This window comes from Holdemania sp. (genome assembly GCF_986127675.1).
On sequence record NZ_CFQZWI010000012.1, the window covers coordinates 1 to 48,459 of the forward strand.

The following is a 48,459-nucleotide window of genomic DNA, read 5'->3' on the forward strand; positions in this document are numbered from 1 at the left end:
ATTCCGGTTTCAAATCTTCAGAAAGCATATCGAAAATATTCGCGCGAATCTGTGTATAGTTATGAAGAACATGTCGAACTGGCAAAAAAACTAGACCAGAACAATAAGCTGCCTGCGACGTTCATGGTTGTCGCGCCTGGAAGCTGGACCGACGAAGTCTGGGACGATATCAACCGGATGCGGACGCTCAACACCGAGCAGAGCCGGCGTAGACTTCAAATGCACGTCTGTCCGCTTCAGTTAGATATCGTTGAGCGGATCATTAACCGATATAGCAATCCAGGAGATCTTGTTCTTGATCCGTTTGCAGGCTTGTTTACGGTCCCGATGAGCGCCATTAAACTTGGTCGAAAAGGATATGGGATTGAATTGAACGAAGATTACTTCCGGGACGGCGTGGGTTATTGCAGAAGAGCTGAGATAAAAAAAGATATTCCATCTTTGTTTGACTTTATTGAAGATGAAAAAAAATAAACGAAAACTGAATAAAAAAAAGAGAGGTGAATATAGATGCCATCATCAGCGTATACGATAAAAAGAGAACAATTTGAAAAGAATATCAAACTTGTTTACGAATATGAAAGAGAAAGGGGAATGAACCATGCGGAGTTTGCTAGGATGTGTGGGATTAACCACAATACCTTCGCGCAAATCGCATCCGGCCGGTTTAACGGAACGATTTTCACATGGCGAAAGATAAAAGCGGCGACAAACTTAAAAATCGAATATGATCAAAAGATATGCGATTGCCTACCGCCAAAATTGAGTAAAAATGAAATATTTTTGACCGATTATGTTATCCCTCACCTTGCAAGATTTGGAAACGTCTACATGAATCCGTTGAGGGTTAAGAAGTTAGGAGGCAATAAGAAGCTCATCAACGCATTAAAGGCGTATGGGTTAAATTGCTGCATTCATTCAGAAAGCGAAGACAACGGATTTGTATTGGAAGTGTTAGACAAATGATCAAATTTAAGAAATCAGAAAAAAGGGAAGAATCAAAAAGCTGGATCGTGAAAATCTCGGATTACGACAGCAAGCCGAAAACTTAAAAAGAAAGGAAGAATCGCGATATAAAAGCGATGCATGGGGGTGAGTAATGATGAATAAAAAAGAACTGAACAGAATATTGGAAAACCATAAAAACTGGCTTTTAGATGAAGAAGGCGGAGAACGCGCTAACCTGAGATACGCTAACCTGAGATACGCTGACCTGAGCAACGCTAACCTGAGATACGCTAACCTGAGATACGCTGACCTGAGCAACGCTGACCTGAGTGGCGCTGACCTGAGCAACGCTGACCTGAGTGGCGCTAACCTGAGATACGCTAACCTGAGTGGATCTAAAGGAATATTAGCTGCGGTTGACTTCATGGAAAGAAACTTTAAAAAAACAAAAGATGGATATATCGCGTATAAAACGTTTGGCGGTGAACGCAAACCGCCGGGAAGTTGGAATATCATTGCCGGATCGGTGATTAATGAGAATGTGAACTTTGATAGATGCAATGCTTGCGGATGTGGAATAAACGTCGCACCGCTGGAATTTGTTAAAAACAACTACAAAGGCGAGATCTGGAAGGTCTTAATTCGCTGGGAATGGCTTTGCGGAGTTTGTGTCCCGTACAACTCGGATGGGAAAATCAGATGTGAACGAGTCGAACTGTTGGAGGTGGTCGAACGATGATTGATGAAAAGAAACTTACAAAAGAAGAATGTTTAAAAGCAACTAAAGAATTAAAAGACAGTTTTCTTTTACATACTCCAAGATATATAAGCTTTCATTCTCCAAGAATTATGAAGCATATATCAAACCTAGAAAAACTAATAAATAAACACTTTGACAATCCTCCGTTGAAATTTAAAGAGCTTGAAGATGGAGAATGGTATTGGTGTGAAGTGTATGGTTGGTGCTTGATGAATTTCTATGAAGATTTAAACGGAAAGATAAATTATGAAGCTATGACTGTAACACATGATAAAATTGATTTATTAGAAGAATTTGAAGAAAACCGTTTTTACAGAAATCAGGTTGAAGAATGAATAAATATCAAGAAGCGTTAAATTTCTTATGCGATCATGCGATGGAGTACATCGAAGATTTTGATTTGGAAGAATATGAATGCGGAGGAAGAGTACACCCGTTTGATGGGGACTTGTATTGTAAGCATTGCGGTCAGGCATTGGATTGGAGCGGCAATCAATGATCCCCGCACTACTCGCCGTCGTGTTTGTGGTGCTCGTGCTGCTGATTGATCGGATGGGAGGTGACAGGTGATGGATGTCACTGAGTTGAAAATGGTAATAAGGGCAGCCATTATAGTGATGGGGATCATTGTATTTTTGATGTGGTCTTGGATTGAATTGGAAGACTGTGATTTAGACAGATTGTCGTTTCAAATTTGGATCGCAATTGTTGTAATTATGACCGCTAGTGCGATCTTATGGGCGTGGTCATGACCGCCTCTGAGCTCCAAGCGGCCATCCTGGCCACGCAAAAACAGATCAGCAACACAACGTCGCCGATGCGCAAAAGAGACCTGCAGCGACATCTGGCACGACTCAGGCGCAAGCTGCGAGCAGCTGAATGCGCAGAAATGAATTGTGGCGGCCGGAAATGGGGATTCTAGCAACATTCTTGAAAAAAAGGTAATCTTACTAAGAGAAAAATAAAAACCGCGTGCGAACGATTCTAAGGAGGTTGACGGATGGCGAGGAAGAGCACAAAAATATATGCCTTGTACGACACCAAGGATAATGATCTATGTGTGTTTATTGGTACGGTTCCGGAGATCGCTGCCTTCTTCGATATGTGGCTTGCTGCGGCGTACCACAGCATCAAACAAGGGCGCAAATTTAAAAAACGGTATCGGTCAGAGTTGATAGAAGTGACTGGGGGGGGATAGCGGTGGACGAGAGGATCAAACGGGCAAAAGATAAGATGCGGATTGCTGAACGAGAAGAACTAAAATGTTCCAGGGGAGTTAGAGAATGAAGAATGTTGAAAAGTACATAAACGAGATTTGTCTTACGATCGCCAACGCGAATGAGTGTTATTTCTCGGGCGATTGTTTGACATGTGAAATAAACGGAATCTGTTGTGATTCTGATAAACTTCTTAAGTTCATGCTTCAGCCGGTTGACGCTACAACGCACAAACAAAATGCGGAAATAAAGTGTGAATTTGAAGCTGAAAAACAGGCCAAAAATTCCGAAAAGTATTCATGAATCAAAAATAGCAAAATAAACCTTAACAAAAGGCAGAAAGGAAGGAAACGTGCTGGAAAGATAATATACTGGTTATCTTTCCAGCAAATAGAAAGGCAAATGAACGGAGAAAGAGAGAAGTTCGAGCAATTTAAAAGAGATTGCAGGTCTTTGAAATACCTGACAAAAGAATTAATTGAAATCAACGAAAAGCTAGAAGATCTTGCTTATAAGATGCAGGGAGTTTCTGGAATAAGCACGTCAGATCTTCGATATGAAAATGCTATATACAAGGACAATCGGTTGGAATTAATGGAAAAAGAAGAAGAGCTTTTAAATTTAAAAAAAGAATATGCTTCAAGAATAAACCGAGTAAACAGAATTCTTTCACAAATTGACCCATCAATGATGATGGTAATCACCGACCTTTATATCAACAAAAAACCCTCTGAAATTGTTGCGGCTCAATATGGCATGACGAAGCCGACAATGTATTCAAGAATGAAAGAAGCTCTGATTGGCTTTATTTAAATTCTTTACTCAGTAAAGCGAATTTGATGATAATATGGTATTGTAGAAATTGAATGAAGCATATCGAAAAATGGATATGCTTTTTATTTTTGAGGTTATAAAAGATGAACTATTTAAGAAAGCAGCACGATCTTTTTTACGATAGAACTTCTTGGAAAAACGTAAGCAGCAAGGCATTGAGAAGGGATGGTTATCAGTGTCAGATCTCAAAGAGATATAAGGCCATGCCCGATCAAGCACAATGCGTTCACCATATCTTTCCGCGCGAATTCTTTCCAGAATATGAATTGTGCTTATGGAATTTAATAAGTTTAAGTCTAACTAACCACGGGAAAATGCACGATAGAAAGACAGGCGGGTTAACCGAAGAAGGAAAGAAACTGATGTATAAAGCAGCAATAAAAAACAAAATCGACTATCAAGCAGCTATTGATAGAATGAATCAAATGATCAAAAGGGAATAGCCCCCCCCTTGGCGCTATGACCCTCCGTGGCAGTTTCTACTGGAAAGGGTTTACTCTTCCCTCTCCGGTCGAATTTTTTGACAATTAAAAAGCAGAAAGGAGACGATAAAGTGAAAAAAGCAGGATATAAAAAGAAGATCATTGCAGCATGTGAGCAAGCTGGGACTTATCGTCCCTTTTTTGATGAGCCGATCAATCAGCTTGCGGAGATCATGGAATTAAGGGAAACAGCGATGAAACAATTTAAAAAATCAGGAAGCAAAAGCGTCATTATGAAATCGACGCCAGCAGGAGCTGTCCCCATTAAGAACCCAGAATTATCACTGATTGACAGCTTAACAAAAACGGCGCTTTCTTATTGGCGCGATCTTGGACTAACGCCATCGGGATTAAAAAAGATTGATGAAAAGTCGATGAAGCAGAAAAAAAAATCAGTTCTTGCGGAGGCGCTAAATGGGTTCTAAATTTAAAGATCAAGTAATCCAATACGCGAAAAATGTCGTCTCAGGAAAAGTGAAAGCGGGTGGAAATGTCAGAGAATGCAAACGCTTTTTGGATGACCTTAACCGAGACGACATTGAGCTGAGGACAAGAGATCCTGATCTTGTGATCATGTTGATTCAAAAGTTAATTGTTCACAAGCAAGGAGAGACGCTGGAAGGCCAGCCGCTTATGAACAAACCTCTAATCCTTCAACCTTTTCAAATGTTCATTGTGTATAACCTTGTCGGCTGGTATTGGAAAGGAAGCAACATCCGCAGGATCAATGAAGCGTTTATTTATATCCCTCGAAAAAATGGAAAAACTCTGTTCGTCGCTGGCTTAGCGTTCGCGCTTGGGATTCTTGAACGAAAATCGGGGGCGCGCATTTACATCTCTGCAGCGGCGTTGAAACAGGCGATGGAAGCATTCGATGATATTCTTTATTCGGTTCGCTATTATGGTATTGATCAGGAGGAAGGAACAGCAATTCATGACAACAACATGGAACATTCAATTGAATTGAATTTCTATGATAACAATGGAAGAACTTCCGGATCGCTTAGGATTGACGCTATGGCAGCAAACCCGGATGCGCAGGATTCGTTTAATTGTAACATTGCGATTTGCGACGAGATTCACGCTTTCAAAAAAGCGGCGCAGTACAACCGTTTCAAAGAAGCAATGAAAGCTTACACAAATAAGCTGATGATCGGCATAACGACAGCGGGAGATAACGTGAATTCGTTTGGTTATCAGCGCCTTCAGTATGCTGAAAAAGTTCTTGACGGCCTTGCGAAAGATGATGCCTTTTTCTGTTTTGTTTCTCATGCTGATGCTGACGATAAAGGGAATGTAGACTTCTTGAATCCAGAACAGCACGAAAAAGCGAATCCTTCTTACGGAGTAACGATTCGCCCGTCCGACATGATGAACGACGCGATGCAAGCTCAGAATGATCCACAACAAAGGAAAGACTATATCAGCCGAAGTCTTAATGTCTACACAAACGCAATGCGGGCGTGGTTTGACATTGAAGAGTTTAGATCTTCTGACAAAAAGTACAATTGGACGATAGAAGAATTAGCGAAACTTCCGATTAAGTGGTACGGCGGCGCAGATTTGTCGCGTCTTTATGATTTAACGGCCGCAGCTTTGTTCGGCCATTATAAAGGTGTGGACATCGTTATAACGCACGCTTTTTTCCCTGTCGTTATGGCTGTGAGAAAAGCGGATGAAGATAACATACCGCTTTTCGGATGGGCTGACGATGGATGGCTGACTATGTGCAACACTCCGACAGTTAATGCTGGAGATGTGGTTGAATGGTTTAAATCGATGCGTCGTCAAGGATTTAGGATTGAGCAGATCGGGCAAGATAGAAAGTTTGCGCGAGAATTTTTTACCTTGATGAAATCAAATGGATTTAATGTTGTCGATCAGCCTCAGTATTCTTATGTAAAATCAGAAGGATTCAGATATATTGAAAAAAGCGCGAAAGATGGGAATTTGTATTACCTTCATTCCGACGCTTATGAATATTGCGTTGCCAACGTTCATGCAATTGAAAAGACGGATGATTTAGTCCACTTTGAAAAAATAGGAAAAACAACGAGAATCGATTTATTTGACGCTTCTGTTTTTGGCTGCGTAAGGTATTTAGATAACTTAGACCGCGCTAAAGCAGCGGCGCAATGGTGGGGGTGAATAAATGTCAAAGAAAAAAAAGAAAAACATTCGGGCTGAACCAAAAAATAAAAGAAATAGCGAAAACGGATTTTATTTGTGCAGCAGCGACGCGTTTGAAACGTTGACTTGTTCAGGATATACAAGCTTGGCGCATAACCCAGAAATCATTTCCGCGGTTGACACGATCGCAAGATTAATCGGATCAATGACCATTCATTTAATGGAAAACAAAGAAAATGGAGATGTCCGCGTAAAAAATGAATTGTCAAGAAAGATTGATATTGATCCGAATAGAAACATGACGCGAATGAACTTTATAGTTTGGATTATACGAACGATGATGATCGAAGGTGATGGAAACGCCGTCGTTTATCCGGAAACGCGGAGAGGAATTCTTAAAAACCTTCAACCAATTCCACCAGCGATGGCAGCATTTATCCCGGATGGTTTGTGGGATTATAAAGTGTCGATTAACGGTGATTTATATGATCCTGATGATATTCTTCACTTTGTTTTGAATCCTGGTTCTTATTATCCGTGGAAGGGCGAAGGGTATCAGATTGCCTTATCTGATGTTGCACAAACATTGAAACAAGGAACTGAAACGCAGAAAGGGTTCATGGAATCAAAATGGAAACCATCTTTAATCGTTAAAGTCGATGCGCTGACCGAAGAATTCGCTGGGAAAGAAGGACGAAGAAAGCTGCTTGATGAATACGTCAACACCGGCCGAGCTGGTGAACCGTGGCTCATTCCGGCTGAACAGTTTTCAATCGAGCAAGTTAAGCCGCTGACCCTTTCCGATTTGGCGCTTTCTGAAATGATTCAGCTTGATAAAAAAACAGTTGCTGGAATTCTTGGAATTCCGGCTTTTGTTTTGGGTGTTGGAGAGTTTAAAAGGGATGAATGGAACAATTTCATTTCATCTCGGATTATGCCTCTTGCAAAAAATATTGAGCAAGAATTAACAAGAAAACTTCTTTTAAATCCGGATTGGTTTTTTAGATTTAATTCAAGAAGTCTTTACAATTACGACATTCGGGACTTAGCAGAAGTTGCCGATTCTCAATACGAAAGAGGAATAATGACCGGAAATGAGGCGCGAGATTGGATTGGAATGTCACCGCGTGAAGGTCTTGATGAGTTACGAATCTTGGAAAATTACATCCCACTAAGCAAAGTGGGGGATCAAAGTAAATTGAACGGGGGTGAATAAATGGAAAAAAGAACATTAACTTTGAAAAATGAAAACTTTAAAACAAGGGAAGAAAATGGAGAAATGAGAATCGAAGGCTACTTTTCAGTTTTTAATTCTCGATATGAATTATGGGATGGAGCCTATGAAGTTGTGCTTCCGGGTGCGTTCGACGGAGAAACGAAAAAAGATGTACGCGCATTGATCAATCATGATAGCACGCTTGTCTTAGGAAGAACAACCGCCGGAACGTTAGAACTGCGGGAAGATGACTATGGTTTGTGGGGTTCTATCTTGATCAATGGAAGCGATCAAGATGCCGTTAACCTTTATGAGCGAGTGAAACGCGGAGATGTTGATCAATGCTCATTTGGATTCGATATTGTTGATGAAGATATCGAATATTCAGATGGGAATCCTACTGTTTGGAAAATTAAAAAAGTTCGACTTTATGAGGTTTCTGTCGTTACCTTTCCGGCGTATGAAGCGACATCTGTGCAAGCACGAAAAAACGAAATTGAAAACATCAAAAAACGTCAGATCGAATCCTGGCGTTTTTCTATGCTCAAAAAGCTGAAAGGAGAAAAAGAAAATGCTTAAAACACTGATGTTAAAACGAAAAATCGACAATTTAAAAAAACAGTTAGAAGAATTGCGAAAAAAAGATACTGAATTTGAAACGAGGGAAGCCGAGCTTGAAACCGCGATTTCAGAAGCGACAACAGACGAAGAAATGACAACAGTCAATGAAGAAGTTGAAGCGTTCGACGAGGAAAAGCAAAAACACGAAACAGAAAAAAACAAGCTTTCAGCAGATATTGAAAGTCTGGAAGCAGAGCTTGATGAAGAAGAAAAGAAAGCACCAACAGAGAGAAAAGAAGAAAAAAAGAAAGAAGAAAGAGGGGGAAATCAAATGAACATCCGAAACACAATTAGAACCGCACAGAAAAACATTCGCGCCATGGATCTCATTCCTCATGAAACTCGAGAAATGTGGATGCAGAGAGACGATGTAAAAAAATTCTTAAACGAAATCCGCGAAGCCGGAAAAAACAAGCGAGATTTGCAAGGCGGGTCGTTAACGATTCCTGTCGTTTTCTTAGATTTAATCGCCGAAAATATGTATCGTTATTCAAAGTTGATCGATCGCGTACGAGTTAGAACGGTTCGCGGCGAAGCTCGTCAGACGATCGCCGGGCTCGTGCCGGAAGCGATCTGGACTGAAATGTGCGCTGCGATTAATGAACTTACATTCTCGTTTGGTCAAATTACATTAGACGGTTACAAGGTTGCTGGGTTCATTCCAGTTTGCAATTCTTTACTGGAAGATTCCGATATTGAATTAGCATCTTACATCGTTGAAATGATTTCTGAATCTATCGGTCTTGCCAAGGATAAGGCAATCTTGTATGGATTAGGTTCAGCTTCTCATATGCCGCTTGGTATCGTAACTCGTTTGGCGCAGACTCAGAAACCAGATGGTTATCCGGCAAGCGCACCGGAATGGACAAATTTAAGTACGTCTAACATTCTGAACATCCCATCTGCTACAACTGGCGCTGCATTCTGGTCAGCGTTAGTCACAGCGACAGCAACTATTACAAATCGATATGCACGAGGAAATAAATTCTGGGCAATGAATTCAAAAACACTGGCTGCATTGCAGTCAAAGGCAATCACGTTTACTGCAACTGGCGCGATTGTCGCGGGTGTTTCTGATACGTTGCCGGTTATTACAGGCGACATCGTCATTCTTGAATTTATGCCGGACTATGATATCGTCGGAGGTTACGGAGACTTGTATCTGTGGGTTCAGCGAGCTGGAATGCAGATTGAATATGATCGGTCTGTTCAGTTTATTCAGGATAACACCGTATTCCGCGGAAAGGAACGTGCGGATGGATCGCCTATTATTCCTCAAGCATTTGTTGCTATCAACATTAATGGAACAACACCGACAACTTCGATTCCGTTTCCAGCAGATACAGCTAACGATGCAGATTTAGATAGCTTGACTGTTGCTGGTCAGACTTTAGCGCCGACATTTGATTCCGATGTTTTAACCTATTCGATGACTGCTTCTGCAGCAACGGCAGCAGTAACGGCTACACCTAAAAACGCAAATGCTTCTGTAGCTCTGGCTTATAATGGAAAGAATGTCAAGAATGGTTCCACCGTAACATTCACTGATGGGTCTCATCCGTTAACCGTAACCGTAAAAAATGGAAATTCAAGCCGTGTTTATACGGTGAATGTTTCTTATAGCGCATGAATCCGGAAGAATTAATTTATACGCTTGTGGTCATGGATATTCCTTTATATAATCCGCCTCCACAAACGGAAGCCTTCATAAAAAATTTGATCTCCGTCGCAAAGACGGAGATCACCCGTGAAGGCATTCAATTAGATTTAAATGATATAGATCATGCTCAAACGGTCGCGATGTATGCTGCTTACTTATATCGGAGAAGATCAGCACCGCAGAATGGAATGCCGAGAATGTTAAGGTGGAGGTTAAACAATCTTTTATTTAGTCAAAAAGCGAAAGCGAGTGAATAAAAAATGGAAACGACTACGCTGGATTCAGGTTTGATTCAGATCTGTAAAATCATTGATAAAACTAAACCAGGTGGAAAGCCTAAAGAAAAATTAGCGCCTTATTTAAAATGCTATTTTGGCGAAAGATCGATAAGCTATTCTCGTCAATATATGGCTGCTGGTGCAAATCAAAAAATCGATTTTGTTGCAAGAATTTTGAATTTAGGAACAAGGCCGAAAATTGGCGATTATGTTATTCTTAGTTTTTATGATGGACAGGAAAATGAAAATGGAGATCAGTTTCGTCTGGATAATGTTCAGCCGCTAACCGATGACGATGGAAATAAAGTGTTTGATTTAACACTGTCAAGATTGGAGAAATTCTATGAAATCCTTGAATGATAAATTAAAAAGTTTTCAATCTTCTATTTCTGAAATTTCAACTTGTTATCACTATTTTAGACCGGTTCATCAAGAGGCGCCGTTTATAGTTTGGGCAGAGAATGGAGAAGGTTCAAGCTTTTATGGAGGAAACCGAAAAGAAGAACAAACGATAGCGGGAATAATCGATCTTTTTACAAAGGAAGAATTTGATCCGCGAATTGATGAAATTCAGGATTTTCTTTTTCATCTTCCATCGTTTGAGCTTGAATCTGTTCAATACGAAGAAGAAACTGAGTTGATCCATTATGAATGGAGCTTCGAGATATAGTGGCAAGATGGATTGTAAACAATGAGGCGATCAATTCTTATTTGTCTATGCTTAAAAAAATGCAGGTAAATTCAGATGAGATCATAAGAAGAGCTATTTATCCGGCTGCCGGAATCATGGCGGATGCGATAAAAAAAGAAGTGGATAATCTTCCGATCGTTTCGCCGAAAGAAATAGGCACTGAAAACAAAAAATTGAAAGGGCTCACTTCTAAACAAAAAGAAGGTCTTCAAGATAGCCTTGGCATTTCGCCGATGAAAGAAAGAGATGGGATTATCTCAGCGAAAATCGGGTTTGACGGCTATAACAGCGTAAAAACAAAAAAATTTCCGAACGGACAGCCAAACGCAATGATCGCAAGGTCGATCAATTCAGGAACATCTTTTCGAGAAAAGACACAGTTTATGGATAAAGCAATCCGTAAAAACAGAAAAAAAGTTGAAAAAGAAATAGAAAAACAACTCGACGAACAAATAAAAAAAATAATGAATAAGGAGGTAAAAAAATGACTGCACAATATGCTGCCGGAAAAGTAACAATCGGATTTTCTAACCCTTACGTAGCAACTTATTCAGCCGAGGGAGGAACGATTAAATTTGGTACGCCTACTGTTCTTGCTCGTGGCGTTTCTGTCCAAATTGAGCCAGAGTCTTCTGATGATAATAATTTCTACGCAGACAATCAGCTTGCCGAAACGGATTCCGGAAGATTCACAGGCGGAACGACCACGTTAACTGTAGATGGCTTATTTATTGCTGCAAAGAAGTTGATTTACGGTCTTCCTGTAGCGGGTGAAGACGGATGGACGGCGTTTGGCGATGAACAGAAGACACCGTATGTAAGCATTGGCTTCATTGTGAAATCAAGATCAAATGGTAATGATATTTATCAGCCGATTATTATCTTAAAAAACAAATTCCAAGAGGCTTCAACCGGCGCAGAGACGCAAGGAGAGGAAATTGACTGGCAAACTCAAGAACTGACTGCTTCAACAATGAGATCTGACAATTCGACCCACGATTGGAAATGGGAAGGAAAAGACTTTGCAAGTGAAGATGAAGCCTTATCGGCGTTAAAAACAAAAATGGGGATAAGCTAAATGAAAATAAAGGGTAAAGAACGCTTATTTGAATTTAATGTTCAAAGTCATGAAGAAGTTTCAAGAATGTGCCGCGATAATGATATAGCTAATCTTAGTGAAATCATGGGCGGAACATTAGCCAATGCGGACACGATTATAAATATCGCGATCGCTTTGAATAAAGGATATGAAGATCATCGTGCCTACGAGAATCCGTCTTATCATGCCGAATATTTGGAAAAAGAAGACTTTCGATTTCTGAATATGGCGGAGATGAAATTGCTTGAATCCGAAGTTTTGAAAGCAATGACAATTGGAAATAAAACAGAGATTGAAACAGAAGAGCCAAAAAAAAAGGAAGAAAAAACAGAAGACCGATAAAATTAACAAAAAGATGGATTCTTTTTTATGGTTATAGAATTGGAATGAGTAAAAATGAAATCTTATTTTCGCTTTATGGCGAAATGCTGGACATGATCACATGCAAACAAATTGAATCAGGAATTTTAATTCCTAAAAAGAAAAGGTCAAAATTTGAGGATGTTATTCGATTGAAATAACATCCTCAAATTTTTATATAGAGGGAGGTGGAACGATGGCAGCCAATATCGGCCCTAGAATTGGTATAGATGGTGAAAAAGAATTTCGTCAAGAATTAAACAACATCATCCAGCAAACAAGAACGCTTGGAAGCGAAATGAAAGCTGTGACCTCTGCTTTTGATAACAACACCAAAGCGACGGAAAAAAACGTCGCAAAAGCTCAGGTGCTGAACAAACAGATTGATGCTCAAAAGTCACTGATTGATAAATTATCAAAAGGATTACAGGAATCGGCGGCCAAATTTGGGGAAAATGACACGAGAACGCTGAAATGGCAAAATCAGTTAAACAATGCGACCGCTGAGTTGAACAACATGGAAAGAGAATTGAAAAACCTCGGAAATGCTGAAGACAGTGCCGGGGAAAGTGCCGTGAATCTTGGAGATATGATTCGAGCGCATGTCATCGGGAGCGCGATTACTGCCGGAATCGGGGCAGTAACCAGCGCAATCGGAAAGATGAAAGATGCGCTTGTTGACGCTGGTAAGCAAGCGATTTCTTCTTTTGCTGACTATGAACAATTGACCGGCGGCATTGAAACTCTTTTTGGAGATTCAATGGAAACGGTTATGCAAAATGCAAAAAAAGCATGGAAAGACGTGGGACTGTCTGCCAATGATTACATGGAGCAGGCGACATCAACAGCGGCTTCCATGATCTCTTCGCTTGGAGGCGACACACAAAAAGCAGCTGATCTTACAAATTTAGCGATTACAGATATGGCTGATAATGCGAATAAAATGGGAACATCCATTGAAATGATTCAGAATGCGTATTCCGGATTCGCAAAACAAAATTATACGATGCTGGATAATTTGAAGCTTGGATATGGCGGAACCAAGGAAGAAATGGAACGTCTATTGAATGACGCTCAAAAGCTGAGCGGTATTCAATATGATATTTCCAGCTATTCGGATATCGTTCAGGCGATTCATGAAATACAAACCGAAATGCAAATTACAGGCACAACCGCAGCGGAAGCGACAGAAACAATAAGCGGAAGCGCTGCGGCCGCAAAGGCTTCATGGTCTGATTTTCTTATGGCTTTGGTATCAGGAGAGAATATCGAAGGAAGCATGAAGAATCTATCTCAATCCGTAAAAACAATGCTTTCCAATATTCAGCCAGCTATAAAAAAACTTGTTTCCAATTTTGTTTCCTACCTTCCTGACATGATTTCGTTCGGCGGGGAAATTATTTCTTCAATTTCGGATGGAATTTTATCTTCGCTTCCTGATCTGGGCGAAACAGCAATGACCTTGTTTCAAAATTTAACGTCGTATATTCAGGAAAACTTGCCCACTATGATTCAAAATGGATTGCAAGCACTTTTGAGTTTTGCTCAAGGATTCCGATCCAATGTGGGTATATTGATTGAAAATGGTATATCCATGATGAAATCGATCGCGCAGGGAATTGTCGCGGCGCTTCCCGATTTTATTTCTCAGGTTCCGCTGATTATTTCCGAATTTGCAAATACGATCAACGACAATATGCCGAAAATTCTTTCCGCGGGTGTTGAAATTATTTATACTCTGGTTTCCGGTATTATCTCGAATATTCCAACGATCATTGAAAACATTCCGCAAATCGTTTCCGCAATTTGGGATACGTTAATGGCTGTGAATTGGCTCAATCTTGGCTCTAAAATATTAAGCGGCGTTGGAAATGGAATAAAGAGTATGGCCGGACAAGTCAAAGAAGCGGCCAAGGGCGGCATTAGCGGCGCTATTGATTGGATCAAGTCACTTCCATCCCAAGCGGTCAATTGGGGAAAAGATATGATTCAAGGGTTCATCAACGGCATTAAATCCATGGTCGGCGGAGTGGTCGACGCTGTTTCCGGAATCGCCAACACGATTGCCGGATGGCTTCACTTTTCTCGCCCGGATGTCGGCCCGCTGCGGGAGTACGAAAAGTGGATGCCCGACTTCGTTGGAGGAATGGCGAAGGGTCTTAGGAATTCTGAGTGGATGATTGAATCCGCGATTTCTAACATTGCTTCAAGTATGATAATTGATGTTGGGTCTCCATCTGTTGCTTCGTTGAATACACCTTCATCCGGTTTCTCAGGTTCGATTAATGTAAATGTTTACGCTGCCGAAGGTCAGGATGAAAGACTAATCGCTGATAGAGTCGCAGAAATTATAGATCAAAAGATACAAACAAAAAGAGGTGTGTTTGCATGATTAAACCTTTAATTTACAATTACTTTTCTTTTAATTCTGTTTCTTCGTTAACGCTTGGAATTCAAATATCCGGATCCGGAACTTACAATTCGCCAGAAAGAGCGATTGAGCGAATCAGTGTTCCCGGAAGAAATGGCGATCTGATTCGCGATTTGGGTAAGTTCAATAATGTAATAATTCAATATCCGGCTTTCATTTTCGGACATTTTCCAAACAGATCTAGCGATTTCAGAAATGTTATGTTAAAAGACCCTTTTTATCATCGGCTAGAAGATTCGTATCATCCAGACGAATTCAGAATGGCGTCTTATGCTGGCCCGTTTGAAAGTGACCCGTTTCAAAATAAATCGGGAAATTTCACAATTTCATTTAATTGCAAGCCGCAGCGCTTTTTGAAATCAGGAGAAAGCAAAATCGATCTAAAAACAGAAACGATTTTAAATAATCCGACTTTTCAAACGTCGCTTCCATTGATCGTTGTCCTTTCAGGAACCGGTGAAATAAATATAAATGGTGAAATCGTTAACCTTAAAAAGAATGAAAATGGCGTCGTAATCGATTGCGATATTCAAGAAGCATATTCAAAAAATGGCAATTTAAATTTAAACGGCGATCTTGAATTGACGACCGGATCATACCCAATTTTGATTCCTGGCATTAATTCAATTTTAATTCCTGAATCGATGAATTCTTATATTATTCCAAGGTGGTGGCGTTTATGATTCCGATATTATTAGATTCAACAGAAACAATTCATCAACTTGTTAACGACAAGACTAATGGGATTGGCCGTTTGACTGGATGTGTCCGATGCGAAGTGACCGAAGAAAGAAATGGACCTTATACGCTTGAACTTGACTATCCTGTCGAAGGTGATCACTTTTCTGACATTAAACCAGGCAGAGTCATCCGAGTTAAATCTAATCCGGATGACCCTCAACAGATGTTTAGAATTCAAAAAGTCTCGAAGCCCATTCGAGGGAATATTACCGTTTATGCAAATCATATCAGCTACGATTTATCAAAGGTATCGGTGCTTCCGTTTGAATCAAACGGAGCTGCAGCAACATTTGCACGGATTAAATCGTCCATGATTGGTGGGAATGATTTTTCTTTGTTTACAGATATTACAAATTCAACAAGTTCATTTATCAACGACAAGCCGCAGAGCTTCCGCGCGTTGATGGGTGGGCAAGAAGGGTCGATGATTGATGTATTTGGAGGGGAATTAAAATGGGATAATAACAAAGTGTCACTTTTGGCCAATCGAGGAAAAGACAATGGACTAACTATCGCTTATGGTAAAAATTTGATTGACATTAATCAGGAAGAAAACATTGAATCGATGTATACTGCAGTATTTCCGTACATTATCGATTCAAATCAAAAAGCGATTGTCGGAGACCTTCAAACCATTATATCAACGGATGAGCATAAAATTTTAAATCTTGATCTGTCTTCTGAATTTCAAAATACAAATGAAAGCGGCGAAGATGTCCCGCCTACAAAAGAAGAAATCAATGCAAAGGCTCAAGAGTATATATCAAAAAATGATTTGATTTCACCGAAAATTTCAATTTCTGTTTCTTTTGTTGATTTATCGCAGTTTGATGAATTTAAAGAAGTGTTGCCTTTGCTTAAACTTGGATTATGCGACACGGTAAGAGTGAAGTTTGATAAACTCGGGATAAGTGCTCAAGCTAAGATGATCAAATATGTTTATGATTCGCTTCTGGAAAGGTACATTTCTATCGAAATTGGAGACGCAAAGAGTACGCTTGAAGGAACGATCATTGCAATCCCGGAAGAAAATAAAAGTCAAATTGAACAGGCGACCGGCTTTCTTGATGGAACGATTGCGGCGTTTACCGGAATTATCGCGAATGGTCTTGGTCTTTTTGTTACGCGGAAACCTGTTGGAACTGATGGTGGATATCAAATTTATTTACACAATAAACCAACACTAGCAGAAAGCCAGTATCAGTGGACTATAAATTCATCAGGATTCGCCGTGTCGAAAGACTATGGGAAAACATGGTCAGCAGGGTTCACAGCAGATGGGGATGCTGTATTTAATTCGCTTTCCGCTAACGCAATTTATGCGCTTTCGATTTTTGGGTCAGTGATAACATTTGGTGATCCTGATGGTGCAAATGTTGTCGCAAACACTACGCCGGATAATGGTGGAATTCAGTTTACAGGCTCAGGAAAGATTCATTTCAATACATCCGGAGAATTCAGAGCGGAAAATCGCGGAACTTCAAATATTCTTGCCAATCAGATATTAATGTATCGCAGCAGCAACAATTCTCTTTTTTATCTAACCAACCGATCAATGCAGGATCAAGACGCTAATAAAGTTAGTTTAATATCTCAAGATGATTGGAATGCGATCCGGTTAGATAACAATGATGAAGGAAACGAGGTCAATTCAATTCAACTTTCAACGGCAGGCTTAAAAAGCGATATAAATTTGTGGAATTATGTACCAGGGACAAAAAATGCAGCCAATTCTTTTGTAATGGGATGCGACGGTGGTAATACCTTTTTAAATATTACGAATTACGATTCAAACGGCAATCAAAAGTGTGGGATCTACTTTAAAGAAAATGGAACGTTTACGATCAGTTCAAACACGGGCGGGACTTCGCAAATATATACGGACACCGGTGGAAATTTAACCGTTTCTGGAAATAATTCTTTAAATTTAGTCAGCCAGAATTATTACGTCGTCATCCGCTCTGGTGGTGTTGCACGGCGCTGCGTTTGGAAGACGATTAACGGAGAGATGATCTTGTGCGGGGAGGTTTAAACGATGACTGAATTGAAGCAAAGAATCGAAAAGCTAAAATTTAATATTGTTAAATCAATCAATGACAGCGGTCTTGCGTTGGAGGTTTGTGAGCTTGTTCTAGACACCGTTCATATCCAGCTGCAGAACCAAATTGAAAAAATGAAGGAGGAAAGAAATGATGAAATTCGGGACGATTACCCAGCAGGGTCTGACGCTTAGCAGCGATATCGGCATTCTTCCGGCTCAGCATTCCGCGAACATTCAAATTGACTTTTCTGCTGATCCGGCTTATTCGGGCTATGCAGCAACCGCGCAAATTGCTTATCCGACCTGTGATCTTGTTTATTTAAATGTTTCTGTTCCTGTAATGGATGGCGCAATCGTCATTCCTGAAGAATGCTTCAAACAAAACGGGACGATGATGATAAGCGTCGGGTTTGCGAAAGAGAATGAATTAATCGTGACTCATCCACTTTCTTTGATCGTGGTAGACGCGCCCGGCTCGTCTGTCGTGCTGCCTCCAAAGGACATCTGGCAGCAACAAGTCTCCGCATTTGTTCAGTCTTATTTAAAAACGGAAGGGATCGCCATTTCAGCGACGGCCGTGACCGGTGAACCTGGAACAGAAGCTAAAGTCGAAAACACCGGAACGGGCACAAATCCGATTTTTAAGTTCACCATTCCGCGTGGAAATGTTGGCCCGATTGGTCCGCAAGGTCCGAAGGGAGAAACGGGTGCAACCGGACCGCAAGGCTTAACCGGACCGCAAGGCCCGAAGGGAGAAACGGGCGCAACCGGATTGCAAGGCCCAGCAGGCCCATCCGGTGCAGGAGTGCCGCCGGGAGGCGAAATAGGGCAGATCATCGTCAGCACTGGAAATGGTGGAGCAGAGTGGCGGGACATGCCAGAAACAGATGTCACGATTGACCCGAACGGAGGATTAAAAAAAACCGACACTGGATTAGGCATTAAAACTTATACTTCGCTTAATAATGGTCCAGGTTTAATGATCGAATCGAACGGTATTTACGTTAGAGCGGCCTCAAATAATTCGCGCGGTGGCATTGTTGGTGTAGCAAAAACCGCAGAACAGACCGAAGCCGTAGGAATCGGAAACGATGGGAAGCTTTATACCAAATTTATTGGTTATCAATTTGAATCCATCGATCCGCGCGGAGGGATTATTAATGAGCAAGACAACGCAGGATTAAGAATTAAATTGAATCGAGACCAGGTTGGAGGCGCAGGATTAGAAATAGATGAGAATGGTTTATATCTTAAACAAGCAACCAACTCTTTTTTGGGTGGCGTTCTCGTTGATTTGGCCTTGTCTGAAACAAGTGCGAATCCGGTGCAGAACAAAGCAATCACCGCAGCTATCGGTGACATAAGCACGGCGCTTGCTGCGATTTTGGGGGTGTAAATTGTGTCTATAGCAGATCAACTTACGCAGCTTAATCAAGTCAAGTCTGGAATCAAACAAGCCTTGATTGATAAGGGTGTTGACATGGCGGATGTGCCTTTCACGCGGTATGCTGAAAAAATCGCCGGCATTTCTGCCGGTGAATATCCAGGGTATCAAGTAAAAAAAGGCGAAACTGGGAAGCTTTCACAATCGAACAATCAAACATTGAGCGGGGCAATTCCCGATGGAATTATCCCGTTAACTCTTAAGCTCACCCATGCCAATACAAATTCTGATTGGCCTGTATATTTAGGGTTATCCGACGAACCATTCGCTTATGGGAAAGGAAACATCGTTGGCGCTTCCCGTGATGGAATGACTTTGTTTTATGATCTTGAGATGGCTTATGGAGGGATAACAGAGATTCAAAAACATACATACTACGGATGCCATACGACTAATGCCAGCGGAACAAATACATTAAGTATCGTTAAATGGCTTGAACCGATATCGTAAACAAAAAGGAGGGATAAAGTGCAAAAAGCACTTTTTTTCATGAAAGTTCTCCGATGTACGGCCGGGGAAGACTACACAACGCACAAGGGCACTTATGCGCTTGACTTTGGCGGGCACGATGTGGACAAGGATTTAATCTATGCTCCTTTTGATTTAAAAGTAAAAAAGATTGATAAGGCGGCGAATACCGTCTTTTTTGAATCGCTTGAAAAAGTTGAAACGCCGACTTTTACGGATTACGTCTGCGGCCGCTTTGCGCATTGCAATGACGCTGATATGCTTCCGAATTGTTATACAGGTGCGGTGATCAAGCAAGGCGAAGCCTTTTACCGCGAAGGCGGCAGAGGTTCGTGGATAGACGGTAAGTTCGCTTCACACGTCCACGCCGTATTTGCCCGCGGGCATCTGACAGGCGCTTACTGGTATGATGTCGGCAATGGCAACTATAGCATGTTATCAACCGGTGGCAAGCAACACATCTACGACGTTTTGTTTGTGCCGGATGACGTTCAGATCGTCAAAACAAATGACTATAAAGACAGTTATCCGTGGCGTAGGACGTCGCGGAAGGAGGATGAAAAAGTGGAAATTAAAGAAGGAAAACAGACCGTAAGACACAACGGAAAGACTTACACCGTCGTTAAGCAAGCTGAAAGTGAAGACGTTGCTATTTGGAGCTTGAAGCATCCGGCGTTGGCTAAACTGTCCACGTTCAGGAGCAATGGAGAAAAGCCGAACTTTGCAAAGAATCTTTCTTATTTTGTTATGGATGGAAAAGATCGCGGGCAAGTGGGCGGAAGTGAGATCAGTGACATTTACGACGAAGCTGTACCAACGGAGCAGAAGTACATCGATGTTGTTAAACTGAAAGACGGCACTTGGAAATTCGGAAACTTCGGACCGTATCAGTACAGATCGGATGAAGTTGAACTGCGCTATTCAACTGGCATGGTCTTGGTTGCTGGTGGGGCTTATTCAAATGAGTATTCAATCCCGGATGGCGCAGGAATTAGGACAAAGAAGACGATCCTTTCCTGTTTGTTTGTGGACTGGTCAAACGTCGCTTATATGGTCGTATCAAAAGAATCAGTCACACCAGACGAAATGCGCGATTTTGCAATGTCTTTGAATATGCAGTATGCGTTCCGCGATGATAGCGGCGGAAGCGCTGAAATTGTTGAAAAAGGAATCGTGATTGCCGGGGCAAGAGATGAAGAAAGAGCATTACCAAATTGCCTTGTATTTGTCCCTAAAAAAGAAATCAAGCCCGAACCGGAAGACCCTGCAATTCCAGAAGATCAGACGATGATCTTTAAGTGCATTAAAGCAAGCACGTCTGAAGGCTACCCGTTGAGATCATCGGCGCCATCCGGGGCGGTAGTGGACTACCTGCAGCCTGGCGAAAAAGTCAAGGTCGTGGATATCCAAAACAAGGGTAAAAACCAATATACATCTGCCGCAGAGCCGTGGTGTTTGACTGACTACGGTTTATGGTTTGCGTATGACAAAAATTACTTTGAATAAGGGGGAAAACAATGAAAAAAGTATTTATCAGCCAGCCGATGCGCGGTAAAACCGAAACTGAAATCCTTACAGAACGTAAACGAATCATCGAAGAAATCCGGAACATGATCGGAGATCACGAAGTCTTGGATACCTACTTTGATGATTTTGGGGAGTGCTCAAAACCATTGCAATACCTAGCTAAATCATTATGGATGCTTGCGGATGCAGATTGCGCCTACTTTGCGCGGGGGTGGCAAGATGCCCGGGGATGCAGGATTGAACATGACTGTGCAATCGATTACGGAATTGAAGTCCTGAAGGACTAGAGGAGGAAATTAAAATGGAAGACATTAAGAAACGTATCTCCAAGTTGGTCGATTTAAAGTCGATCATCTCCATCATCATGGTGGCTGCAATGGTAGCCGGCTTTTTTCGCAGGATGGTCTCTGCTGAGCAGTTTGTTCCACTGGTTACGATGATCGTAACCTTTTATTTCGCTAAGCAGGACAAGCCGAAGGAGTAGCTTCATGAACGAATGGGCCATTGTTGGCGTGCTTGCCACGCTTGTTACTTTGTTTATTTCACTGGCAACTCCGATGATTAAGTTAAACACGGCGATCACAAAACTGACTGCGGTTGCGGAACGGCTGGAAAAAGAGTTCAGCGATTTTACAGAAAAGAATTCTGCCAGCCATCGCCGGATCTGGGAACACAATGAAGCTCAGGATGAACGGCTGACTGAGCATGATCTGCAGCTTGCTGATCATGACAACAGAATTAAACAATTAGAAGAAAAATAACAAATACCCCACCTTCCTTCGCGGAGGGTGGGGCTTTTTTTGGTATAATACAATAATGGAGGATGTTTATGCGAAACCACGAAGACGAGAAAGAAGCAATCAGAATACTAGAATCCGTTTTTCCAGAATTGAAAAATTGTAAATTTGAGAAATTGGATAGACCAGATTTGCAATCGAAGACTCACGATATAGGAATCGAGGTTGTTCAAGCAATTCGGGAAAAAGATATGAAGCTTTGGTCATTAGCAGTCAAATACTGGGAGAAAGAAAATAAAGACAAAGATAAAAGATTTAATGAAATGAAAAACGTAGGATGGGACGAAGAAACAAAAGATGCATTAGATAATGGAATATTATGTTATAAAGGTGATGATGGATATTGTGGGAGATTAATCAACAAAGATATAAGTGTATTAAAAGAAAGAGTGCAAAACAAACTTAATAAATTGAATGGAGATGGATATAGAAAATTCAAAGAAAATGACTTGTTTATATATTGTGAATTAGCGGGCAATGAAGATATGTTTACAGATATTATGAATGATATCAATAAAATTATGAATGAATATGAGTGTAAATTTTCAAAAATCTATATTCATGCTATAGATAAATTATATGTTTTTGATTTTGGATTAAACATTATAACAAAACATGAAATACCAGCAATCATTAACTTTTGATTCAAAATTCTTATTTCATAGGTTTTCTTTGCACAGTTTTTAGAAAAATATCTGTAAATTGATCTTTTTTCTTTTTTTTGATATAGTTTATAAGCTTCATAAAAAAATTGCCTGTATGTAAATAAAAATCACACTCCGCAGGAAGCGTTCATGGCTGTCCTGTCGATGGACGACGATAAATAAAAACAGGCCGGCGGCAGGTGAACCTCAGCGATTGGATCATCCTTTCACAGGTTTCAGCGCCCCGCCTGTTTTTTTGGTTGATGGGTTTAAAAATAGGAATGAGCGAAGAAAGGTCAGGGGAGAGTTATGGCAATATCAGATGAAATCCAACAGCTGCGGATTGACTGCGGCTGGGATCAAACCGACACGCCGGCGATTTTAGCCAAGTCGGTCTTTGCCGAAGCCGGGGAACTGCTGGAATGCTTTATTCAGACCGAAGAAACACCGGACTGGGACGCCGTGAAAAGCGAGGTCGCCGACGTTTTGATGTACGCGATGTCGATCTGCATTGATCAGGGATGGGACGCAGAGGAAGTCATCCGGGAGAAGTTTGCCGATGTGCGCCGCCGCTACCTTTGAGAATCGCGCGCTGTATGTTCACATTCCCTTTTGTCAGGGAATCTGCGCGTACTGCGATTTCACCCGCGTGCGCTACCATACCGGACTGGCTGATCAGTATTTGAAGCAGCTGGCCAGGGAACTGGAAGAACGGGTGCCCTGCCAAGGCATGGAAACAGTCTACATCGGCGGGGGCACGCCGACCGCATTATCGCCCGATCAGCTGCGGCGGCTGCTGGACTTGCTTCAGCCTTATCTGCAAGGGGCGGCAGAGGTCACGATCGAAGCCAATCCGGAAGCGATCAACGCGGAACTGATCGAAATTTTGCTGAAGGGCGGGATCAACCGGATATCGCTCGGCCTGCAATCCTGCGATGATGAAATTCTGAAGCAGATCGGCCGGCGGCATACGTTCGCTCAGGCGCGTCAGGCAGTGCGGCTGCTTCAGCAGGCCGGCTTGACGAATATTTCCTGCGATCTGATCTACAGCCTTCCGCATCAGACGAGGGCACAATGGAAAAAAACACTCCAGGACGTCCTGTCGCTGAACATTCCGCATTGCTCGCTGTATGCGCTGACGATTGAGGAACACAGCGAATTCGGCCGGACGGGTCAGCGGCCATTGGACGAGGACACCGAAGCCAGCATGTATTTTGAAGCGGTCCGGGTTTTAACTGCGGCCGGCTATCAACATTATGAAATATCCAATTTTGCGAAACCGGGCTATGCGTCGCGGCATAATCTGCATTATTGGAATTATGACGATTTTTACGGCGTCGGGTTGGGCGCCAGCGGGAAGCTGAGTTCTTTTCGTTATGACAACACGTGCAATTTTCAGGAATATTTTAAAGGAAACTGGATCGGGGAAACGATCGAACTGTCGCGGCGGGATCAGATGTTCGAAATGGTGATGATGAATCTGCGCACCGCATGGGGGTTATCGCTGGCTGACTTTGAACAGAAGTTCGGGTTGCCGCTGAGCGAGGTCTACCCGGATGCGGTGCAGAAAGGAATCAGGCAGGGCTGGCTCAGAATGACGGAGAACCGCCTGATGCCGACCGAAGCCGGCATGGCGCTTCTAAATACGGTACTGGAGGAGTTTCTGGATTAAGAAACTTCTTTTCCATTGAGGTCAAGATGATCCATTAAAAAAACCTCCGGAAACATCCGAAGGTCGAAAAGAAGCTATTTTTCGTAATGCTTGATGATGGCCTGAGTACCCAGATCGCCCTCGCCCTCATCCTGCATCTGTTCGTACATGGAAAGCACGATTTCCAGCACCGGCAGCTCCACGTTCTGCGCTTTTGCCGCTTCCTTAGCCAGCCGCATATCCTTGATGAAATGCTTGATGAAGAAGCCCGGATTATAATCTTCCTGCAGCATCTTGACGCCGTTGTTGCTCATCTGCCAGCTGCCGGCTGCGCCCTTGCTGATGGCGCCGAGCAGTTTTTCCGGATCCAGACCGTTCGCCTTGGCATAAACGATCGCTTCCGCCACTGCGCTGACCGTGCCGGCGATTGCGATCTGATTCGCCATTTTGGTATGCTGGCCGCAGCCTGCCGGTCCCATCCGCAGCACGGATTTGCCCATCTTGTTGAAATACGGCAGGCAGGCGTTAAAATCTGCTTCCTCACCGCCGACCATGATCGACAACGTGCCCGCCGCCGCGCCGCTGTCGCCGCCGGAAACCGGCGCGTCCAATACGCGGATCTGATGCTCTTTTCCCTGTTGATGAAGCTTCACCGCCAGCGAAGGGGAGGACGTCGTCATATCGACCGCAATGGCCCCCGGCTTGGCCGCTTTGAAGATTTCATCATAAACTTCTTCGACATCTTTCGGGAAACCGACGATCGTGAAGATCAAGTCCGCATCCTTGACGGCCTCGGCCACGGAATAAGCGACCTGCGCGCCTTTTTCCTTTAATGCTTCCGCTTTGGCGGCCGTCCGGTTGTAGACGGTGACCTCATCGCCCTGATTCAATAAATGGGAAACCATAGACTTACCCATGACCCCGGTTCCGATCCATGCAATTTTACTCATCGTATCACCTCTTGTCCTATTATACCTTCATCCGGGGGCAAAACACAAGCATTGCTCCCTGTGTCCTGACTGCGCCCTCTGGCTCCTAAACCGCTTCATAAAGCAGGATCAGATGAAAATAAGACTTGTCAAGCAGGGGATGTTTATGCTATGATTAACACGCTGTTGAACTGGGATGCACGATGACTCCGTCGGCACGCTCGGTCCATCAGGTCTTAACGATATAGGAGGAAAACACATGTTAAGTAAAGCAGAAAAGACCGCGATCATTAAAGAATACGCTCGTTTTGAAGGCGATACCGGTTCCGTTGAGGTTCAGGTTGCCGTTCTGACAGCGCAGATCAACCGTCTGACAGAACATTTAAAGGAACACAAGAAGGATTACCATTCCACACGGGGTCTGATGATGATGGTCGGCCGCAGAAGAAAGTTCTTAGCTTATCTGCGCGACACGGATATCAACCGTTACCGTGATCTGATTCAGCGCTTGGGCCTGAGAAAGTAAGGATGAAGACAGCGTTTCACGACGCTGTTTTTTTATGCTTTCTGTCTGATTCGATTGGTGCCACCCGATTGCGAGGGTTGTATTTTTCACGGAAGAGGGCGCTGAAAACAAGGCAAAAGAAAACGGGTGGAAGCGAAGGGGATAACCCCAGACGTTTCCACTCGTTTCTGGTTAAGAGAGTCAGACCGCGGCCTGATGAGAATGCTTGTGATGGGCAGGATGCAGATTTTCTTTGGGAATGGAACCGGATAAGATTAACGAGGTCTTCGCGCACAGCGGACCGATGATTTCATACAGAATCGCCGTCGACAGGATGACCGTGGACAACAACGTTCCATATTCGCCAGGCAAGATCCGCTGGCCCAGAGCCGCTAAACCGATCGCGACGCCGGCTGACGGCACCAGTGCCAGACCGAAATTATTTCGCGTTGTGGCCGGCGCCTGGATCAGGGAACAACCGATCCACGAACCGATCAGCTTGCCGACAATGCGGAAGAAGAAGAACCCCAGACCGATCAAGCCGACATAGCGCAGCGCCGGAATATTCAGATTCATGCCGCTGACGACGAAGAAGATCGTCATGATCGGCGGGGTGAAGCTGCTGACCTGATCAAACAGCTGAATATCCTTGGATAAATTCAGATAAGCCGCGCCCATCGCCATGCAGCACAACAGCGGCGAAACATCCAGCGCGGTGCACAGCGCGCTCATAATTAAGATCATCGACACCGCGATGATCAGACGGTTATCGTCGGAACGTTTTTCCGTAATCATCTTATGCATGATCAGACCGCAGCCGATGCCCATGACCACCGCTAAACCGTTGGTTAAGACCGGCTCGATAAACACCATCAGATTCATCGCCGAGTGCTGAACCAGCGCTTCCGCGATCGCCGCGCAGACGCTGAAGGCAAGAATGGATACCGCATCGTCCAGCGCGACGACCTGCAGGATTAAATTGACGAAATCGCCCTTGGCCTGATACTGCCGGATCGTCATGATTGTGGAAGCCGGCGCGGTCGCCGATCCGATCGCCCCCAACAAGAGCGCAAAGGCCAGCGGCTGGCGGAAGATCACAACCATCACGAAGATGATGACCACCGCGGCGATCAACGCTTCGCAGCACGTCAGGATCAGGATATTGATGCCGTTGCGCTTCAACTCATGAAACAGAAAGTAGCGGCCGACGCCGAAAGCGATAAAGCCCAGCGCCACGTCGGTGACAAAACCGAGGCTGTTGATGATTTCCGTCGGGATCACGTTGAAGCAGAACGGCCCTAACAGCACGCCGGTCAAAATATAAGCTGTCACATTGGGCAGCTTCAGCAGCTTTGTGATCCGGGTTAACAGAAACCCGCTTAACAAAATAATCGCCAGACACAGCCCCAGCTCGGAATTGGGCTGTAAATTAAATGAACTTAACATCGTTTGAATTCCCCCTTGTCGTTTCCTACTTGATTATATGGATCAAAGAGGATAAAATCAAATTATGAATATTTTGTATATTATAAATATATTTAATAATAGGAGGATGACCTGATGATTGATCCCAAGATTAAAACATTGCTGGCGTTAGTGGAATGCGGCAATTATACCAAAACGGCGAAACAGCTGGCTTTAACGCAGCCGGCGATCACCCATCACATCAAACTGCTGGAGGAGGAATTCGGCATTAAGATTTTTTATAAAAACCGCCGTCAGCTGGTTCCGACCCCGGAAGGCGAGGTGCTGATCAAGTATGCACGGCGGGCTTACGCGCTTTCCGAGAATCTGCGCCAGGCGTTAAGCGACGTCCGCAGCCAGGTGAAAAGCCTGACGCTGGCCATCACGCCGACCGCCCAGAACAACATCGTACCGCATTTATTTGCGAAATACTGCAACGAGCATCCTAACGTTCATATTAATATTATTACGGATAACATAAATAATATTTATAATAAACTCAAAATGTACGAGGCGGATCTGGCGATCATCGAGGGCAATATCACCGCCCCGCATTTCACTTCCATCCTGCTGGACACCGATTCGCTGTGCGTAGCCGTTTCGGTCAATCATCCGCTGGCCAAAAAGCAAAGTGTATCGCTGAGCGAGCTGCGGAATGAAAACTTCATTCTGCGTTCCTCCAGCGCCGGTACCCGCAGTCTGTTTGAAAGTCATCTGATCTCACAAAATTTAAGCATCCATGATTTCAACGTGATCATGGAGATCGACAGCGTCGTCGTGATCAAAGAACTCGTCGCTTCCAACATGGGCGTTACGATCATCTCGAAAAATGCCTGCCGCAGTGAGGTGCAGAAGAAAAAGCTGGTGACGCTGCCGATTGAAAACATGACGATGGTGCGTGAAATCAACATGGTGTATTACCGGGAATTCCGGCATCCGGAAATCCTGCGCGATATCCAGGCGATCTATACGTCAACCTTGGAATCCTGACGGAGAAAATCCAGAAACAACGCGGTCGCGGCGGAAAGCGGCCGCTTTTTCGACCAGATCAGACACGTTTTGGTGACCAGCCGTTCGCAGGCGATCGGCTTGACGGACATCTGCGTCAGATCAATGAAGCCGGCGGAGGAATAGGGCACGATAGCCGTGCCCAGTCCGGCCTGCGCCCATTGGATCGAAGTCCGGGCATCGTCATTAAGACAAAGCGGGGAAGGCGTGAAGCCTTCCTTTTCGCATTCCTCCGCTAACAGGGCCGCGAAGCGGCGGTAATAAACCAGCGGCTGATCCTTTAACTGCCGGATTGTGATCTGATCGTCTGGAAATTGATCCGTTTCCCGCCGGACGACGACGGCCAGCGGATCGGCGTCCAGCTCCAGGACGTGAACCGAAGCGTCGTAAAAGGGCGTGCGCACGATCGCGGCTTCAATCAGGCCTGCCGCCAGTTTGTTCAACTGTTCAAACGTATTGCCTTCGTCGATCTGATATCGCATTTTCGGATGCCGTGCAGCGAAACGGAAAAGTCTTGGATATAATAAGGAAGCGGCAGAGGAGGAGACCGCGCCCAGGCGCAGGACGCCCCCCTGTCCCTGGGCATAGCCGGTGATCTCCCGGCGCGTGTCTTCCGTCAGGCTGAGAATGTCCAGGGCCCGCTGATAAAAGCGCTCGCCGGCCGCGGTGAGTTGGATCCGCCGTGCTCCGCGGAAAAACAGCGGCGTTCCGAGCTCCTGTTCCAGCTGCTTCATCGCCACGCTGAGCGGCGGCTGGGATAAGTTCAGCGCGGAAGCGGCCTGTAAGATGCTGCCATGCTGGACAACAGCGACATAATATTCGAGCTGACGCAGTTCCATCGTGATCCTCCTATATGATTTAAGTATAGTTTATATAGTAAACCAATATTTTTTCTATATCAAGGGCGCTGGTATAATAAGTGAAGTCTGAAAGGAAGAAGTTTGTATGAAAACGATTGTTTCGTATTTCCGATATTTTAAAAAAGAACTTGTGTTCGGCCCGTTGTTCAAGCTGGCGGAAGCAATTTTTGAATTGTTGGTGCCGTTGGTGATGGCCCGGATCATCGACGTTGGCATCGCGCAGAAAGATCTGGCTTATATATTGCGCCAGGGTGGGGTGATCGTCGGCTTCGCACTGGTCGGCATCGCCTGTTCCCTGACGTGTCAGTATTTTGCGGCACGGTGTTCGCAGGGGATGGGCACGGAGCTGCGGCGGGCTGTGTATCATCAGATCAATTTATTCTCGGCCCAGCAGGTCAGTCAGTTTTCTTCTTCGTCGCTGATCACGCGTTTAACCAACGACGTCAATCAGGTCCAGCAGGCCGTCGCGATGTTGATCCGGCTGGCGATCCGGGCGCCGTTTCTGGTGCTGGGGTCGTTGACGATGGCGATGGTGATCGATCGGACGATGGCGCTGATCTTTCTGGCGGCGATCGTAGTGATCGCTTTGGTTTTGGGGGTATTGATGACGTGTTCCTCGCATTTTTTCAGAGCTGTGCAGCGGCAGCTGGACCGGATTTCGCAGATTACGCAGGAGAACCTCGAAGGTCAGCGCGTCATCCGCGCATTCTCGCGGCAGCGGTTGGAAACGCATCGGTTTGACGAAGCTGCCCAGGCGAGCTATCAAGCGTCGATGCGCGTCGGCTGGATCAGCGGTTTGTTTAACCCGGCGACGCAGATTGTCATCAATTTGGGTATTGTCGCGCTGCTTTACTGCGGCAGCTTTCAAGTCAACGGCGGCGCTTTGAGTCAGGGCAACCTGGTTGCGCTGGTCAATTACATGACGCAGATGTTTCTGGCCTTGGTCGTTCTGGCCAATTTGTTTGTAATCTTCACGAAAGCCGCCGCCTCAGCCGGCCGGATTGAAGCGGTCTTGAAAACAGAGCCGGCGATCATTGGCGGAATCACGGAACTGTCAAAGGATAAGGATGCTGTGCTGGAGATGGATAAGGTCAGCTTTGGTTACAGCGAAGGGGAAAGCGCGATCGAACAGATCAGCTTTACAATTCAGCCGCGCCAGACCGTCGGACTGATCGGCGGAACGGGCTGCGGCAAAAGCACAATCGTGCAGCTTCTGCCACGGCTGATCGATCCGACAGCGGGCGAGATCCGGCTGGGTGGAGTGCCGCTGAGGGAATTTTCATTAGCGGACCTGCGCCGTCAGATCCGGATTGTGCCGCAGAAGGCGGTGCTGTTTTCCGGGACGATCCGCGAGAATCTTCGCTGGGGCAATCAAGACGCCGATGACGCGGCGTTATGGCAGGCGCTGACGCTGGCGCAGGCCAGAGATTTTGTCGAAGCTATGCCGCAGGGACTGGATACGCTGCTGGTACAGGGGGGCAAAAATTGTTCCGGCGGTCAGCGGCAGCGGTTGTGCATTGCCCGCGCGCTCGTGGGCCGGCCATCTCTGTTAGTGCTGGACGACAGCACCAGCGCGCTTGATTATCAAACCGACGCCCGGCTGCGGCAGTCGTTAAAAAAGATTGAGGGCAGTCCCGCGGTGCTGATCGTATCTCAGCGGATCGCCTCGATCCGGCACGCGGATTTCATTCTGGTGATGGATCAGGGCCGGCTGGTCGGCCAGGGGACGCATGAAGAATTGCTGGACACCTGTGCGGTGTATCAGGAAATCGTCCGTTCACAGACGAGGGAGGATCAACGATGAGTCAGTCAGCTTTATTGCGGCGCTTACTGCGCTATGTAAAACCTTATAGCTTGCTTTTGGCAATGGCGCTGGTCTTCGCGCTGCTGCAGGTTGCGATGACGCTGAGCGCGCCGGTGATCATCGGTCAGGCGGTCGATGCGATCGTAGCGGCGGGGCAGGTTGATTTTATCCGGGTCACTCAGACACTGACCGCGCTGGCGGCCGTTGTGATTCTGGCCGCGCTCTTTCAGCTGTTGATGACCTGCTGCACCAATGTCTGCTGCTACCGGACGATCCGGGATCTGCGCATGCAATGCTTCGCGCAGTTTCACGCGCTGCCTCTGGCGACGCTGGATAAAACGCAGCAGGGAGATTTTATGAACACGCTGGTCAACGATATCGACGTGATCTCCGACGGTCTTCTGCAAGGCTTCACACAGCTGTTTACCGGCGTGATCACGATTGTCGGCACGCTGGGCTTCATGCTTTCGATCCATCCGGGAATCACGCTGGCCGTCGTGCTCATCACGCCGCTGTCCTTTGGCGTCGCTTCATTCATCGCTTCCCGCAGCTCGCGCTTGTTTAAGCAGCAGGCGCGGATCAAGGGCGAGCTGTCCGGATTTGCCGAGGAACGGGTCAACGGACAGAGCCTGGTCGCGGCCTACAATCAGCAGGCAGTTTCGGAAGCGGCCTTTGATGAAATCAATCAGCGGCTTAACCAGGTTGGCACGCAGGTGCAGTTCATTTCTTCCCTGACCAATCCGTGCACGCGGTTCGTCAACAATCTGGCCTATGCCGCCGTCGGCATCATCGGAGCCCTGACGGCGCTGGGCGGCGGCATGAGCGTCGGTCAGCTGACTTCGTTTTTAAGCTACGCTTCGCAATATACCAAGCCGTTTAATGAAATCAGCGGCGTCGTTACCGAGCTGCAGGCCTCCTTAAGCAGCTGCGAGCGGGTTTTCCATCTGCTTGATCAGCCGCAGGAAAGCGATCAGGCAGATCAGGGGTCAGGAAAACAGGGCCGCGGCGAGCTGCGGCTGGAGCATGTGTCGTTTCGTTATCAGGCAAACGAGCCGCTGATCGAGGATTTCAATCTCACGGTCAAGCCGGGTCAGAAAATTGCGATCGTCGGCCCGACCGGCTGCGGCAAGACGACGTTGATCAACTTGTTGATGCGCTTCTACGAGATTGGCGGCGGGGTGATCCGGCTGGACGGCGTGGACACCCGCACGCTCAGCCGCCATGAGCTGCGCGCCCATTTTGGGATGGTGCTGCAGGACTCCTGGATCTTCCGCGGCACAATCCGTGAGAACATCGCTTACGGCCGGCCTGACGCTTCGCTTGCGGATGTGGAGAAGGCCGCCCGGCAGGCGCATCTTGATTACTTTATCCATCAGCTGCCGCAGGGCTATGATACGCTGCTGGATGAAACTGTTTCGCTGTCGCAGGGACAGAAACAGCTGCTGTGTATCGCGCGGGTGCTGCTTTGCGATCCGCAAATCCTGATTTTAGATGAAGCGACCAGTTCGATTGATACCCGGACGGAGCTGTTGGTGCAGTCGGCGTTCGATCAGATGATGCAGGGCCGCACAAGCTTCATCGTCGCTCACCGCTTGTCGACGATCGAACAGGCCGATCGGATTCTTGTGATGAATCACGGTCAGATTCTGGAACAGGGCAGCCATCACGAATTATTGAAGCAGGGCGGCTTTTACAGTCAGCTCTACAACAGTCAGTTCGCGGGCGAATAAACCGGATGGTCCGATGCTGAAGGGGCGCGAAACGCAGAGCCGCCTGTTCGCAAGAATCATTTTGCAAGCTTGATTTAACGTTCTAGAATCAGGGAAAGAAGATCTCCCGCAGGATGAAGCATCCCGCGGGATTTTTCATTTAAACGTTTCTAAGGATGAAGGAAGTCTGAAATCCGGATTTTGAATAAGGCGAGTCCTCTGTCTTATTCATTGGCTTAAACAAGCCGGTGCTGAGCAATACCGGGGGCGATTTAAAAAAATAAGTCGGGACAGAATCGGCGATCTGGACTAAAACAAGGAGCATAAACTAAAAGGGTCAGGATCAAAATTTCAGAAAATTTTGAATTTGGACACCCGGGAAGATCTGTCTATTTTTAAACGATTGACAAAGCCAGTGAACAACCGTATATTATTAGTAACTGGAATAATGAACGGAGGTTTACTATGGCGCAGGTATTGAAAGAAATCCAGCGGGATAAAATTCTGGAAGCCGCCAAACAGGAGCTGCTGCAATATGGCTATCGGGATGCTTCGATGCGCCGGATCGCCGCGCAGGCCAAGATGACGGTCGGCAATTTATACCGCTATTTTGAAAGCAAGGATCAGCTTATTCAGGCGATCACCTCGCCGGCGCTGACACAGCTGGATCAGTTGGTGCGCAGTTTGACGGATGATCGGATTTCGCTGAACCAGACCAATACGGCGGTCGGTTTATCCATCAGCGAGCTGCGGCCGAAAATTGACCGGCTGGCTTTGGATCTGGCTGAGCTGTCGGTGCGGATGCCGCAGGAGATGCGGATTTTAATGCTGCACAGCGATCTGAGCGAACAGATTTCAAGCTGGCTTGTTTCCTTATTGGAAGTGCTGGCTAAAGAGTGGGCGCTGTTCCCATTGAACCGGGACGCTGAGTTTCACGCGCTGTGCCGGATGTTTTCCGCGTCGTTGTTTCAAGGCGTGCGCGAAGTCTTTTCCCAAGCTGGCGAACTGGATCAAAACCAGCTTTGCGAGGTGCTGCGGATTTACTTCGGTTTGTTTTTGAGCATGTTCAGTCCGGCTGCGAAAGGAGATCAACAATGAGCGAGTTTATTGAGTTCCGGGACGTCCGGAAAGTGTATAAGATGGGGGAAGTGGAGATTCCGGCGCTGGACGGCGTCAGTTTCCAGATTAAAAAAGGTGAATTTGTCGTGATTGCCGGTGCTTCCGGTGCGGGCAAGAGCACGATTTTGAATATTCTGGGCGGTATGGATACCTGCACCAGCGGCGAGATTCTAGTCGACGGCGAGGAAGTGTCCAAGATGGATGCCCGCCAGCTGACGACCTACCGGCGCTACGACATTGGTTTTGTCTTCCAGTTTTACAATCTGGTGCAGAATTTAACCGCTCGTGAGAACGTTGAGCTGGCCGTGCAGATCTGCAAGAATCCGCTGGACGTCGATCAGACGATCGAGGCGGTCGGCCTGCGGGAGCGGCGCAACAATTTTCCCTCCCAGCTTTCCGGCGGCGAGCAGCAGCGGGTGGCGATCGCCCGGGCGCTGGCGAAAAATCCGAAGCTGTTGTTGTGCGACGAACCGACCGGCGCGCTGGATTATCAAACCGGCAAGGCAATCCTGAAGCTTTTGCAGGACACCTGCCGCGAGCAGCAGATGACCGTCATCGTCATCACGCACAACCTGGCCCTGACGCCGATGGGCGACAAAGTCATCCGCGTTAAAAGCGGCAAGATCCGCTCGATTGAAGTCAACGAGCATCCGAAGCCGATTCAGGAGATCGAGTGGTAGGCATGCGCAGTCCTTTATTGAAAGACACGCTGCGGGAGATCCGGAAAACCAGGGGCCGGTTTTTCTCGATCTTCGGCATCGTCGCGATCGGCGTCGCATTTTTCGCCGGCGTTCTGGCTTCCGCGCCGGATATGAAATACACGGCCGACCGCTATTTTGACGATTACAATTTAATGGATTACCGCGTCGTTTCCAATTTCGGCATCACCGAGGACGACGTGCGCCAGCTGCGTCAGGTTGCGGGCGTTCAAGGCGTTCAGGCCAGTTATACGCAGGATGTGATCACCCGGATCGGCTCCAAGGAGCTGGTGCTGAAAGTTCACGCGCTGGATTTGGAGCATCTTGATCCGCAGGATCCGGATTATATCAACCAGCTGGTCGTGACAAGCGGGCGGCTGCCGGAAAAAAGCGGCGAATGCGTCATTGAGGATGGCAAAATCGTCGTGTCCGGCATGAAGATCGGCGATACGATCAAGATCGAAAGCGGCACTTCCGATCCGCTGGATGACAGCTTCAGCCGCGATACGTTCACGATTGTCGGAACAGTCAACACGCCGTACTACCTTTCCTACGAAAAGGGCACAAGTACGATCGGCTCCGGCAGCGTCGATACCTATGTGTACGTGCCGAAAAACGATTTCACGATGGAGGTCTATACCGACGTCTATCTGACAGCCCGCGGAGCGAAACCATACAACAGCTACAATCAGGACTATTTCGACTATCTGGAGCCGTTAAGCGAAACGCTGACGACGCTGGGCAGCGAACGGGCAGAGCTGCGCCGGCAGTCGATTGTCGACGAAGCGATGAAGGAATATACGGATGGACAGGCGGAATACGACGAAGCGCTGACGACATTCAATACCGAGATTGAAAAAGCGGAGAAAAAGCTGCAGGATGGCAAGGATGAGCTGTTAGTCGGTCAGGCGACGCTGACTTCAAGCAAGGCGATGGCCGAAGCGCAGCTGAAACAGGGTGAAGCGCAGATCGAGATGATCCAGAAACAAATTGATACGCTGGTCGCCACCTACGATGAAAAGAAAAAAGAATATGAAACCACTAACGCTCAGGCACTGGAACAGAAAGCGGCGCTGGAAAGTCAGATCGCTGAAAAACAGAAAAATCTGGCGGACAAGCAGACCGAGCTGGCTCCGGCTGAGCAGGAACTAAACGAGCAGACGCAGAAACAACTCGACTTAACTACCCGTCAGGTGGAGCTGGAAACCAAAAAAGCGCTCAATCAGACGGATCCGGAGAAATATCCGGCGCTGAGTGAAGAGGAAGCGGCTGAGCTGGAAAAAATCCCCGGTGAGCTGATTCTGGTCAATGCCCGGATCACGGAACTGCAGGGTGAACTGGCCGTGTTAACCCAGCTGGAAACCGAAATTACGACGGCGCAGGCGCAGCTGGATCTGATCAATCAGGGACTGGAAGTCTCCGAAACAGTGCTCAAGACGATCGACGAACAGATCGTCTCAGCCAATGCCCAGATCGAGCAGCAGCGCCAGACGCTGGTGCAGGCCAAGGCGGAAGCCGATAAGCAGATTGCCGAAGGAGAAGCCAAGCTGAAGCAAGGTCAGAAAGAAGTCGCCCAGGGTGAAATTGATCTGGCGCTCAACAAAGCGGAAGGTGAAGCGAAGCTGGAGGATGCGCGCGAGGAGCTGGTGCTGGCGAAGAATAAGATCGAACAGATCGAACAGGGCAAGTGGTATATCCTCGACCGCCAGTCGCATTACAGCTATATGGATTACAAGGGCGCCGCCGACCGGATGGCCGCGATCGCCAAGGTGTTCCCGGTGTTCTTCTTTTTAGTCGCGGCGTTGGTTTGTCTGACGACGATGACCCGGATGGTCGACGAACAGCGCTCGCAGATCGGGACGATGAAGGCGCTGGGCTATACGACCGGGCAGATCGCGTTCAAGTATGTGTTCTACGCCGCCTTTGCGAGTCTGACCGGAAGTCTGGTCGGGCTGGCTGTCGGGTTGTTTGCTTTCCCGGCGATCATCTATACTGCCTGGCTCATGATGTACGTGCTGCCCCCGGTCAGCTTTACGCCGCAGCTGTCGCTGATGATCGGCTCTACCACGGCGTCGGTACTGGTGACGACGCTGGCGGCGTTTGCGGCCTGTTATAAGGAATTGATCGAAACTCCGGCGCTGCTGATGCGGCCGAAAGCCCCAAAGCTGGGCAAGAAGATCCTGATCGAGCGGATGACGTTTGTATGGAAACGTTTTTCCTTCACTTCAAAGGTCACCGCGCGTAATTTGTTCCGGTACAAAAAACGCTTCTTCATGACGGTGCTGGGCATCTCCGGATGTACGGCGCTGTTGGTCGCCGGCTTTGGTATCAAGGATTCGATCAGCCGGATTGTCAATTCCCAATTCGGCGAAATCTTCCAATATCAGGGAATCGCATCGCTGCAAAAAGAGCTGGATGAGACTGAGAAGCAACAGGTCTTCGATCAGATTTCCAGCCTGGACATGATCGACGATTCCCTGGATGTGTACCAGTCCAACGCTGTCGTCTACCAGGGCAATGACAGCACGGAGGTGACGCTGGTCGTGACCTCCGATCCGGAGCGGTTCCGCGATTTCGTGTCGCTGCATCCCCGCAAACAGCCGCAGGAAGAGCTGCGGCTGAAGGATAGCGGCGTGGTGATCACGGAGAAAATGGCGAACGACATGAATCTGCATATCGGCGACACGATCGAGCTGGAAAATGAGAAGGAACTGCGCCGGAATGTCGAAATTACCGGGATCGCGGAAAACTATCTCAACCATTACGTGTACATGAACGCCAACGCCTATAAAGAAACCTACGATCTGCGTGCCCAAAGCAACGCCGTTTTCCTGAAATTCAACCCCCAGATTGACGACGCGGAGCAGCGCAGCGGTCAGGAACTGTTAAAGAATGAGAAGATCAGCTCGCTGTCGTTTTATACCGGGATCAAGGATAACTTCAACAACATGATCCGCAGTCTGAATTATATCGTGCTGGTGCTGATCATCTCCGCGGGGATGCTGGCGTTTGTCGTATTGTACAATCTGACCAATGTCAACATCAGCGAACGGCTGCGCGAAATTGCGACGCTGAAAGTGCTGGGCTTTTATAACAAGGAAGTCAACACCTATGTTTATAAAGAAAATATCATCCTGACCCTGATCGGTTCTCTGCTCGGGTTAGGGCTGGGCAAGATTCTGCATTTGACGATCATGGTCGTGGTCGAGCTGGACAACATCATGTTCGGCCGCGTCATCCTGCCGCAGAGCTATGTGATTTCCGTCCTCATCACGATGCTGTTCGCAGTGATCGTCAATCAGGTCATGAAGTCCAAGCTGCGTGCGATCCCGATGGTGGAATCGCTGAAATCGGTGGAATGATGAGCGCCTGGGTCTATATTCTGGAATGTGCGGACGGCAGCTATTACACCGGCTGGACCAACGACGTCGAAAAACGCTTCGCGGCGCATTGCGCAGGCCGGGGCGCCAAATATACCCGTTCCCACCCGCCGGTGCGGGTGGCCTATGCGAAAGCGTTTATTGATAAATCCGCCGCGCTGAAACAGGAAGCGGCGATCAAGAAGCTGACGCGGGCGCAGAAAGCGGCGCTGATCGCGGAAGCCGAGTCAGAAAAATAGGCAATGCCGGCTGCCGAGGCTGTGGGGTGAGCCTTGCCAGTTTTGAATAACAGGAAAGAGATTGCGCGCGTTTCCTGTTCTCTTCCTCATGTTAAAAAAATTGACAAATAATGTGAAATGTTTATCAAATTAACTGGAAAAGCGGTTGAAAAGGACTATAATGAAGACAGAAAGAGATCTTCTGACAGAAGGTCGCAAAGGAGGAAGTTCGATGAAACAGGTCATGTACGGCATTAAAATCGTGGATGTCAACGATTTTGGCGGTTGGATTGGCTATGAGCCTGTCAAGCAGGAGCTGGCAGACGTCCTGAATCATCATCTGTATCTGTTTTTCCAGAATGAGTATCATATCCGTCAGTTTGCGGAAGGGAGAAAGTTTGTCATCAACGTCAACGACGAGGACTTTCAAAAAGTCATCGGCAATGCCAGAATCTTGAAAGCGGTCGTTGAGATCGGCACTCCGTTAAGCATGAACGGCTACGCAGTCAGCGCCCCGGCATACGCCCGCAACGTCGTCAAACCGCTGAGCCGGCTGACGCATTTTATCCCGGAAGAGAAGATTTATACGTTTGCGGATGAGGAATACAAGACGCAGAAGACCGACTTCAATTACATTGCCGATCTGATGCGCCGGACTTCGATCGAACAGGTCAATCAGCTGATCGGCGGCATTTCTTTCGTCAATCAGAATCTGCTTTATCATTACCCGCATTATTTCATTCTGGGCGACGATCAGATTCAGATTCAGGACGATAATTACCAGATCGCTGGCGCATAAGGAAAACCGCGGACTTTCCCTTTGGGGAAGGTCCTTTTTTTACTTGACAGCGGGGAAGATTCAAGCTGGCGATGAAACCTGCTTTTGTTCGGATCCGAAAGATCGCGGGCATATTCGTTGCACGTCTGAGCCTTTCTTAGTACAATGAACTCATCAAGTCAAAAGGAGGACTGTTGAATGAAAATTTTACGATGCAACCACTGCGGAAATATGACCTATGTTCTGCACGATTCATATGTACCGATGATCTGCTGCGGCGAGGAAATGCACGAGCTGATCGCCAACACCACGGAAGCGGCGCTGGAGAAACATCTGCCGGCGGTCACTGTGAACGGAGGCAAGATCGAAGTCGTTGTCGGCAGCGTTGAGCATCCGATGACCGATGCGCATTATATCGAATGGATTTTGCTGGAAACGGACAAAGGCGTACAGATCCGCCATCTGACCCCGTCCGATGCACCGAAGGCTGTCTTTGAGATCGGTGAAGGCAAGCCGCTGGCGGTTTACGAATACTGCAACCTGCACGGTCTGTGGAAGACTGAACTTTAAAAATAACGCAGGAATCGCTCCCCGCAAGGGGGGCTTTTTCTTTGTTTTGGCGTCAGCCATATTTCCCCGGTTGGGAAAACCTCAAAAAATGGCGGTATTTTGTCTTAAACTATTCTATGATTTACGCAAAAACTGTGATAAAATTGTAAAGGTTAACATTTAATGAGGTGAACAAATGGCGAAAGAGGTATTTACATTCGACTTCTGCGGCCGCAATCTGACGATTGAAACCGGAGAAATCGCAAAACAGGCAGGTGGAGCTGTCGTAGTCCGTTACCAAGATACAGTAGTGTTGTCAACCGCTACTGCCAACCATACTCCGAAAGATTCAGACTTCTTCCCGCTGACGGTCAGCTTTGAAGAAAAGCTGTATTCCGTCGGCAAGATTCCAGGCGGCTTTTTACGCCGCGAGGGCCGGCCGAGCGAACATGCGACGCTGACCGCCCGGATGATCGACCGTCCGATCCGTCCGCTGTTTGCGGAAGGCTTCCGCAACGAAGTGCAGGTCGTCAACACGGTGTTGTCCGTCGACCAGGACTGCTCGGCGGAAATGGCCGCGATGTTCGGCGCTTCCTGTGCGCTGTGCATTTCCGACATTCCGTTCAACGGTCCGATTGCCGGGGTCATCGTCGGCCGCGTTGACGGCAAGTTTGTGATCAATCCTTCCGTGGAGGAAGCGGAAAAATCCGACATTCATCTGACGGTTGCCGGAACCAAGGACGCGATCAATATGGTCGAGGCCGGGGCGAAGGAAGTCAGCGAAGAAGAGATGATCGACGCGCTGATGTTCGGTCACGATCACATCAAGATGCTGTGCGAATTCCAGGAACAGATCATTGCAAAGTGTGCGAAACCGAAGATGGAAATCAAGCTGGACGTCGTGCCGGAAGAAATCAAGGCGGAGATCGACGAACTGGCGAAAGCACGTCTGATCGAAGCAGTTTCGATCAAGCTGAAGCTGGAACGCTATGGCAAGATCGACGAGATTACCGACGAGATGGCGGCGCTGTTTGAAGCTCGCGAATACGCAAGCGAAAAACTGAAGGATAAAACAGTCAAGCAGGTCCGCGCTTACTGCACGGAAATCGTGGCGAATGAAGTCCGGCGTTTAATTTCCGAAGAAAAGATCCGTCCGGACGGCCGTGCTGTCGACGAACTGCGTCCGTTGAATTCGCAAGTCGATCTGCTTCCGCGCGTGCATGGCTCGGCGATGTTTACCCGCGGTGAAACGCAGGTGCTCTCGGCTTGTACCTTAGGCGCGCTGGGCGACAACCAGATCATCGACGATCTGACGGAAATTGAAACCAAGCGGTTCATGCATCACTATAACTTCCCGCCGTATTCCGTCGGGGAAACGGGCCGGATGGGCTCTCCGGGACGGCGTGAAATCGGGCATGGCGCTCTGGGCGAAAGAGCGCTGTCGGCGGTCATTCCAAGCGAGGAAGAATTCCCATACACGATCCGGTTAGTCGCGGAAGTGCTGGAATCCAACGGTTCCTCCTCCCAGGCTTCGATCTGCGCCGGCACGATGGCGCTGATGTCCGCGGGCGTTCCGATCAAGGCGCCGGTCGCGGGCGTGGCGATGGGTCTGATCAAGACCAGTGACGAGCATTACACCGTATTGACGGATATTCAGGGCATGGAAGATCACTATGGCGATATGGACTTCAAGGTGGCGGGTACGCCGAAGGGGATTACCGCGCTGCAGATGGACATCAAGATCGACGGCATCAACCGCGCGATTTTGGAGGAAGCGCTGGCGCAGGCCAAAAAAGGCCGCGCTGAAATCATGGCGAACATGATGGCGGCGATCAGCGAACCGCGTCCGGAGGTCAGCCCGTACGCACCGAAGATGTACCGCATGATGATTCCGGTCGATAAGATCCGCGAAGTCATCGGCACCGGCGGCAAGATGATCAATCAGATCATCGCGGACTGCGACAATGTCAAGATTGATATTGAAGACGATGGCTCGGTTGTCATCTATCACAGCGATAAGAATGCGATCATGAAGGCCGCAGATACGATCAACCAGATTATCCGCGAGGCCAAGGTCGGGGAAATTTACGACGGCAAGGTCGTTCGGCTGGAGAAGTTCGGCGCGTTTGTCGAGCTGTTCCCGGGCACCGACGGTCTGCTTCATGTATCGAAGATTGATTACAAGCGGATTGAAAAACCGGAAGACGTGCTGAAACTGGGCGACGTCATCAAGGTCGTCGTCACCGAGATTGACGAGAAAGGCCGCGTCAACGTTTCCCATCGCGACTTGATGGAAAAGCCGGAAGGCTGGGACGAAGAACAGCGGGCGAAACGGGCTGCGCGCGATCGCCGGGATGGCGAAAAACGCGTGTTCCGGAAGCGAGAACAATAAGCTGACAGCGGGTCAAATCTGATCCGCTGTTTTATTCCAAAGGAGGATCCGACAATGAGAATGCGAAAAAAATCCTGGGCAGAACCCTTTTTAAAGGAAAATACTGATTTTGTTATCGAAAAACCGGAAGAACGGGCTGGTCAGTGGCACAAACTGCTGGACTGTTCCCGATTGCGAATTGAGATCGGCAGCGGCAAGGGCGATTATTTTACCAGAATGGCTGCGATGAACCCCGAAGAAGGCTGGATCGGGATTGAGAAAGAACATAACGTCGCCGCGGTAGCCGTAAAAAAAGCGTTGGCCCAGCCGCATGAACACATGGCGTTCATCGCTCAGGATGCCGATCAGATCAGCGCCTGGTTTGCCCCGGGCGAGGTCGACGTCATCCATCTGAACTTTTCCGATCCGTGGCCGAAAAGCGGTTATGCCAAGCGGCGGCTGTCGCACGCCCGGTTTTTAAAGCAATATGAAACCCTGCTGAATGAAAACGGCCAGGTGATCATGAAAACCGACAACCCGAAGCTGTTTGAGTTTTCCCTGACAGAATTTTCCAAAGAAAACTGGCGGCTGTGCGAGGTCAGCGTCGATTTCCGCCGTCAGCCCCATCCGGAAGACGCGATTACGGAATACGAACAAAAATTCATGGACCTGGGCCAGCCGATTTACCGCGCAGTTTGGCAGAAGAAAGCCATTTAAAAAAACAGGGAAACATGATAGAATAAACAAAACGAAGGGAGGACTCTCATGCGCAAAATCACGCTGCTTCTGTTTTGCCTGTGTTTGTGCGGCTGCAGCGCTCAGGGAGGATTGGATAGCCGGCTGCAGGCGGCCTGCATGCAAGCCAGCACGCTGACGATCAACGTCCATGCGGATAACGTGAAAGATCTGTACAGTTATTATGCCGAACCGGGTGTGGGACGCCGAAGCTCGACGGCCTCCTCCAACGTCTTCGTTCTTGATAACCAGGAATTCATTATGAATCTCAACGTTGCCGAAATCGTCAACGTCAAGCTCTATGATCAATCTGAAAGTGTGATCCTGCCCCAGAGCGAGGCGTGGATAAGCGTCAGCGAAGGCGAGTTCACCGATATCCAGGGGCGAACGCAGAAATATATCGCAGGGCTGCTGCCTTCGGCGAACGGTCAGCTGCTGGTCATGGTCAAAACCCCGTATTTTACCTTTACCGGATTAAGCAATGAGACAGGCGCGCCGGCGCTGGCGAAAGAAATGATCAAGATCGCCCGTACAGCTGAAGTCGACGAGGATGCCGTACTCAAAACTTATTCCTCACGGACAAAAATTAATTACGTCAAAGAAAACCTGAATCTGTTTGAAGATGAAATTCCGGAAAACGGCCGGCTGGAGGAAATGATGCCGAACAAACCGGCGCATACCGGCGGCGATATTGATCAGAGCGGCGAAACCTTCGACGACGGCACCAGCGCCGACGATCTGCCGCTGAATGAAAACGACGACGATATTCAAACGCCGTCGGATGGCGAATAGGCAACAATATCCGCAAGGATGAATAGAATGAAAAGGCAGGATGATCCCGTATGATAAAAAAATTAATGTCGTTGATTTTTGAAGAAGAAGTCGTTGACGAGGTTGAGGAAGAACCGGTTCCGGTTCGCCGCAGCAATCCAGCCAAACCCGCGGTCAAGCCTGAGGCCAAGCCGGCGGTTCCGCTTCCGCAGGAAGTCAAGGCAGTATATCTGGATACCAGGAAAGAGAAAGAAAAAGAAAAGGAACCCGCGGTCAAAAAGGAACCTTCCAGCAAGCTGGGAAAAATGACGATTGCGGAAGACAAGCCGGTGAAGAAGAAGCCGGTCCGCGTGGAACCGAAGGAAGATTATGAATTTACGCCGGTGATCTCGCCGATTTTCGGCGTGCTCGGGGAAAAGAGCCAGCCGGCCAAGACGCCGGCGGCGAAGAAGGTCAGCCCGGTTAAAAGCTCGCTGGGAACCGTAATTTCACCGATTTACGGCATGGATAAACCGCAGGAAGATAAGGTCGAAGAGATTGCGGAGCGTCTGGATAAACCCGCGGCCGCCATCAAAGAAGAACCGCTGATCAACGTGTCGCTGGACGAGCTGCTTCAGAAACCGCAGGAAGCAGAAGCTGATCGTAAGAATGAGGAGGAAGGCTCTGACAAGACGGTTGTTTCGCAGAACCTGAGTTTGTTTGACGACGATCTGAATTCGTAGAAAGGGTGTTGTTATGGTCTTTTTTATCGGCATCAAGGGAACGGGCATGGCGGCGCTGGCCTGCATTCTCAACGATTTGGGCATGGAAGTTTCCGGCTCGGATTTGACGAAGCATTTCTTCACAGAGGATCCGTTGATCGCGCGGCGTATCCCGATCCTGCCGTTTGATCCGGCGAATATTCAGGATGGAATGACGGTGATTATCGGCAACGCCTTCAAAGAAGATTTTCCGGAGGTCGCGGCGGCGCGGTCCAATCCGACTGTGACCTGTTATCGGTATCATGAGTATTTAGGCGCTTTGATGAAAGACTATACGAGTCTGTGCGTGGCGGGCAGCCATGGCAAGACGACGACGACCGGGATGCTGGCGGCGATGATGGATGAAATTGCGCCGACCGGACATCTGATCGGCGATGGTTCCGGGGAAATTCATCCGGACAGCCAATATCTGGCGGTTGAAGCCTGCGAGTACCGGCGGCATTTTCTGGCGTATCATCCGGATTACGCGATCATTACCAATGCCGATCTGGATCACGTCGATTATTTTAAAACCGAAGCGGATTATGCCAAAGCCTATGAGGAATTCGCCTGCCAGGTAAAAAGAGGTCTGGTTCTGTTCGGCGATGATCCGAAGGTCAGAGCGCTGCGGATTGATCCGGCGGTGACGCATTATTATTACGGCGTTGAAGACGGCAACGATTTTCAGGCGGTCAATATCGTGGAAACCAGCGAGGACATGCATTTTGACGTGCTGTTTCAAGGCCAGCTGCAGGGACATTTCGATCTGCCGTTTGTCGGCCGGCATCTGTTGTGGAACAGCTTGGGCGTGATCGCGCTGGGATTGTTAGAGGGGTATACCGCTGAACAGATCGAGCCGGGCTTGGCATCGTTTAAGGGGACAAAACGCCGCTTCACGATTGAGAAGCATGGCGAGAACGTCTTTGTCGACGACTACGCCCATCATCCGACCGAGGTGTCGATTACGATTGACGCTGCCCGCAAACGTTTTCCGGGCAAACGGCTGATCGCGATCTTTAAGCCGCACCGCGTCTCCCGCGTTTTTCATTTCGCCGATGATTTCGCAGCGGCCTTGAAAAAGGCGGATGAGGTTTACCTGTGTGATTTTACGAGTATTGATGATAAGGAAGACGGCATTGATATCGACATTACCTATCTTCAGGAACGGATTCCCGGCTCTAAAATCTTAAGCGAAGATGAACAGGGCGCTGCGGAGCTGGCCAAACTGGCACCGGCGGTTTATCTGTTTATGTCCAGCAAGGACATCTACGGCTTAAGCGGGCTGGTTAAACAGAAATTGTAATAAAATTTGATAAACGAACAAATCAGGAACGCATCGCTGCGGCAATGCAATCCTGATTTTTTTTGTGCTGACTTTGTTCGGTGTGAAGGAAACGTAAAAAGAGAAGGAGAATAGCCGATTTTGAAAATAGGGAAAGAAACAGAGATGTTTTCTACAAGCCCGTTCTGTCTTTCCTGTTTTTTGACATTTGTTCGTTTTTGGCTAAAATCAGGACAGATTTTTTTGTCTGTCGGAATTTTATACAGGCCCTTGGCGGTGTCTATGGCGGCAGAGGTCAGGAAGAAGTAAGCTGAAGACGGTTAGAAAAAAACAAACAGGAGGAAGAAAGAGAATGTATTACAGCAATGGTAACTACGAAGCATTTGCACATCCGCGCAAGCCGGAAGGGGTTGACAACAAGTCCGCATATCTGGTCGGCTCGGGACTGGCGGCCTTGTCCGCGGCATGTTTCCTGGTCCGCGATGGCCAGATGAAGGGCGAGCACATCCATATTCTGGAGGAAGGCAAGCTGCCCGGCGGCGCCTGCGATGGGATCAAGGATCCGCAGAAGGGCTTCATCATCCGCGGCGGCCGGGAAATGGAAAATCACTTTGAATGTCTGTGGGATCTGTTCCGTTCCATTCCGTCCTTAGAAACCGAAGGCGTTTCCGTACTGGACGAATACTACTGGCTCAACAAGGACGACCCGAACTATTCGCTGATGCGTGCGACGATCAACCGCGGCGAAGATGCGCATACCGACGGCAAATTCGGTCTGAGCGACAAAGCGGCGATGGAGATCATGAAGCTGTTCTTCACGAAGGACGAGGATCTCTATGACAAAAAGATTACCGACGTCTTCGACGACGAATTCTTCTCCAGTAATTTCTGGCTGTACTGGCGCACGATGTTCGCGTTTGAGGACTGGCATTCAGCCCTGGAAATGAAGCTGTATATCCAGCGCTTCATCCATCACGTCGGCGGCCTGCCGGATTTCTCCGCGCTGAAATTTACGAAGTACAATCAGTACGAATCCCTGATCCTGCCGATGGTAAAATATCTGGAAGAGCATCATGTGCAGTTTGACTATGAGACGCGCGTGACCAATGTGGAATTTGAGATCACCGGGGAAAAGAAGGTGGCCCGCCGAATCGTCTGCGTCAGGGAAGGCCGGGAAATCACGATCCCGCTGACGGAAAACGATCTTGTCTTCGTGACCAACGGCAGCTGCACGGAAAATTCCAGTCTGGGCGACAATGACCACGCACCGCAGTTCAACACTGAAAACGGCGGCTGCTGGCAGCTGTGGCGCAACATCGCGGCGCAGGATCCGGCGTTTGGACATCCGGATAAATTCTGCACGCAGACCGATAAGACCTATTGGGAATCTGCGACCGTCACCACGCTGGACGACCGCATCCCGCCGTATATCCAGAAGATCTGCAAGCGTGATCCGTTCAGCGGCAAGGTCGTCACCGGCGGTATCATCACCGTCAAGGATTCCAACTGGCTGATGAGCTACACGCTGAACCGCCAGCCGCATTTCAAGGATCAGCCGAAGGACCAGCTGGTCGTCTGGGTTTACGGCCTGTTCGGCGATGTTCCGGGCAACTACGTGAAGAAGCCGATGCGCGAGTGCACCGGTACGGAAATCACGGAGGAATGGCTGTATCATCTGGGCGTGCCGGAGGTCTTCAACTCGGTGTACGATGTCCGCGTTCTGATGGATTCGACCTATAAGATGCTGGATGGCCGCAAGCTGGAAGACATCAAGGTGCCGTGGCTGGTTCACTGGCTTGAAAAGAAAGGTCTGAAAAAAATCCAGGGCACGGTGATCGAAGAACTGCTGGAAGAATATCATCTGATTTAAATCAATCCGAAACAGCATACAAGATCCTGATTCCAGCGAGTCGGGATCTTTATTATATTGGCTGTTGAGCATGCTTTGACGAAGTTCAAAAAGGGAACGAAACAGGGTAGAAAACAAATCCGTGCAAAAGTTTCGCCGAATCTTCACATTCCGGATATCTGTCGAAACGTGAGAAAAGCCCGTCATTTCCATCTTTTATCAGCTTCAATACAATTTTCTGAACAATCGCAAGGTTAAGCGCTATCAAATTTATTGAAAATCTTTTCATAATTGAGTATAATACACTTGAGGTGATTTTGATGGACGAACTATTGGCGGCCATGTATAAAGTTTCAGTACAGCTGGTCCCGATTCTGGGGGTCGCTGTACTTTGTTTTCTTATTTATTTATTGCGCCATTGCGTCACATTTATTAAGGAATTAACGGTCATGGTTCAGAAGGCGGGTTCCGCGATGGAGGGGGTAGATAAAAGCATTGACAAGCTTCAGGCGCCCTTGGACACAGTGGTCCGGCTATCTTCAACGATTGACCAGGTTCAGGAAAGTGCTGTGGGAGCTGTCAAAAATATGGCTGGTTTTATGGCCGGGAATCTCGACAGCGCCAGGGAGGCGGCCGCCGCGCGCTCAGCGAAGAAGAAACCGGCGCCGCAGCCGGAACCCGCGGCAGTAGTCCCGACGGAAAGCGACGAACCTAAAACTCAGAGTGAAGGAGGAACAGAACATGAGTGACGAAAACAAACGAGTGGACGAAGAAGTGGAAAAAACGGTAGAGGATCTGAAAAAACAGATCGAAGAAATCAACCGTGAGGCGGAAGACGCCGGCAGTCAGCAGTCGTCGGAAGTCAAGGAAAAGATCCAGGCAGCGGCGAAGAAAGCCATCGAAATTCTGAATCAGGGTATCGATCAGCTGAAATTGTTAACGGCTCAGGTTCAGGACAGCGACACCTACCGCAAAACGATGAGCCAGGTCAAAGCCACGACCGATAAGGCCGTAGCGGAATCTCAGCGGCTGTTTAACGACATCAAGACGGATCCGAAGCTGAACAAAGCCGTTGAGGATATCAAAAAATCAGTCAGCGACGTCAGTGAAAAGGTATCCTGCTGCGTTAAGAGCGGACTGGACGAGCTGAAAAACAATGAAGATCTGATGGAAAAAGTCGATCAGATCAAAGACGGCACAGCCGCTCTGGTTGAAAAAGGACAGCGTGCTGTGAAGGACTTTACAAGCAAGCCGGAAGTGCAGCAGAATATTGAAAAAGCCAAGGATGTGACGATCGACGTCGCGGAAAAGACGGTCGACGCGCTGAAAAACTGGTTAAGACCGCAGCCGGCCGCGGAAGCTGAACCGGAAGCCAAACCGGAAAACGAAGAAGAAAAGGAGAACAGTGCAGAGCATGAAGAGAGTAACAATCTATGATGTAGCTAACGAAGCCGGCGTTTCCCTGGCCACGGTATCCCGCGTCATCAACGGGAGCAACGTCGTTAAGGGCGGAACCAAGCAAAAGGTCGAGGAAGCGATTGAAAAACTGGGCTACAAGCCGAACGCGATTGCGCAGGGGCTGGCTCTGCAGAAGACGACGACGATCGCGCTGGTGATTCCGGAGGCCAGCTTCACGTATACCGGCCAGAT

At 47.4% G+C, this 48,459-nt stretch carries 53 protein-coding genes; 50 read left to right on the top strand and 3 right to left on the bottom strand.

Going from position 1 to position 48,459, the window contains the following annotated elements; all coding sequences use genetic code 11:
* From AC5OW4_RS03570 to hemW, 31 genes are all read left to right on the top strand, one after another.
* Positions 1–474 (top strand): DNA methyltransferase (locus AC5OW4_RS03570; RefSeq protein WP_493676655.1); only part of this gene is annotated, 474 nt, incomplete at its 5' end.
* A gap of 36 nt (positions 475–510) precedes the next feature.
* Entirely contained in the window at positions 511–966 is a 456-nt protein-coding gene (locus AC5OW4_RS03575; protein ID WP_493676656.1) for a hypothetical protein, read from the top strand.
* 136 nt (positions 967–1,102) lie between these two features.
* Positions 1,103–1,687: a pentapeptide repeat-containing protein gene (locus AC5OW4_RS03580; RefSeq protein ID WP_493676657.1), complete on the top strand. Its 585-nt coding sequence runs from the start codon at positions 1,103–1,105 to the stop codon at positions 1,685–1,687.
* Positions 1,684–2,043, top strand: coding sequence for a hypothetical protein (locus AC5OW4_RS03585; protein ID WP_072682821.1), 360 nt, complete (start codon positions 1,684–1,686; stop codon positions 2,041–2,043). The genes AC5OW4_RS03580 and AC5OW4_RS03585 overlap by 4 nt, the downstream gene beginning before the upstream one ends.
* A complete protein-coding gene (locus AC5OW4_RS03590) occupies positions 2,040–2,207 on the top strand; it encodes a hypothetical protein (protein ID WP_493676658.1) in 168 nt (55 codons plus the stop codon). Before AC5OW4_RS03585 ends, AC5OW4_RS03590 begins: the two co-directional genes overlap by 4 nt.
* A gap of 501 nt (positions 2,208–2,708) precedes the next feature.
* Positions 2,709–2,906 carry a hypothetical protein gene (locus tag AC5OW4_RS03595; RefSeq protein WP_493676659.1) on the top strand — a complete coding sequence of 66 codons (198 nt, stop codon included), beginning with the start codon at positions 2,709–2,711 and terminating at the stop codon, positions 2,904–2,906.
* A 472-nt stretch (positions 2,907–3,378) separates the two neighbouring features.
* On the top strand, positions 3,379–3,738 hold the full coding sequence (locus AC5OW4_RS03600; RefSeq protein WP_493676660.1) for a hypothetical protein: 360 nt from the start codon (positions 3,379–3,381) through the stop codon (positions 3,736–3,738).
* Positions 3,739–3,842: 104 nt separating this feature from the next.
* Positions 3,843–4,202: an HNH endonuclease gene (locus AC5OW4_RS03605; RefSeq protein ID WP_493676661.1), complete on the top strand. Its 360-nt coding sequence runs from the start codon at positions 3,843–3,845 to the stop codon at positions 4,200–4,202.
* A gap of 110 nt (positions 4,203–4,312) precedes the next feature.
* A complete protein-coding gene (locus tag AC5OW4_RS03610) occupies positions 4,313–4,666 on the top strand; it encodes a P27 family phage terminase small subunit (RefSeq protein ID WP_373116535.1) in 354 nt (117 codons plus the stop codon).
* Positions 4,656–6,389: a terminase large subunit gene (locus AC5OW4_RS03615; RefSeq protein ID WP_493676662.1), complete on the top strand. Its 1,734-nt coding sequence runs from the start codon at positions 4,656–4,658 to the stop codon at positions 6,387–6,389. Before AC5OW4_RS03610 ends, AC5OW4_RS03615 begins: the two co-directional genes overlap by 11 nt.
* A 4-nt stretch (positions 6,390–6,393) precedes the next feature.
* Entirely contained in the window at positions 6,394–7,587 is a 1,194-nt protein-coding gene (locus AC5OW4_RS03620; protein WP_493676663.1) for a phage portal protein, read from the top strand.
* A complete protein-coding gene (locus tag AC5OW4_RS03625; protein ID WP_493676664.1) occupies positions 7,588–8,166 on the top strand; it encodes an HK97 family phage prohead protease in 579 nt (192 codons plus the stop codon).
* On the top strand, positions 8,159–9,838 hold the full coding sequence (locus tag AC5OW4_RS03630) for a phage major capsid protein (protein ID WP_493676666.1): 1,680 nt from the start codon (positions 8,159–8,161) through the stop codon (positions 9,836–9,838). The genes AC5OW4_RS03625 and AC5OW4_RS03630 overlap by 8 nt, the downstream gene beginning before the upstream one ends.
* A gap of 290 nt (positions 9,839–10,128) precedes the next feature.
* The gene (locus AC5OW4_RS03635; protein ID WP_493676667.1) at positions 10,129–10,506 is read left to right on the top strand and encodes a hypothetical protein; all 378 of its coding nucleotides are present in this window, start codon (positions 10,129–10,131) and stop codon (positions 10,504–10,506) included.
* Positions 10,490–10,816, top strand: a complete 327-nt coding sequence (locus AC5OW4_RS03640) for a hypothetical protein (RefSeq protein ID WP_195397589.1) — start codon at positions 10,490–10,492, stop codon at positions 10,814–10,816. The genes AC5OW4_RS03635 and AC5OW4_RS03640 overlap by 17 nt, the downstream gene beginning before the upstream one ends.
* Positions 10,816–11,325, top strand: a complete 510-nt coding sequence (locus tag AC5OW4_RS03645) for an HK97-gp10 family putative phage morphogenesis protein (protein WP_493676668.1) — start codon at positions 10,816–10,818, stop codon at positions 11,323–11,325. The genes AC5OW4_RS03640 and AC5OW4_RS03645 overlap by 1 nt, the downstream gene beginning before the upstream one ends.
* Positions 11,322–11,915: a major tail protein gene (locus AC5OW4_RS03650; RefSeq protein ID WP_493676669.1), complete on the top strand. Its 594-nt coding sequence runs from the start codon at positions 11,322–11,324 to the stop codon at positions 11,913–11,915. Before AC5OW4_RS03645 ends, AC5OW4_RS03650 begins: the two co-directional genes overlap by 4 nt.
* A complete protein-coding gene (locus AC5OW4_RS03655) occupies positions 11,916–12,278 on the top strand; it encodes a hypothetical protein (protein WP_493676670.1) in 363 nt (120 codons plus the stop codon).
* Positions 12,279–12,492: 214 nt separating this feature from the next.
* Complete coding sequence (locus tag AC5OW4_RS03660; protein WP_493676671.1) at positions 12,493–14,688, top strand: phage tail protein; 2,196 nt, start codon at positions 12,493–12,495, stop codon at positions 14,686–14,688.
* On the top strand, positions 14,685–15,410 hold the full coding sequence (locus tag AC5OW4_RS03665) for a hypothetical protein (protein WP_195397583.1): 726 nt from the start codon (positions 14,685–14,687) through the stop codon (positions 15,408–15,410). Before AC5OW4_RS03660 ends, AC5OW4_RS03665 begins: the two co-directional genes overlap by 4 nt.
* Positions 15,407–17,500 (top strand): phage tail spike protein, encoded by a 2,094-nt coding sequence (locus AC5OW4_RS03670; RefSeq protein WP_195397582.1) that lies wholly within the window; start codon positions 15,407–15,409, stop codon positions 17,498–17,500. Before AC5OW4_RS03665 ends, AC5OW4_RS03670 begins: the two co-directional genes overlap by 4 nt.
* A gap of 3 nt (positions 17,501–17,503) precedes the next feature.
* Positions 17,504–17,701, top strand: a complete 198-nt coding sequence (locus AC5OW4_RS03675) for a hypothetical protein (RefSeq protein WP_195397581.1) — start codon at positions 17,504–17,506, stop codon at positions 17,699–17,701.
* Positions 17,658–18,905, top strand: coding sequence for a hypothetical protein (locus tag AC5OW4_RS03680; RefSeq protein ID WP_493676672.1), 1,248 nt, complete (start codon positions 17,658–17,660; stop codon positions 18,903–18,905). The genes AC5OW4_RS03675 and AC5OW4_RS03680 overlap by 44 nt, the downstream gene beginning before the upstream one ends.
* A gap of 3 nt (positions 18,906–18,908) precedes the next feature.
* Positions 18,909–19,403: a hypothetical protein gene (locus AC5OW4_RS03685; protein WP_493676674.1), complete on the top strand. Its 495-nt coding sequence runs from the start codon at positions 18,909–18,911 to the stop codon at positions 19,401–19,403.
* Between the two features lie 18 nt (positions 19,404–19,421).
* Positions 19,422–20,927 (top strand): hypothetical protein, encoded by a 1,506-nt coding sequence (locus tag AC5OW4_RS03690; RefSeq protein WP_493676675.1) that lies wholly within the window; start codon positions 19,422–19,424, stop codon positions 20,925–20,927.
* A gap of 11 nt (positions 20,928–20,938) precedes the next feature.
* Positions 20,939–21,235 (top strand): DUF4406 domain-containing protein, encoded by a 297-nt coding sequence (locus AC5OW4_RS03695; RefSeq protein WP_493676676.1) that lies wholly within the window; start codon positions 20,939–20,941, stop codon positions 21,233–21,235.
* 14 nt (positions 21,236–21,249) lie between these two features.
* Positions 21,250–21,432: a hypothetical protein gene (locus AC5OW4_RS03700; RefSeq protein ID WP_195397318.1), complete on the top strand. Its 183-nt coding sequence runs from the start codon at positions 21,250–21,252 to the stop codon at positions 21,430–21,432.
* Positions 21,433–21,436: 4 nt separating this feature from the next.
* On the top strand, positions 21,437–21,709 hold the full coding sequence (locus AC5OW4_RS03705; RefSeq protein WP_195397317.1) for a hypothetical protein: 273 nt from the start codon (positions 21,437–21,439) through the stop codon (positions 21,707–21,709).
* Between the two features lie 68 nt (positions 21,710–21,777).
* On the top strand, positions 21,778–22,389 hold the full coding sequence (locus tag AC5OW4_RS03710; RefSeq protein WP_195397316.1) for a hypothetical protein: 612 nt from the start codon (positions 21,778–21,780) through the stop codon (positions 22,387–22,389).
* A 309-nt stretch (positions 22,390–22,698) separates the two neighbouring features.
* Positions 22,699–22,971 (top strand): MazG nucleotide pyrophosphohydrolase domain-containing protein, encoded by a 273-nt coding sequence (locus AC5OW4_RS03715; protein WP_006060237.1) that lies wholly within the window; start codon positions 22,699–22,701, stop codon positions 22,969–22,971.
* On the top strand, positions 22,949–24,061 hold the full coding sequence (gene hemW / locus AC5OW4_RS03720; RefSeq protein ID WP_493676677.1) for a radical SAM family heme chaperone HemW: 1,113 nt from the start codon (positions 22,949–22,951) through the stop codon (positions 24,059–24,061). The genes AC5OW4_RS03715 and hemW overlap by 23 nt, the downstream gene beginning before the upstream one ends.
* 74 nt (positions 24,062–24,135) lie before the next feature.
* On the opposite strand, the gene AC5OW4_RS03725 is transcribed toward hemW, so the two are convergent.
* A complete protein-coding gene (locus tag AC5OW4_RS03725) occupies positions 24,136–24,990 on the bottom strand; it encodes an NAD(P)-dependent oxidoreductase (RefSeq protein WP_195548422.1) in 855 nt (284 codons plus the stop codon).
* A 238-nt stretch (positions 24,991–25,228) separates the two neighbouring features.
* On the opposite strand from AC5OW4_RS03725, the gene rpsO reads away from it, so the two are divergent.
* Positions 25,229–25,495, top strand: coding sequence for a 30S ribosomal protein S15 (gene rpsO, locus AC5OW4_RS03730; protein ID WP_072683460.1), 267 nt, complete (start codon positions 25,229–25,231; stop codon positions 25,493–25,495).
* 180 nt (positions 25,496–25,675) lie between these two features.
* Here rpsO and AC5OW4_RS03735 read toward each other — a convergent pair whose 3' ends face one another.
* Entirely contained in the window at positions 25,676–26,920 is a 1,245-nt protein-coding gene (locus AC5OW4_RS03735) for a cation:proton antiporter (protein WP_493676678.1), read from the bottom strand.
* A gap of 114 nt (positions 26,921–27,034) precedes the next feature.
* Here AC5OW4_RS03735 and AC5OW4_RS03740 point away from each other — a divergent pair, with 114 nt between their 5' ends.
* Complete coding sequence (locus AC5OW4_RS03740; RefSeq protein ID WP_072683458.1) at positions 27,035–27,928, top strand: LysR family transcriptional regulator; 894 nt, start codon at positions 27,035–27,037, stop codon at positions 27,926–27,928.
* Here AC5OW4_RS03740 and AC5OW4_RS03745 read toward each other — a convergent pair.
* Entirely contained in the window at positions 27,904–28,785 is an 882-nt protein-coding gene (locus AC5OW4_RS03745; protein WP_072683457.1) for a LysR family transcriptional regulator, read from the bottom strand. The two genes, AC5OW4_RS03740 and AC5OW4_RS03745, sit on opposite strands and share 25 nt — an antisense overlap.
* Before the next feature lie 106 nt (positions 28,786–28,891).
* Between AC5OW4_RS03745 and AC5OW4_RS03750 the strand changes: the two genes are divergently transcribed.
* The 17 genes from AC5OW4_RS03750 to AC5OW4_RS03830 form a co-directional block, all read left to right on the top strand.
* Positions 28,892–30,610 carry an ABC transporter ATP-binding protein gene (locus AC5OW4_RS03750; protein WP_195548424.1) on the top strand — a complete coding sequence of 573 codons (1,719 nt, stop codon included), beginning with the start codon at positions 28,892–28,894 and terminating at the stop codon, positions 30,608–30,610.
* Positions 30,607–32,340, top strand: coding sequence for an ABC transporter ATP-binding protein (locus AC5OW4_RS03755; RefSeq protein WP_195548425.1), 1,734 nt, complete (start codon positions 30,607–30,609; stop codon positions 32,338–32,340). Before AC5OW4_RS03750 ends, AC5OW4_RS03755 begins: the two co-directional genes overlap by 4 nt.
* Before the next feature lie 444 nt (positions 32,341–32,784).
* Positions 32,785–33,417 carry a TetR/AcrR family transcriptional regulator gene (locus AC5OW4_RS03760; RefSeq protein WP_493676680.1) on the top strand — a complete coding sequence of 211 codons (633 nt, stop codon included), beginning with the start codon at positions 32,785–32,787 and terminating at the stop codon, positions 33,415–33,417.
* Entirely contained in the window at positions 33,414–34,118 is a 705-nt protein-coding gene (locus AC5OW4_RS03765; RefSeq protein ID WP_072683453.1) for an ABC transporter ATP-binding protein, read from the top strand. Before AC5OW4_RS03760 ends, AC5OW4_RS03765 begins: the two co-directional genes overlap by 4 nt.
* Positions 34,119–34,120: 2 nt before the next feature.
* Entirely contained in the window at positions 34,121–37,498 is a 3,378-nt protein-coding gene (locus AC5OW4_RS03770) for an FtsX-like permease family protein (RefSeq protein WP_493676681.1), read from the top strand.
* Positions 37,498–37,755 carry a GIY-YIG nuclease family protein gene (locus AC5OW4_RS03775; protein ID WP_229100783.1) on the top strand — a complete coding sequence of 86 codons (258 nt, stop codon included), beginning with the start codon at positions 37,498–37,500 and terminating at the stop codon, positions 37,753–37,755. The genes AC5OW4_RS03770 and AC5OW4_RS03775 overlap by 1 nt, the downstream gene beginning before the upstream one ends.
* Before the next feature lie 211 nt (positions 37,756–37,966).
* Positions 37,967–38,533, top strand: coding sequence for a hypothetical protein (locus AC5OW4_RS03780; RefSeq protein ID WP_072683450.1), 567 nt, complete (start codon positions 37,967–37,969; stop codon positions 38,531–38,533).
* Between the two features lie 177 nt (positions 38,534–38,710).
* Positions 38,711–39,082 (top strand): desulfoferrodoxin family protein, encoded by a 372-nt coding sequence (locus AC5OW4_RS03785; protein WP_195397307.1) that lies wholly within the window; start codon positions 38,711–38,713, stop codon positions 39,080–39,082.
* A gap of 175 nt (positions 39,083–39,257) precedes the next feature.
* Positions 39,258–41,453 (top strand): polyribonucleotide nucleotidyltransferase, encoded by a 2,196-nt coding sequence (pnp, locus tag AC5OW4_RS03790; RefSeq protein WP_493676682.1) that lies wholly within the window; start codon positions 39,258–39,260, stop codon positions 41,451–41,453.
* Positions 41,454–41,507: 54 nt separating this feature from the next.
* Positions 41,508–42,149 (top strand): tRNA (guanosine(46)-N7)-methyltransferase TrmB, encoded by a 642-nt coding sequence (gene trmB / locus AC5OW4_RS03795; RefSeq protein ID WP_072683447.1) that lies wholly within the window; start codon positions 41,508–41,510, stop codon positions 42,147–42,149.
* Between the two features lie 48 nt (positions 42,150–42,197).
* On the top strand, positions 42,198–42,959 hold the full coding sequence (locus tag AC5OW4_RS03800) for a hypothetical protein (RefSeq protein ID WP_072683446.1): 762 nt from the start codon (positions 42,198–42,200) through the stop codon (positions 42,957–42,959).
* A gap of 50 nt (positions 42,960–43,009) precedes the next feature.
* On the top strand, positions 43,010–43,660 hold the full coding sequence (locus AC5OW4_RS03805) for a hypothetical protein (protein WP_295769803.1): 651 nt from the start codon (positions 43,010–43,012) through the stop codon (positions 43,658–43,660).
* Between the two features lie 13 nt (positions 43,661–43,673).
* On the top strand, positions 43,674–44,981 hold the full coding sequence (gene murC / locus AC5OW4_RS03810; protein ID WP_295769800.1) for a UDP-N-acetylmuramate--L-alanine ligase: 1,308 nt from the start codon (positions 43,674–43,676) through the stop codon (positions 44,979–44,981).
* 331 nt (positions 44,982–45,312) lie between these two features.
* Positions 45,313–46,830: an oleate hydratase gene (locus AC5OW4_RS03815; RefSeq protein ID WP_493676683.1), complete on the top strand. Its 1,518-nt coding sequence runs from the start codon at positions 45,313–45,315 to the stop codon at positions 46,828–46,830.
* Between the two features lie 299 nt (positions 46,831–47,129).
* Complete coding sequence (locus AC5OW4_RS03820) at positions 47,130–47,558, top strand: hypothetical protein (protein ID WP_072683441.1); 429 nt, start codon at positions 47,130–47,132, stop codon at positions 47,556–47,558.
* Positions 47,551–48,246, top strand: coding sequence for a hypothetical protein (locus AC5OW4_RS03825; protein WP_072683440.1), 696 nt, complete (start codon positions 47,551–47,553; stop codon positions 48,244–48,246). Before AC5OW4_RS03820 ends, AC5OW4_RS03825 begins: the two co-directional genes overlap by 8 nt.
* Positions 48,224–48,459 (top strand): LacI family DNA-binding transcriptional regulator (locus AC5OW4_RS03830; protein ID WP_493676684.1); only part of this gene is annotated, 236 nt, incomplete at its 3' end. The genes AC5OW4_RS03825 and AC5OW4_RS03830, both read left to right, overlap by 23 nt.

Coding starts and splice junctions, on each gene's coding strand:
- AC5OW4_RS03815 (WP_493676683.1), top strand. CDS start 45,313: ATGTATTACAGCAATGGTAACTACGAAGCATTTGCACATCCGCGCAAG.
- AC5OW4_RS03715 (WP_006060237.1), top strand. CDS start 22,699: ATGGCAATATCAGATGAAATCCAACAGCTGCGGATTGACTGCGGCTGG.
- AC5OW4_RS03655 (WP_493676670.1), top strand. CDS start 11,916: ATGAAAATAAAGGGTAAAGAACGCTTATTTGAATTTAATGTTCAAAGT.
- AC5OW4_RS03755 (WP_195548425.1), top strand. CDS start 30,607: ATGAGTCAGTCAGCTTTATTGCGGCGCTTACTGCGCTATGTAAAACCT.
- AC5OW4_RS03590 (WP_493676658.1), top strand. CDS start 2,040: ATGAATAAATATCAAGAAGCGTTAAATTTCTTATGCGATCATGCGATG.
- AC5OW4_RS03805 (WP_295769803.1), top strand. CDS start 43,010: ATGATAAAAAAATTAATGTCGTTGATTTTTGAAGAAGAAGTCGTTGAC.
- murC (WP_295769800.1), top strand. CDS start 43,674: ATGGTCTTTTTTATCGGCATCAAGGGAACGGGCATGGCGGCGCTGGCC.
- AC5OW4_RS03760 (WP_493676680.1), top strand. CDS start 32,785: ATGGCGCAGGTATTGAAAGAAATCCAGCGGGATAAAATTCTGGAAGCC.
- AC5OW4_RS03660 (WP_493676671.1), top strand. CDS start 12,493: ATGGCAGCCAATATCGGCCCTAGAATTGGTATAGATGGTGAAAAAGAA.
- AC5OW4_RS03705 (WP_195397317.1), top strand. CDS start 21,437: ATGAACGAATGGGCCATTGTTGGCGTGCTTGCCACGCTTGTTACTTTG.
- AC5OW4_RS03595 (WP_493676659.1), top strand. CDS start 2,709: ATGGCGAGGAAGAGCACAAAAATATATGCCTTGTACGACACCAAGGAT.
- AC5OW4_RS03635 (WP_493676667.1), top strand. CDS start 10,129: ATGGAAACGACTACGCTGGATTCAGGTTTGATTCAGATCTGTAAAATC.
- AC5OW4_RS03700 (WP_195397318.1), top strand. CDS start 21,250: ATGGAAGACATTAAGAAACGTATCTCCAAGTTGGTCGATTTAAAGTCG.
- AC5OW4_RS03605 (WP_493676661.1), top strand. CDS start 3,843: ATGAACTATTTAAGAAAGCAGCACGATCTTTTTTACGATAGAACTTCT.
- AC5OW4_RS03770 (WP_493676681.1), top strand. CDS start 34,121: ATGCGCAGTCCTTTATTGAAAGACACGCTGCGGGAGATCCGGAAAACC.
- AC5OW4_RS03785 (WP_195397307.1), top strand. CDS start 38,711: ATGAAAATTTTACGATGCAACCACTGCGGAAATATGACCTATGTTCTG.
- AC5OW4_RS03615 (WP_493676662.1), top strand. CDS start 4,656: ATGGGTTCTAAATTTAAAGATCAAGTAATCCAATACGCGAAAAATGTC.
- AC5OW4_RS03575 (WP_493676656.1), top strand. CDS start 511: ATGCCATCATCAGCGTATACGATAAAAAGAGAACAATTTGAAAAGAAT.
- AC5OW4_RS03750 (WP_195548424.1), top strand. CDS start 28,892: ATGAAAACGATTGTTTCGTATTTCCGATATTTTAAAAAAGAACTTGTG.
- hemW (WP_493676677.1), top strand. CDS start 22,949: ATGTGCGCCGCCGCTACCTTTGAGAATCGCGCGCTGTATGTTCACATT.
- AC5OW4_RS03680 (WP_493676672.1), top strand. CDS start 17,658: ATGATGAAATTCGGGACGATTACCCAGCAGGGTCTGACGCTTAGCAGC.
- AC5OW4_RS03630 (WP_493676666.1), top strand. CDS start 8,159: ATGCTTAAAACACTGATGTTAAAACGAAAAATCGACAATTTAAAAAAA.
- AC5OW4_RS03640 (WP_195397589.1), top strand. CDS start 10,490: ATGAAATCCTTGAATGATAAATTAAAAAGTTTTCAATCTTCTATTTCT.
- AC5OW4_RS03670 (WP_195397582.1), top strand. CDS start 15,407: ATGATTCCGATATTATTAGATTCAACAGAAACAATTCATCAACTTGTT.
- AC5OW4_RS03625 (WP_493676664.1), top strand. CDS start 7,588: ATGGAAAAAAGAACATTAACTTTGAAAAATGAAAACTTTAAAACAAGG.
- rpsO (WP_072683460.1), top strand. CDS start 25,229: ATGTTAAGTAAAGCAGAAAAGACCGCGATCATTAAAGAATACGCTCGT.
- AC5OW4_RS03735 (WP_493676678.1), bottom strand. CDS start 26,920: ATGTTAAGTTCATTTAATTTACAGCCCAATTCCGAGCTGGGGCTGTGT.
- AC5OW4_RS03650 (WP_493676669.1), top strand. CDS start 11,322: ATGACTGCACAATATGCTGCCGGAAAAGTAACAATCGGATTTTCTAAC.
- AC5OW4_RS03585 (WP_072682821.1), top strand. CDS start 1,684: ATGATTGATGAAAAGAAACTTACAAAAGAAGAATGTTTAAAAGCAACT.
- AC5OW4_RS03820 (WP_072683441.1), top strand. CDS start 47,130: ATGGACGAACTATTGGCGGCCATGTATAAAGTTTCAGTACAGCTGGTC.
- AC5OW4_RS03665 (WP_195397583.1), top strand. CDS start 14,685: ATGATTAAACCTTTAATTTACAATTACTTTTCTTTTAATTCTGTTTCT.
- AC5OW4_RS03800 (WP_072683446.1), top strand. CDS start 42,198: ATGCGCAAAATCACGCTGCTTCTGTTTTGCCTGTGTTTGTGCGGCTGC.
- AC5OW4_RS03765 (WP_072683453.1), top strand. CDS start 33,414: ATGAGCGAGTTTATTGAGTTCCGGGACGTCCGGAAAGTGTATAAGATG.
- AC5OW4_RS03710 (WP_195397316.1), top strand. CDS start 21,778: ATGCGAAACCACGAAGACGAGAAAGAAGCAATCAGAATACTAGAATCC.
- AC5OW4_RS03695 (WP_493676676.1), top strand. CDS start 20,939: ATGAAAAAAGTATTTATCAGCCAGCCGATGCGCGGTAAAACCGAAACT.
- AC5OW4_RS03675 (WP_195397581.1), top strand. CDS start 17,504: ATGACTGAATTGAAGCAAAGAATCGAAAAGCTAAAATTTAATATTGTT.
- AC5OW4_RS03725 (WP_195548422.1), bottom strand. CDS start 24,990: ATGAGTAAAATTGCATGGATCGGAACCGGGGTCATGGGTAAGTCTATG.
- AC5OW4_RS03745 (WP_072683457.1), bottom strand. CDS start 28,785: ATGGAACTGCGTCAGCTCGAATATTATGTCGCTGTTGTCCAGCATGGC.
- AC5OW4_RS03825 (WP_072683440.1), top strand. CDS start 47,551: ATGAGTGACGAAAACAAACGAGTGGACGAAGAAGTGGAAAAAACGGTA.
- AC5OW4_RS03740 (WP_072683458.1), top strand. CDS start 27,035: ATGATTGATCCCAAGATTAAAACATTGCTGGCGTTAGTGGAATGCGGC.
- trmB (WP_072683447.1), top strand. CDS start 41,508: ATGAGAATGCGAAAAAAATCCTGGGCAGAACCCTTTTTAAAGGAAAAT.
- AC5OW4_RS03620 (WP_493676663.1), top strand. CDS start 6,394: ATGTCAAAGAAAAAAAAGAAAAACATTCGGGCTGAACCAAAAAATAAA.
- AC5OW4_RS03775 (WP_229100783.1), top strand. CDS start 37,498: ATGAGCGCCTGGGTCTATATTCTGGAATGTGCGGACGGCAGCTATTAC.
- pnp (WP_493676682.1), top strand. CDS start 39,258: ATGGCGAAAGAGGTATTTACATTCGACTTCTGCGGCCGCAATCTGACG.
- AC5OW4_RS03580 (WP_493676657.1), top strand. CDS start 1,103: ATGAATAAAAAAGAACTGAACAGAATATTGGAAAACCATAAAAACTGG.
- AC5OW4_RS03780 (WP_072683450.1), top strand. CDS start 37,967: ATGAAACAGGTCATGTACGGCATTAAAATCGTGGATGTCAACGATTTT.